56 protein-coding genes and 1 tRNA gene (1 of these 57 only partly in view) are annotated in these 55734 nt (G+C 60.1%); 21 read left to right on the forward strand and 36 right to left on the reverse strand.

The window, feature by feature from the left end:
- Nucleotides 1-165 precede the first annotated feature (165 nt).
- Nucleotides 166-247: transfer RNA gene (locus DXA66_RS06960), tRNA-Leu, on the reverse strand.
- Nucleotides 248-403: 156 nt separating this feature from the next.
- Between DXA66_RS06960 and spoIVB the strand changes: the two genes are divergently transcribed.
- From spoIVB to DXA66_RS06975, 3 genes are all read left to right on the forward strand, one after another.
- Nucleotides 404-1651, forward strand: a complete 1248-nt coding sequence (gene spoIVB / locus DXA66_RS06965; protein ID WP_118527794.1) for a SpoIVB peptidase — start codon at nt 404-406, stop codon at nt 1649-1651.
- A gap of 116 nt (nt 1652-1767) precedes the next feature.
- Nucleotides 1768-2526: a sporulation transcription factor Spo0A gene (spo0A, locus tag DXA66_RS06970; RefSeq protein ID WP_044953592.1), complete on the forward strand. Its 759-nt coding sequence runs from the start codon at nt 1768-1770 to the stop codon at nt 2524-2526.
- 72 nt (nt 2527-2598) lie between these two features.
- Entirely contained in the window at nt 2599-3441 is an 843-nt protein-coding gene (locus DXA66_RS06975; RefSeq protein WP_242959331.1) for a polysaccharide deacetylase family protein, read from the forward strand.
- Nucleotides 3442-3447: 6 nt separating this feature from the next.
- Here DXA66_RS06975 and DXA66_RS06980 read toward each other — a convergent pair whose 3' ends face one another.
- The 7 genes from DXA66_RS06980 to DXA66_RS07010 form a co-directional block, all read right to left on the reverse strand.
- The gene (locus DXA66_RS06980; RefSeq protein WP_118527796.1) at nt 3448-4293 is read right to left on the reverse strand and encodes a MerR family transcriptional regulator; all 846 of its coding nucleotides are present in this window, start codon (nt 4291-4293) and stop codon (nt 3448-3450) included.
- Between the two features lie 140 nt (nt 4294-4433).
- Nucleotides 4434-5837: an aminopeptidase gene (locus tag DXA66_RS06985; protein WP_118527798.1), complete on the reverse strand. Its 1404-nt coding sequence runs from the start codon at nt 5835-5837 to the stop codon at nt 4434-4436.
- Between the two features lie 15 nt (nt 5838-5852).
- Complete coding sequence (locus DXA66_RS06990) at nt 5853-6521, reverse strand: lytic transglycosylase domain-containing protein (protein ID WP_118527800.1); 669 nt, start codon at nt 6519-6521, stop codon at nt 5853-5855.
- Nucleotides 6518-7135 (reverse strand): dephospho-CoA kinase, encoded by a 618-nt coding sequence (gene coaE, locus DXA66_RS06995; RefSeq protein WP_118527802.1) that lies wholly within the window; start codon nt 7133-7135, stop codon nt 6518-6520. Before coaE ends, DXA66_RS06990 begins: the two co-directional genes overlap by 4 nt.
- Nucleotides 7132-8160, reverse strand: coding sequence for an L-threonylcarbamoyladenylate synthase (locus DXA66_RS07000; protein WP_118528065.1), 1029 nt, complete (start codon nt 8158-8160; stop codon nt 7132-7134). The genes coaE and DXA66_RS07000 overlap by 4 nt, the downstream gene beginning before the upstream one ends.
- A gap of 86 nt (nt 8161-8246) precedes the next feature.
- The gene (gene prfA, locus DXA66_RS07005) at nt 8247-9338 is read right to left on the reverse strand and encodes a peptide chain release factor 1 (RefSeq protein WP_118527804.1); all 1092 of its coding nucleotides are present in this window, start codon (nt 9336-9338) and stop codon (nt 8247-8249) included.
- Nucleotides 9339-9432: 94 nt separating this feature from the next.
- Entirely contained in the window at nt 9433-9621 is a 189-nt protein-coding gene (locus tag DXA66_RS07010; protein ID WP_005941184.1) for a DUF951 domain-containing protein, read from the reverse strand.
- Nucleotides 9622-9837: 216 nt separating this feature from the next.
- Between DXA66_RS07010 and DXA66_RS07015 the strand changes: the two genes are divergently transcribed.
- Both DXA66_RS07015 and DXA66_RS07020 read left to right on the forward strand, forming a co-directional pair.
- Entirely contained in the window at nt 9838-10773 is a 936-nt protein-coding gene (locus DXA66_RS07015) for a S1 RNA-binding domain-containing protein (protein ID WP_118527806.1), read from the forward strand.
- Nucleotides 10774-10823: 50 nt separating this feature from the next.
- Nucleotides 10824-11375, forward strand: a complete 552-nt coding sequence (locus tag DXA66_RS07020; RefSeq protein ID WP_118527808.1) for a DUF4364 family protein — start codon at nt 10824-10826, stop codon at nt 11373-11375.
- Between the two features lie 54 nt (nt 11376-11429).
- On the opposite strand, the gene spoIVA is transcribed toward DXA66_RS07020, so the two are convergent.
- From spoIVA to DXA66_RS07035, 3 genes are all read right to left on the reverse strand, one after another.
- The gene (gene spoIVA / locus DXA66_RS07025; protein WP_044953602.1) at nt 11430-12920 is read right to left on the reverse strand and encodes a stage IV sporulation protein A; all 1491 of its coding nucleotides are present in this window, start codon (nt 12918-12920) and stop codon (nt 11430-11432) included.
- 140 nt (nt 12921-13060) lie between these two features.
- Complete coding sequence (gene aspS, locus DXA66_RS07030; protein ID WP_118527810.1) at nt 13061-14395, reverse strand: aspartate--tRNA(Asn) ligase; 1335 nt, start codon at nt 14393-14395, stop codon at nt 13061-13063.
- Between the two features lie 221 nt (nt 14396-14616).
- Nucleotides 14617-15237: a sugar transferase gene (locus DXA66_RS07035; protein ID WP_118527812.1), complete on the reverse strand. Its 621-nt coding sequence runs from the start codon at nt 15235-15237 to the stop codon at nt 14617-14619.
- 378 nt (nt 15238-15615) lie between these two features.
- Between DXA66_RS07035 and DXA66_RS07040 the strand changes: the two genes are divergently transcribed.
- Nucleotides 15616-17631 carry a TIM-barrel domain-containing protein gene (locus tag DXA66_RS07040; protein ID WP_118527814.1) on the forward strand — a complete coding sequence of 672 codons (2016 nt, stop codon included), beginning with the start codon at nt 15616-15618 and terminating at the stop codon, nt 17629-17631.
- Between the two features lie 206 nt (nt 17632-17837).
- Nucleotides 17838-19202: an MATE family efflux transporter gene (locus DXA66_RS07045; protein WP_118527816.1), complete on the forward strand. Its 1365-nt coding sequence runs from the start codon at nt 17838-17840 to the stop codon at nt 19200-19202.
- 40 nt (nt 19203-19242) lie between these two features.
- Here DXA66_RS07045 and DXA66_RS07050 read toward each other — a convergent pair whose 3' ends face one another.
- Nucleotides 19243-19791 carry a GNAT family N-acetyltransferase gene (locus tag DXA66_RS07050; RefSeq protein WP_118527818.1) on the reverse strand — a complete coding sequence of 183 codons (549 nt, stop codon included), beginning with the start codon at nt 19789-19791 and terminating at the stop codon, nt 19243-19245.
- 197 nt (nt 19792-19988) lie between these two features.
- Between DXA66_RS07050 and DXA66_RS07055 the strand changes: the two genes are divergently transcribed.
- Genes DXA66_RS07055 through DXA66_RS07065 form a run of 3 tightly spaced genes read left to right on the forward strand, consistent with a single transcriptional unit; the run spans nt 19989 to nt 22153 of the window.
- Nucleotides 19989-20744 (forward strand): GntR family transcriptional regulator, encoded by a 756-nt coding sequence (locus tag DXA66_RS07055; RefSeq protein ID WP_118527820.1) that lies wholly within the window; start codon nt 19989-19991, stop codon nt 20742-20744.
- A gap of 28 nt (nt 20745-20772) precedes the next feature.
- Nucleotides 20773-21714, forward strand: coding sequence for an aspartate carbamoyltransferase (gene pyrB, locus DXA66_RS07060; RefSeq protein WP_118527822.1), 942 nt, complete (start codon nt 20773-20775; stop codon nt 21712-21714).
- A gap of 1 nt (nt 21715) precedes the next feature.
- The gene (locus DXA66_RS07065) at nt 21716-22153 is read left to right on the forward strand and encodes an aspartate carbamoyltransferase regulatory subunit (protein ID WP_005941235.1); all 438 of its coding nucleotides are present in this window, start codon (nt 21716-21718) and stop codon (nt 22151-22153) included.
- A 417-nt stretch (nt 22154-22570) separates the two neighbouring features.
- On the opposite strand, the gene DXA66_RS07070 is transcribed toward DXA66_RS07065, so the two are convergent.
- The 3 genes from DXA66_RS07070 to DXA66_RS07080 form a co-directional block, all read right to left on the reverse strand.
- Nucleotides 22571-23878 (reverse strand): sensor histidine kinase, encoded by a 1308-nt coding sequence (locus DXA66_RS07070; RefSeq protein WP_118528067.1) that lies wholly within the window; start codon nt 23876-23878, stop codon nt 22571-22573.
- Entirely contained in the window at nt 23871-24593 is a 723-nt protein-coding gene (locus DXA66_RS07075) for a LytTR family DNA-binding domain-containing protein (RefSeq protein WP_118527824.1), read from the reverse strand. Before DXA66_RS07075 ends, DXA66_RS07070 begins: the two co-directional genes overlap by 8 nt.
- Nucleotides 24594-24794: 201 nt before the next feature.
- A complete protein-coding gene (locus tag DXA66_RS07080) occupies nt 24795-26165 on the reverse strand; it encodes a sodium-dependent transporter (RefSeq protein ID WP_118527826.1) in 1371 nt (456 codons plus the stop codon).
- Nucleotides 26166-26281: 116 nt separating this feature from the next.
- On the opposite strand from DXA66_RS07080, the gene DXA66_RS14105 reads away from it, so the two are divergent.
- Nucleotides 26282-26638 carry a hypothetical protein gene (locus DXA66_RS14105; protein WP_158576343.1) on the forward strand — a complete coding sequence of 119 codons (357 nt, stop codon included), beginning with the start codon at nt 26282-26284 and terminating at the stop codon, nt 26636-26638.
- Nucleotides 26639-26944: 306 nt separating this feature from the next.
- Here the strand turns inward: DXA66_RS14105 and DXA66_RS07090 are convergent, their stop codons facing one another.
- The 6 genes from DXA66_RS07090 to DXA66_RS07115 form a co-directional block, all read right to left on the reverse strand.
- Nucleotides 26945-27775, reverse strand: a complete 831-nt coding sequence (locus DXA66_RS07090; protein WP_118527830.1) for a pseudouridine synthase — start codon at nt 27773-27775, stop codon at nt 26945-26947.
- A gap of 402 nt (nt 27776-28177) precedes the next feature.
- Entirely contained in the window at nt 28178-28585 is a 408-nt protein-coding gene (gene ytfJ / locus DXA66_RS07095; RefSeq protein WP_118527832.1) for a GerW family sporulation protein, read from the reverse strand.
- 79 nt (nt 28586-28664) lie between these two features.
- A complete protein-coding gene (locus DXA66_RS07100) occupies nt 28665-29414 on the reverse strand; it encodes a DUF2953 domain-containing protein (RefSeq protein ID WP_118527834.1) in 750 nt (249 codons plus the stop codon).
- 3 nt (nt 29415-29417) lie between these two features.
- Complete coding sequence (gene scpB / locus DXA66_RS07105) at nt 29418-29969, reverse strand: SMC-Scp complex subunit ScpB (RefSeq protein ID WP_118527836.1); 552 nt, start codon at nt 29967-29969, stop codon at nt 29418-29420.
- Entirely contained in the window at nt 29966-30688 is a 723-nt protein-coding gene (locus DXA66_RS07110; RefSeq protein WP_118528069.1) for a ScpA family protein, read from the reverse strand. The genes scpB and DXA66_RS07110 overlap by 4 nt, the downstream gene beginning before the upstream one ends.
- A gap of 2 nt (nt 30689-30690) precedes the next feature.
- A complete protein-coding gene (locus DXA66_RS07115) occupies nt 30691-31365 on the reverse strand; it encodes a site-2 protease family protein (protein WP_118527838.1) in 675 nt (224 codons plus the stop codon).
- A 453-nt stretch (nt 31366-31818) separates the two neighbouring features.
- Between DXA66_RS07115 and rpmB the strand changes: the two genes are divergently transcribed.
- From rpmB to DXA66_RS07140, 5 genes are all read left to right on the forward strand, one after another.
- Nucleotides 31819-32007 (forward strand): 50S ribosomal protein L28, encoded by a 189-nt coding sequence (rpmB, locus tag DXA66_RS07120; RefSeq protein WP_082210844.1) that lies wholly within the window; start codon nt 31819-31821, stop codon nt 32005-32007.
- Nucleotides 32008-32076: 69 nt separating this feature from the next.
- Nucleotides 32077-32253, forward strand: coding sequence for a DUF4250 domain-containing protein (locus DXA66_RS07125; RefSeq protein ID WP_097801859.1), 177 nt, complete (start codon nt 32077-32079; stop codon nt 32251-32253).
- A gap of 100 nt (nt 32254-32353) precedes the next feature.
- Nucleotides 32354-33109 carry an esterase family protein gene (locus DXA66_RS07130; protein ID WP_118527840.1) on the forward strand — a complete coding sequence of 252 codons (756 nt, stop codon included), beginning with the start codon at nt 32354-32356 and terminating at the stop codon, nt 33107-33109.
- 143 nt (nt 33110-33252) lie between these two features.
- Nucleotides 33253-33648, forward strand: a complete 396-nt coding sequence (locus tag DXA66_RS07135; RefSeq protein WP_118527842.1) for a metal-sensing transcriptional repressor — start codon at nt 33253-33255, stop codon at nt 33646-33648.
- Between the two features lie 42 nt (nt 33649-33690).
- Nucleotides 33691-36255, forward strand: coding sequence for a heavy metal translocating P-type ATPase (locus tag DXA66_RS07140; protein WP_118527844.1), 2565 nt, complete (start codon nt 33691-33693; stop codon nt 36253-36255).
- Between the two features lie 80 nt (nt 36256-36335).
- Here the strand turns inward: DXA66_RS07140 and DXA66_RS07145 are convergent, their stop codons facing one another.
- On the reverse strand, nt 36336-36602 hold the full coding sequence (locus DXA66_RS07145) for a type II toxin-antitoxin system mRNA interferase toxin, RelE/StbE family (RefSeq protein WP_097774883.1): 267 nt from the start codon (nt 36600-36602) through the stop codon (nt 36336-36338).
- Nucleotides 36599-36865, reverse strand: a complete 267-nt coding sequence (locus tag DXA66_RS07150; RefSeq protein ID WP_097774882.1) for an AbrB/MazE/SpoVT family DNA-binding domain-containing protein — start codon at nt 36863-36865, stop codon at nt 36599-36601. The genes DXA66_RS07145 and DXA66_RS07150 overlap by 4 nt, the downstream gene beginning before the upstream one ends.
- Nucleotides 36866-37181: 316 nt before the next feature.
- Between DXA66_RS07150 and DXA66_RS14385 the strand changes: the two genes are divergently transcribed.
- Together DXA66_RS14385 and DXA66_RS07155 are read left to right on the forward strand one after the other, a co-directional pair.
- Entirely contained in the window at nt 37182-37319 is a 138-nt protein-coding gene (locus DXA66_RS14385; protein ID WP_165853639.1) for a hypothetical protein, read from the forward strand.
- 294 nt (nt 37320-37613) lie between these two features.
- Nucleotides 37614-38972, forward strand: coding sequence for an AAA family ATPase (locus tag DXA66_RS07155; RefSeq protein WP_118527846.1), 1359 nt, complete (start codon nt 37614-37616; stop codon nt 38970-38972).
- A 319-nt stretch (nt 38973-39291) separates the two neighbouring features.
- On the opposite strand, the gene DXA66_RS07160 is transcribed toward DXA66_RS07155, so the two are convergent.
- Nucleotides 39292-40329: a hypothetical protein gene (locus DXA66_RS07160; protein WP_118527848.1), complete on the reverse strand. Its 1038-nt coding sequence runs from the start codon at nt 40327-40329 to the stop codon at nt 39292-39294.
- Nucleotides 40330-40401: 72 nt separating this feature from the next.
- Between DXA66_RS07160 and DXA66_RS07165 the strand changes: the two genes are divergently transcribed.
- Complete coding sequence (locus tag DXA66_RS07165; protein ID WP_243089050.1) at nt 40402-40689, forward strand: YabP/YqfC family sporulation protein; 288 nt, start codon at nt 40402-40404, stop codon at nt 40687-40689.
- A 9-nt stretch (nt 40690-40698) separates the two neighbouring features.
- Nucleotides 40699-41841, forward strand: a complete 1143-nt coding sequence (locus DXA66_RS07170; RefSeq protein ID WP_118527852.1) for a sporulation protein YqfD — start codon at nt 40699-40701, stop codon at nt 41839-41841.
- A 406-nt stretch (nt 41842-42247) separates the two neighbouring features.
- Here the strand turns inward: DXA66_RS07170 and hslO are convergent, their stop codons facing one another.
- From hslO to DXA66_RS07235, 12 genes are all read right to left on the reverse strand, one after another.
- Nucleotides 42248-43159, reverse strand: a complete 912-nt coding sequence (gene hslO, locus DXA66_RS07180; protein ID WP_118527854.1) for an Hsp33 family molecular chaperone HslO — start codon at nt 43157-43159, stop codon at nt 42248-42250.
- Nucleotides 43160-43163: 4 nt separating this feature from the next.
- Entirely contained in the window at nt 43164-43913 is a 750-nt protein-coding gene (locus DXA66_RS07185; protein WP_118527856.1) for a class I SAM-dependent methyltransferase, read from the reverse strand.
- 3 nt (nt 43914-43916) lie between these two features.
- Nucleotides 43917-44516 carry a ribosome biogenesis GTP-binding protein YihA/YsxC gene (gene yihA, locus DXA66_RS07190; RefSeq protein WP_005940358.1) on the reverse strand — a complete coding sequence of 200 codons (600 nt, stop codon included), beginning with the start codon at nt 44514-44516 and terminating at the stop codon, nt 43917-43919.
- Between the two features lie 306 nt (nt 44517-44822).
- Entirely contained in the window at nt 44823-47282 is a 2460-nt protein-coding gene (gene lon / locus DXA66_RS07195; protein ID WP_118527858.1) for an endopeptidase La, read from the reverse strand.
- Nucleotides 47283-47423: 141 nt separating this feature from the next.
- The gene (locus tag DXA66_RS07200; protein WP_118527860.1) at nt 47424-47969 is read right to left on the reverse strand and encodes a Gx transporter family protein; all 546 of its coding nucleotides are present in this window, start codon (nt 47967-47969) and stop codon (nt 47424-47426) included.
- 13 nt (nt 47970-47982) lie between these two features.
- Nucleotides 47983-49878, reverse strand: coding sequence for an ABC-F family ATP-binding cassette domain-containing protein (locus tag DXA66_RS07205; RefSeq protein ID WP_118527862.1), 1896 nt, complete (start codon nt 49876-49878; stop codon nt 47983-47985).
- 35 nt (nt 49879-49913) lie between these two features.
- The gene (locus tag DXA66_RS07210) at nt 49914-50654 is read right to left on the reverse strand and encodes a YjjG family noncanonical pyrimidine nucleotidase (protein ID WP_118527864.1); all 741 of its coding nucleotides are present in this window, start codon (nt 50652-50654) and stop codon (nt 49914-49916) included.
- A 95-nt stretch (nt 50655-50749) separates the two neighbouring features.
- Nucleotides 50750-50971 (reverse strand): hypothetical protein, encoded by a 222-nt coding sequence (locus tag DXA66_RS07215; protein ID WP_118527866.1) that lies wholly within the window; start codon nt 50969-50971, stop codon nt 50750-50752.
- A 55-nt stretch (nt 50972-51026) separates the two neighbouring features.
- Nucleotides 51027-52880, reverse strand: coding sequence for an SGNH/GDSL hydrolase family protein (locus DXA66_RS14710; RefSeq protein ID WP_118528071.1), 1854 nt, complete (start codon nt 52878-52880; stop codon nt 51027-51029).
- A 42-nt stretch (nt 52881-52922) separates the two neighbouring features.
- Entirely contained in the window at nt 52923-53576 is a 654-nt protein-coding gene (locus tag DXA66_RS07225) for an HAD-IA family hydrolase (protein ID WP_243089051.1), read from the reverse strand.
- A 152-nt stretch (nt 53577-53728) separates the two neighbouring features.
- Complete coding sequence (locus DXA66_RS07230; protein WP_097781897.1) at nt 53729-54052, reverse strand: hypothetical protein; 324 nt, start codon at nt 54050-54052, stop codon at nt 53729-53731.
- Nucleotides 54053-54127: 75 nt separating this feature from the next.
- Nucleotides 54128-54445, reverse strand: coding sequence for a YerC/YecD family TrpR-related protein (locus tag DXA66_RS07235; protein WP_118527870.1), 318 nt, complete (start codon nt 54443-54445; stop codon nt 54128-54130).
- A gap of 696 nt (nt 54446-55141) precedes the next feature.
- On the opposite strand from DXA66_RS07235, the gene DXA66_RS07240 reads away from it, so the two are divergent.
- Nucleotides 55142-55734 carry the 5' end (the start) of a carbon starvation protein A gene (locus tag DXA66_RS07240; RefSeq protein WP_118527872.1) on the forward strand. 1135 nt of this gene lie beyond the right edge of the window, so only the first 593 of its 1728 coding nucleotides appear in the window; it begins with the start codon at nt 55142-55144; its stop codon lies off the right edge, out of view.

Consider the following 55734-nt stretch of genomic DNA (forward strand, 5'->3'; position numbering starts at 1 on the left):
CAAAGGGAAATGGTTCGGATTTGGGTTGCATTCCTGCACCAAAAACCAGTACACATCGTGTGCTGGTTTTTCTTTTTGTGCGAGGGAGCATACCTCGAACAACACTATTTATTATATAAAAGAAAGCGCGATGAATTCTGAGAACTCATCGCGTTTTTTCTCTTATGCGGGTAGTGGGGGTCGAACCCACACGCCTTGCGGCACAGGAACCTAAATCCTGCGCGTCTGCCAATTCCACCATACCCGCGTATTCTTCTATTCTGCAGCTGCGGCCAAACCGCCTTAATATAGTATCAGTTCCGGCGGCAAAAGTCAATCACTGCATTGATATTTCCGCCCTTCACAGCGCATACTATCGCCGGACGATCGTATCATTTTCCATGGCGGAAAGGGGCTTTTGCCGATGCGCAGATCAAAACTACGCCGCGCTGGCAGCATTGCGGCAGCTTATCTTCTGGTGGCCGCGCTGGCGGTGCTGGGCTGGCTGTGGCACAGTCTGCCTGCTGAAATTTTGCTGGAACCCGGCCAGACCCTTACCCTGCCCCGTTTTGCCTATGTGCAGCCGCTGCGCACCGCTGGCTCCCGCAACGCGGCCAGCACGCAGGCTGCGGGCAGCTATCAGGCCACTTTGTCCATTGGCGGGTGGCTGCCCGTCAAGACTGTGCGCGCTCTGGTGGAAACACGTCCGGTGGTAACCGTGTGCGGTACGCCTTTCGGCGTTAAGATGTTCTCCGAGGGCGCGCTCATTGTGGGCTTTTCCGACCTGAACACCCCGGACGGCACCGCAAACCCCGCCAAGAAGGCCGGGCTGCGGCTGGGCGACCGGGTGGTGCGCATGGATGACGCTCTGACCGAGACGAACGACGCCGTGCACGATGCTCTGGAAACGGCCGCAGGCGCACCGGTGCAGGTGGTCTACATCCGCAATGGTGAGCAATTCCAGACCCGGCTGACCCCCGTGTGGGACAGCACCGCCGGGCAGTGGCGCGCTGGGATGTGGGTGCGGGATTCTTCCGCCGGGGTAGGCACCATGACCTTTGTGGACAATGCCGCCGGGGTGTTTGCCGGGCTTGGCCACCCCATCAGCGACAGCGACACCGGTGAGAGCGTGGCCCTGCGCAGCGGCGAGATCGTCCCCTGCCAGATCGTGGGGTGTACCAGCGGCACCGTGGGCAGCCCCGGTGAGCTGAAGGGCCGCTTTTTGAGCACCCATGCGCTTGGCAGCATCTGCATCAACAGCAAGACAGGGGTCTATGGCAGAACACGGGCTGCATTTTCCGGCCCGGAGCTGGAGATGGCTTTTGCGCAGGAGGTTGTGCCGGGCGATGCCGAGATCTGGACGACCGTGGACGGCGAGGTGCCCAAGGCATACCGCATCCGCATTGAAAAGGTAAACGACGCAGACCCCCACCGCAACATGATCCTGCGCGTGACCGACCGGCAGCTGCTTGCCAAAACCGGCGGCATCGTGCAGGGCATGAGCGGCAGTCCCATCCTGCAGAACGGCAGACTGGTGGGTGCAGTGACCCATGTGCTGGTAAACGACCCCACGCGGGGCTACGGCATTTTTGCTCAGACCATGCTCAAGCAGGCCCGCGCTGTTGAAAAAACAGACGATACAGCGCATACGCAGACCCAAAACGCAAAATAATTTGCGGGTTTCGATTTTCTTTGCCAAAATTTACCAAAATAAACCGTTGAAAGTTCTGGAAAATTATGGTAAAATCCATGGTGTTAAGGGAACTGCACACATTGGAGGAAACAACCATGGACAAAGTTAGATTTTTGATGTCGGATACTGGTGCCCCGTTCACTGCCGCCTGCCGCGAAGCGCTGGAGCAGAAGGGCGTGGACGTGACCGTTGTGGAAAAGGACGGCAACAAGGTCCTGCAGAAAATGCTCACCGTGCGCCCGCAGGTGGTCCTGCTGGATGCTTTTATGCCCGGTCTGGATGCCCTTGCGGTAAAGCAGCGCTACAATGCCGCCGGTGAGCGGCACACCTCCTTTTTCGTGACCGGTGCCTTCCAGAGTGAAGAGATGGTTCAGGAGCTGCTGGACGAAGGCTTTGCCTACTACTTTGTAAAGCCCTTTGATGAGACCGTGCTTGCCGCACGGGTGCTCAAGGCGGCACTTGGCCCGGAAAAGCACATCCTGCACACCAGCGTGGACAGCGATGAGCTGACCGTTACCGAGATCCTGCATCAGATCGGCGTCCCTGCCCATATCAAGGGCTACCAGTTCCTGCGGGATGCCATCCTGCTCACCATGAACGAGCCGGAGTACATCAACGCTGTGACCAAGCGCCTGTACCCGGAAATCGCCAAGAAAAACGGCACCACCGCCAGCCGGGTGGAGCGCGCCATCCGCCACGCCATCGAGGTGGCATGGGACCGGGGCGATGTGGATACCCTCAACAGCTACTTCGGTTATACCATCCATAACCTGCGCGGAAAACCCACCAACTCGGAGTTCATTGCGATGATAGCCGATAAGATGCGGCTGGATAAACGGCAGAGAGTGGGGTAATTTTTTTCATAGAATCCGCCGTCGTTCATATTCTGATAAGAGCAAACCAAACAGACAAAGGAGGTTTTGCTCTTGAAGCTTGCAGAATATCTCGCACGGCGCAGGCGGGCCAGAGTTGCGGCCGTAATGCTGTTCGCCCTCATTATGGGGTTTGTATCTGCTGCGCCGCCGGTCGTCACCGGATGTCAGGCGCAGGATCTTACCCCGGCACCGGACACTTCGATGCTCTCCCCTGCCGTTTCGGCTCTGGCACAGGAGCAGCAGGAGCCTGCTGCCCAGCCGCTGCCGGAAAAGTGGGTCTGCCTGACCTTTGACGACGGCCCCAGCAAGACCACACCGGATGTGCTCAGCGCGCTGAACGCGGCCGGAGTGCACGCCACATTTTTTGTGGTGGCTACCGGTTACAACGAGAAGTATCTGCCCCTGCTCGCCGAAGCGGTCAGCGCCGGGCACCAGATCGCGCTGCACTCTGCTTCCCACGAGTACAGCGATATCTACCGCAGCAGCGACGCTTATTGGGAGGACATTGCCCTTTTAAAGGAGCGCATTGCGCCCTATGTGGATGCCGAGAGCATCCGGTATCTACGGTTTCCGGGCGGCAGCACCAACACCGTCAGTCGGCGCTACGGCGGCAAAGGCCTGATGAAGCAGCTGAAAGCCGAAGTAGAGCAGAAAGGCTGGCATTGGGTGGACTGGAACGTGTGCGCCGAGGATGCCGTGGGCGGGCACCCAAGCGCGGGCACCATCTACCGCAATGTGGTGCACGAGACCGGGCAGCAGACGAACTGCATCGTATTGATGCACGATTCCTCCACTACACGCACCACGGCAGAGGCCCTGCCGGACATTATCCGGTGGTATGCCGACAACGGCTACACCTTTCTGACGGTGGCCGAAGCCTTGCCGCTGGGGTAATGCGCCTTACAGCCACCTTTCAAGGCAGCGTTCCAGCAGCACTCCGGCAGAGGCCAGCACCGCCAGCCAGAGCCAGCCTGCGCCGCCGGTCACCACCCACCCCGCCGCCAGAATGGCGGCAAAGGTACATACCGGCGGCACAGCGAGGCGCAAAAAGCGCAGCAGCTTCTCCCGCCGGAGCGGCAGTCCGGTGTCCAGCTGCTCGGGATGCACGGCATCGCAGCAGATCTCGTCCCGGTACTTGCCCGGGTTGCGGTAGGCCTTATACGCGATGCCGTCCAGCAAAAACTCCGGGTACATCCCCTCTTTGGTCAGGGTGAAAAGCATCCCTTTTTCCTCTGCATAGGCTCGCAACGCCGCCGTAAATTCCTGCGGGGTGTTGATGCTGCCCTGCGGGATAAAGAAAAAGTGCTTTTGATGCTGCACCTTCGCCAGCGTGCAGTAATCCTGCAGCCAGCCGGAGAAGAACCCCTGCTGATGGGCAGGGCTTTCCATGCGGGTCAGGCAGGCGTCCACGTCCAGCGTGTCCGTCTGCGGAGCCTGCCGGGCAAGGTCGGCGCAGAACTGCATGGCTGCCGCCAGCTGCGCTGCCTGCTGCTCCAGCACGGTCTGCTGGGCTTGCAGCGCCTGCTGCAGGGGCTGTTCCCCGCGCAGCACCGCCTTGATGGTGGGCAGCGGCACATCCAGCATCCGCAGCATACGGATAAGTTTAAGCGTGCGGACATCCCCTGCGGTATAATCGCGGTAGCCATTGCCCTGCCTGCGCGCCGGGGTGAGAAGTCCCTCTTTTTCATAAAAACGGATGTTGGGAGCCGAAACGCCACTCTGTTCTGAGGCCTGTTTGATGTTCATCTGATTCACCTCCGCACCTACATTACACCTGAAAGTCGGTTGAAGGTCAAGCTTTTTGCGCCAAAAATAAAATATCCGCAGTATTTCCGCTGGTTTTTGCAAACCGGGAAGCGCTGCGGATATTTTTTCAGGCACAGAACTTACTGCTCAGCCTGGCAGAACAGCGAGAAGGTGCGGTAAGCCATGTACAGGTCGGTCTTATGGATGACCTCGAAGGGAGAGTGCATGGACAGCACAGGCACACCCATATCCAGCACCTTGATGCCGCGGTTGGCCACGTACTTGGCAATGGTGCCGCCGCCGCCCAGATCCAGACGGCCCAGCTCACCGATCTGCCATGCCACGCCGTTGGCATCCAGCAGGCGGGTGATATCCCCTACTAGCTCAGCGGAAGCATCGCTGGCAGAGCTCTTGCCGCGGCTGCCGGTGTACTTGAAGAACGCCACGCCGCGGCCTGCGTAAGTACCGTTCTGCGGCTCGAAGGCATTTGCCCAGGAGGGGTCGTAGGCGGCGGTCACATCGGCAGAGAGACACACGCTGTTCTGGAAGGCAAGGATGTCGTCCTGACCGGCGGCGCGGCACAGCAGCTGCATAAAGTGGAACACATACATGCTCTGCATGCCGGTCACACCGTCGGAGCCGATCTCTTCCTTATCGGTCAGCACGCAGACGGTGGTGTGCACAGGATCTTTCGTCTCGATCTCGGCCATCAGGGCGGGGTATGCGTCCACCCGGTCATCGTGACCGTAGCCGCCCACCATGGAGCGGTCAAAGCCCACGTCCCGGGCCTTATGGGCGGGCACCACCTCGATCTCAGCGCGGGTGAAGTCCCGCTCGGTGATGCCGTACTTTTCGTGCAGCAGCATCAGGGTGTTCAGCTTGACGGCTTCCTTGATGTCGGCATCCTCCACAGCGTCGGAGCCGATGAGCACGTTCAGCTCTTCGGCCTTGATGCCCTCGCTGAGCTTGCGGTCGTTCTGCTCGGCACCCAGATGGGGCAGCAGGTCGGTGATGCAGAACACGGGGTCATTCTCGTCCTCACCCACTGCAAAGGACACGCTGGAGCCATCAGCACGGGTGAACACGCCGTGGATGGCCAGCGGCATGGTGCCCCACTGGTACTTGCGGATGCCGCCGTAATAGTGGGTCTTGAAGTAGCTGAGGTGGTTTGCTTCGTACAGCGGGTTCGGGCGCAGGTCCAGACGGGGGCTGTCGATGTGGGCGATCACCAGACGGAAGCCCTCCTCAAAAGATCTCCGGCCGATGGTAGCGGCCACCACCGCCTTGTGCTCCTGCACAAAGTAGATCTTCTGGCCGGGGGCATAGGTCTTTTTCGGCTCAAACTTTTCGTAACCGGCCTCCAGCAGCAGCTTTTCGCTGGCGGCGGCAGCTTCGCGCTCGGTCTTGGCAGCGTTCAGGAAGGCTTTGTAGCCTTCGGCAAAGGCTGCAGCCTTCTCCTTCACGTCGGCGCTCTTGTCGGCGGCGTACTCCGGCTTGTAAAGCAGCTGTTCGGCAGCCTGCTTTGCGGTAAGTTTCTCGCTCATGTTCCTTATCTCCTCTCAGCTTCCTGCATAGATACGCTGATACCGCGCATAGCAGGAAGTGATCTTTTTTACGTAGTGGTTCATCTGGTTATAGGGAAAGCCCTGCAGCGTTTCGCCGTCTGCGGAGTGCTCTTCCATCTGTAAAAGAGCATCTACCGTGCCCCACCCGCTGTGATAAGCGGCAGCGGCAGTGGCAACATCGCCGTTGTAGCGCTCCATGCACAGGTGCAGGTAATAGCATCCGAACCGGATGCTGGTCTCCGGGTCGTAGAGATTTGCAAAGAGCAGTCCTTCGTCCGGTGCGATCTTGCTGCGCAGCCAGATAAAGGTCTCCTCGGTCATCTGCATCAGACCCCGGGCATCCACAGTGGAGGTGGCCTGCGGGTCAAAGCCGCTTTCGGTGCGGATGAAGGCATCCACCAGAAGCGGGTCAAGGCCGTAAGTCTCCGCCCACTGGTCCACCAGCACTTCGTACTTGCGGGGGTATAAAAGCCGTTCCGCCCTGCCCCACAAGTTGGGCACCAGCACAAACAGCAGGATCAGCGCCATGCCCAGCAGGAACAGCCTGCGGCTGCGCATTTTTTTGCGGCGGCGTGCCTTCTGGGCACGGAGAGCGCGGCGCACACGGGCGGCTTCCGGGTCATACTGCGGCGCTGCATTCTTATCGTTATATCGTTCGTTCAAAGCTCTTTTCCCGCACCTCCTTCTGCCAGAAGCTTCCCACACAGCTCCTCAGCCGCAGCCTGCAGATGTGCAAGGTCTGCGTCGTTGCGCAGAACGTAGTCTGCCTGTGCGGTGAGCACGGTTTCCGGCGTTTGTGCGTTCAGGCGGCGGGCGGCCATCCCGGCCGAGATGCCGTCCCGGGCCACGATGCGGGCCACACTGGTCTCAAACGGTGCCGTGACCACGCACAGGCGGTCACACTCGGCCTGCGCCGCAGTCCCCACGATGACCGCGCCATCCAGCACGAACAGCGGTGCACCGGCATCCTGTGCTGCCTGCTTTGCCGCACGGATGCGGCGCACGATCTCCGGGTGGGTCAGGCTGTCCAGCGCCGCCTTGCCTTCCGGGGTGGCAAAGGCGCGGTCAGCCAGCAGGCGGCGGTCCAATGTGCCGTCCTGTTTTAAAATGTCTGTGCCGAACCGCTGGGCCAGCCGGGGCAGCAGCGGCGAGCCGGGCAGTAAAATCTCGCGGCTGATCTGGTCGGCATCGGCCAGCGGCACACCGTGGGCCGAAAACACCGCCGTGACCGTGGATTTGCCGCAGCCGCTGCGGCCCGTGATGCCAAGCGCGATCATAGCTTGATCACCCGGAAGGCCGCAGCGCGGATCAGGCGGTTGTACACCGCCATGGAAAGGCCGTCCTTCTGCGGGCAGCGGGCGTAGACCACGGCATCGCCCTGCTCATCCAGCGCGCGCAGGCAGCGGAAGATGTGCTTTGCCTGATCGGCACCGTCGCCCTCGCGTCCATACTCCACGCAGGGCACACCCAGCTTTTCCGCCTCGCCGGTAAAGCACAGGCAGCTGGGATCCTGCTCGGCGTGGGCATCCACATAGGCTTTGAACTGCTCAAAGGTGCCGTCCAGCAAGGTCACATCCGCCTTGGGTGCGTAGTGCTTGTACTTCATGCCGGGGCTGCGCACCACAGCACCCTCCGGCAGCTTTTCGAGGATGGCTTTGGACACTTCCACCTCTTCGCCCAGGGCACGCTCGAGGTCTTCCAGCGTGATGTGGCCCGGGCGGAACAGGGTGGGCTTTTCGCCCACCACCGACACCACAGTGCTTTCTACGCCCACGTCGCACTCGCCGCCGTCCAAAATCAGCGGCAGGCGGCCGTCCATATCGGTGAACACATCCTGCGCGTTGGTGGGGCTGGGCTTGCCGGAAAGATTGGCGCTGGGGGCAGCAAAGGCGCAGCCGCTCTTTTCAATGACGGCGCGGGCCACCGGGTGGCTGGGCATCCGGATGCCCACGGTGTCCAGACCGGCACAGCACTCCGCTGCCACCTCCGGGCCGCGGGGCATGATGATGGTGAGCGGGCCGGGGCAGAACGCAGCCATCAGCAGCTGGGCGCGCTCCGGCACCTCGCTGACAAGGCCGGGCAGCATTTCCGGTCCGGTGACGTGGACGATCAGGGGATTGTCCTGCGGGCGGCCCTTGGCCACAAAGATCTTCTTCACAGCCTCGCCGTTGCGGGCATCGGCAGCAATGCCGTAAACCGTCTCGGTGGGCAGGGCCACCAGCTCACCGTTCTGCAGCAGGGCAGCGGCTTTTTCAATGCTCTTTTCGTCCGATGCGGGCAAAATTTCAGTTTTCATTTCCATACGGATCATCGTTCTTTCTATCTGTAAAGTATTTGTGCTTTTCAGCATTTATCGACAGGATATCGTTTTATTTTCAAAACCACATTTCAGCCCTGCTCGTTGAGCTTTTGCAGCTTTTCGGCCTGTTCGCGGGTGGCCAGTGCGTCGATCACCTCGTCCAGATTGCCGTCCATGATCTTGGAAAGATTGTGCACGGTCAGGCCGATGCGGTGGTCGGTGCAGCGGTCCTGCGGGAAGTTGTAGGTGCGGATCTTTTCGCTGCGGTCGCCGGTGCCCACCTGCCCCTGACGGCTGGCGTTGATGGCATCCTGCTGCTGTTTCTGCTTCTGGGCCAGCAGGCGGCTGCGCAGGATCTCCAGCGCCTTGTCCTTGTTCTGGAACTGGCTGCGCTCGTTCTGGCATTCTACCACCATGCCGGTGGGGAGATGTGTCACACGGATGGCGCTGGAGGTTTTGTTGATGTGCTGACCGCCCGCGCCGGAGGAGCGGAAGGTGTCGATGCGCAGGTCCTTCATGTCCAGCGCAAAGTCCACCTCTTCGGCCTGCGGCATCACAGCTACCGTGGCCGTGGAGGTGTGGATGCGGCCCTGCGTCTCGGTCTCGGGCACACGCTGCACACGGTGCACACCACTCTCGTATTTGAGGCGGTTGTAGGCACCGGCACCGTCCACCGAAAAGATGGCCTCCTTCACGCCGCCAAGCTCCGTCTCGTTGAGGTTGAGCATTTCCAGCTGCCAGCCCCTGCTTTGCACATACATGGTGTACATGCGCAGCAGGCTGTGGGCAAACAGGGCAGCTTCCTCCCCTCCTGCGCCGCCGCGGATCTCCACAATGACATTTTTGCCATCGTTCACATCCTTGGGCAGCAGCAGAATTTTGAGATTATTTTCCAGCTTTGCCACATCTTGACTTTTTTCGCTGATTTCCTGCTGTATCATCTGCTTGAAGTCCGGGTCAAGTGCGCCCGGTTCTTCCAGCAGAGCTTTGGCCTGTGCCAGATGATCCTGTGCGGTCTGCCACGCGCGGTAGGCCTGCACCACAGGTTCTGCATCGTGGTACTCCCGCATCAGCCTGCGGAAAAGCGCAGGGTCTGCGGCGGTATCCGGCTGGTTCAGGCGGATGGAAAGCTCTTCAAAGCGGTGGCAGACAGCATCCATCTGGGTAAACATGTTCGGCATAATTCCGGCAGTTCTCCTTACAAACTCAGATTCATGTTCGTGCAGCCGAACGGCTCCGGGGCCTTTCCGTCCCGGATGCGTGCTGCGCCGGGCGCTAGGCCTGCCCGGGTTTTACCACCTTTTTGATGTTCTTTTCAATTTTAGCACGCGGCAGCATCACCTCGCGCCCACAGCCGGTACACCGGATCTTAAAATCCATGCCGACGCGCAGTACCTCGAAGCTGGACGCTCCGCAGGGGTGCTTTTTGCGGGTGAGGATGGTATCGCCTACAGCAATGTCCATAGCTCTGCTTCTCCCTTCTGCCTGCCCAAAACAGCAGGCGGTGTGTGCGCAAAGCCCGGCGTGCCGGTTTGCTGCGCATACAGATATAGTATAATGCAAAGCCGCACAAAATGCAAATATCCGCCCATGCGGATGCATAAGTTTTAATGAAATGGAGCTGGCTTTCCCAGACGGCACCTGTCCAGCTCCCAAAAACAACAGAAAGAGGAATGAAAGATGATGCAAGCTTACCGTACCGAAGGCAACTACCGTTCTGCTGCGCGCCTGTCCCCCGCTGAACTGCGCGCCGCCATGGCAAACCGCGAGATCCTGCAGGCCACTGCTCTGGCCTTTGATACCCAGCGCCAGCTGCGGTTCGAGATCGGCGGGGTGAGGGCCGTGATGCCCTTTGCCCAGTGCGCCGATGGTGCCGCAAACGGCACCGTGCGGGACATTGCGGTGCTGACGAGGGTGGGCCGCCCCACCTGCTTTGTGATCGAGGCGCTGGACACCGACGAGAACGGTCAGCCCTTCTACCGGCTCTCCCGCGCGCTGGCGCAGCAGATGTGCAAGGCCGACTATCTGGACACCCTGCAGCCCGGCGATATCCTGCCCTGCACCGTGACCCATATCGAGCCGTTTGGCGCGTTCTGTGATGTGGGCTGCGGCATCAGTGCCCTGCTGCCCATCGACTGCATGTCGGTGAGCCGCATCTCCTCCCCCGCCGACCGGGTGAGCGTGGGCCAGCAGATTTTGTGCGCCGTCAAGAACCGGGATGCACAGGGCCGCTTTGTGCTGACCATCCGGGAACTGCTGGGCACATGGGAGGAAAATGCAGCCGGGTTCACCGTGGGTGAGACCGTGGTGGGCATCGTGCGCAGCGTGGAGGAATACGGCACCTTTATCGAGATCGCGCCCAACCTCGCGGGCCTTGCCGAGAGCTGCACCGACCTTGTGCCCGGGCAGGCGGTGAGCGTCTACATCAAGAACATCCTGCCGGAGAAAATGAAGATCAAGCTGGTGATCGTGAACCACGCCCTGAGCCAGCGCCACCGGTTCGAGCTGAAGTATTTCATTACCGAGGGCCATCTGGACCACTGGGTGTACTCCACGCCGGAAAGCCCCAAGCGCATTGAGACAGATTTTGCCGCTGCGGCTTGCAATCCGGCGTGAAAGCCTTTATACTATAAAAGAAAAGGAATGCAAGGGGGATGTATGGAACGATGGCCGCCAATGATGCTTTTACTGCCGGTGTACGTCCCGGCGGGTTGACCAGCAGCACCGAGATCCGGCTGCTGCTGTGCTATCTGGTCAAAAATGCCGGACCCATTACCCGGCAGGAGATCGAAAACGCCCTGATGGAAGAAGCGCTGGTGAACTATTTCGAGATCGGCTCGTGTCTGGACGATATCACCAGGCAGCAGCTCGTCACCCTGACAAAGGGCAGCTACACCATCACCGAGAAGGGCCGCAAAGTGGCGCAGGAGCTTGCCTACGACCTGCCCCGCAGTGTGCGGGAACGTGCTGTGGCCGCTGTGCTGCGCTGCCAGACATGGGCCCGCAAGGAAGCCAAGTACAGTGCCAGCATTACCGAAAAAGAGGACGGCCACTGCACCATCCGCTGCACGGTGAAAGGGCTGGACAGTGAGCTGTTCTGTCTGGACCTCGGCACACCGGACCGGCTGACCGCCGAGCTGGTAAAAAAGCAGTTCATCCTCAAGGGCAACGAGATCTACCAAATGCTCATCAATAAGCTGACCGAAGAAGAGAAGTGAACAAATAAAGAGGGAGGCACCCGCGCGGCGCTTCCCTCTTCTGTTTTGTAGCGGTCAGATCAGAATGCAGATCAGCCCGGTGCAGCCCTCATTGATGACCCGTTCCAGCGTTTCCTGCAGGCGGGTGCGGGCCTCCTGCGGCATGTGCAGCAGCTTGTTCTGCAGCCCTTCGTTCACCAGCTCGTGCAGGCTCTTGCCAAAGATGTTGGATTCCCACAGCTTTTCCGGGTCGTCCTCAAAGCCGGCCAGCAGGCTGCGGGCAAGGTCCTCGCTCTGCTTTTCGGTGCCCACGATGGGGCTGATCTCGGTGTGGATGGTGGCCTTCATCATCTGGATGGAGGGCGCGCAGGCTTCCAGCCGCACGCCGTAGTTCGTGCCCTGCCGCACGATCTGGGGCTGTTCCAGTTTCAGCTCGCTGACCGTGGGCATCACGATGCCATAGCCGGTGGCTTCCACCTGCTCAAGGGCGCTGCGTACCTTCTCGTACTCCCGTTTGGCCTTTGCCAGCTCCATGATGCAGGGCATCAGGCCCGCTTCGTCGCCAATGGCAAGGCCGGTCTGCTCGCTCAGCACCTGATAGAAAATTTCCGGCTTCAGCTCCACCGTGATGCGCACACTGCCGTTTGCAAGGTCGATGCCGCTGATGGCCGAGCGCTGCACTGCGTCACATTCCAGCGCAGGTGCGTCTGTTCCGGAGGGTACATCCTTCATGCGGGAGACCTTTGCCGCCAGCTGCATGGCCGCATCGTACACCTGCGTTTGCAGCCAGTGGCCGTTTTCCAGCATCGTGACCCAGCGCGGCAGGGCAAAATCCAGCTCCTGCACCGGGAACTCGTACAACACCTGCCGCAGGATGCTGCCGAGTGCCTCCGCGTCCAGATCCACGCAGCTCACCGGCAGCACGGTGTGGTCGTAGTCCCGGGCCATGCCCTCGGCCAGCTGCTTCGTCTCCGGCGCATCCGGGTGGGTGCTGTTGAGCAGGATGATGTAGGGCTTGCCCAGCGCATCCAGTTCTTCCACGATGCGCTTCTCGGTTCTGGCATAGCCCTCCCGCGGGATGTCGCTCACAGAGCCGTCGGTGGTGACCACGATGCCGATGGTGGAATGTTCGCAGATCACCTTGCGGGTGCCGGTCTCGGCGGCAAGGTCGAAGGGCACCTCGTGGTCGAACCACGGGCTTTTGACCATGCGGGGCTTGTCGTTCTCCTCGTGGCCCATAGCCCCCTCCACCATGTAACCCACGCAGTCGATGAGCCGCACCCGGCACTCGCCGCCGCCCTCCAACTGCAGGGGCACGGCTGCTTCCGGGATGAATTTTGGTTCCGTGGTCATGATGGTGCGGCCCGCTGCCGACTGGGGCAGCTCGTCCCGGGCACGCTCCCGCGCAGCCGCCGGGCCGATGGCGGGCAGCACCAGCTGTTCCATGAAACGCTTGATAAAGGTGGATTTGCCGCTGCGCACCGGGCCAACCACCCCAATGTAGATATCTCCGCCGGTGCGTGCGCCGATCTCGCGGCAGATGCTCTTCTGTTCCTGATTTGCCAAATTGCTCTCCCCTTCCCGTTTGCGCTGTGCACCGGACAGGATTCCGGTCCGCTTGTTGTAATCGTATGTTGGGAAAAGGCCGGATATGACAAAAGGCTCCCATGCCAGCAGCACAGGAGCCTTTACAAACATTTTTACAATTACGGGGTCAGACGGTTGGGGCCGCGGAACAGGAACTCGGCATCCTTGATGGTCAGGCCGCACAGCAGCATGGTCAGGCGGTCGATGCCCAGACCGAAACCGCCGTGGGGCGGGCAGCCGTACTGGAAGAACTCCAGATAGAACTTGACATCATCGGCCAGACCCTTTTCCTCGGCCTGCTTCTTCAGCACCTCGTAGCGGTGCTCGCGCTGGGCACCGGTGGTGATCTCAACACCACGCCAGATCAGGTCGTAGCCCTGGGGCACACCGTTCTCGTCGCGCATGTGGTAGAAGGCACGCTTCTCGGCAGCGTAATCGGTGATGAAGAGGAACTCGTGACCGTAGTGCTTCTTCACCCACTCATAGCTCAGGCGCTCGGCCTCAGTGGTCAGGTCGCCCTTCTCGCTCTCATCGACGGTGTAGCCGAACTCTTCTTCCAGACCCTTGTACAGGTCAGCCAGCTTGACCACCGGGAACGGAGTGGTGGGAACGATCACTTCCTGCCCGAACATCTCCTTGATCTGGTCGCCGTAGCTATCTTTAACAGCCTGCAGACCGGCAGTCAGCAGCTCCTCTTCCATCTTCATCACGTCTTTATAGGAAGTGATGTAGCTGAACTCCAGATCGAAGCCGGAGAACTCGGTGGAGTGCTTGTTGGTGTAGCTCTTCTCGGCGCGGAACACAGGGCCGGTCTCGAAGATGCGCTCAAAGCCTGCAGCCATGGCCATCTGCTTGTAGAACTGAGGGCTCTGTGCCAGATAGGCGTTGCGGTCAAAGTAGTCCACCTTGAACACCTCAGAGCCGCTCTCGCTGGCAGCAGCGATCAGCTTTGGGGTGTGGATCTCGATGAAGTTACGGTCCAGCAGGAACTTGCGCATGGCGTTCACAAAGCAGCTCTGTGCCTTGAACATGAGCTGGTTCTCGTCGGTGCGCAGGTCGATCCAGCGGTAATCAATGCGCTGGTCGATGCTGGAGCGCTCCACAGCCTTCTTTTTCTTGGTGGCTGCGATCTCCTTGCGGACGATGGGCAGAGCGTTGGCGATGCTCTCGATCTCGATGCTTTCGGGGATCATCTCCACGCCGCCCATCTTGACGTAGTCGTTCTCCACCACCTTGCCGGTGACGGTGATGACGGAATCCGGGGTGAGCTGATCGATGGTATCCACCAGATCGGGGTGATCTTCCTTTTCCACCGTGATCTGCAGCTTGCCGGTAATATCCTTCAGCACGATAAAGGCCATATACTTGCTGTTGCGCAGGTTCTCGATAAAGCCCTGCACCTTGACCGTGCCGCCGATGGCCTTTTGAGCCTCGTTGATATAGGTGCGTTCCATAATACAGGAATCCTCCTTTGACGTCTTGTGTACTGTTTTATTATACGCTTTTCCGGGGATAAATCAAGAGATATGGCGATTTCGAGTTCGCGAGGCAAAATGCAGTTTCTGTTCACGACCCCTTCTGTGAAAAAGCAGTTCTGAAAGATCCGTAGATTTTTCAGAACTGCAAATAAAAAATATTTTTCCGCTAAGAATGGCAGAGCAAAGCGGAGCCATTTTTAATGATCCCGCTTTTCCTCTTCGTGCAGAGTGCCGGTGCCGCCCTCCACCACGCCGTCGTGCCTGAGCACCGCGGCAATGGTGCCAAAGAAGCATTTCACATCCAGTCCAAAGCTCAGATGCTCCACATACCAGCCGTCCAGCTTGGCCTTCTCGGCAATTTCCAGCTCGTCGCGGCCGTGGATCTGTGCCCAGCCGGTCAGTCCCGGGCGCACATCGTTTGCATGGTACTTGTCGCGCTCTGCCAGCAGATCATACTGGTTCCACAAAGCAGGCCGCGGGCCGATGACCGCCATATCACCTACAAAGATGTTCCACAGCTGGGGCAGCTCGTCCAGACTGGTCTTGCGCAGGAAATGACCCATGCGGGTGATATACTGGTCCGGGTCGTGCAGCAGATGGGTGGGCATATCGTGGGGCGTGTCGATGCGCATGGTGCGGAACTTTAAAATGTAAAAGTGCTTTTTGCCAATGCCCACACGCTTCTGTTTGAAGAACACCGGGCCGGGCGAGTCCAGCTTGATGGCGACGGCCAGAATGAGAAAAAGCCAGGACAGGCAGATCATGCCGCACAGCGACAGCACCACCGCCAGCAGGCGCTTGATTCCATTGCGATACATGGGGTTCCTCCATTTTCCGATTCAAAGTAGCGGTTCCAGTATAACAGTATGGGCCGGAATTTGCAATTACATCCGCCGCCTGCCGCCGATATTTTTATGCTTTGGCTGCGTTCTGCCGGTTTTGTGGCAAAAAAGTGCCGGTTTTGTCTCTTGTTTTGCAGCGCGGCCCGGGGTAAGATAAAGAAAATGAGAAGCCCACTCCCCCAGTCTCGCTTTCGCTCGACAGCCCCCTCGGAGATGGGGCCTTTGGCAAAACCTCTCACTTTGATAGACTTCCCCCGGCCGGGGGAAGATGTCGCGTAAGCGACAGAAAGGGGAGCGAGGCGGCACGCCGAAAGGCGTGACGGAGAGGGCAAGGATGCTACAAGGAGGTTCCCTATGATCCAGCGTTTCCGTTTTGGCCTGCCCCTGCCCACCGACAGTGTGGTGCAGGAGATCCCAGTTTCCGCCGGGCCGGTGCCCTTCCTCACAGCCGAAGAAGACGGCTGGGCCTACCGGATGGCTCCGGATGCCATCGTGTACGGTCTGGGCGAAATGCCCCGCGGCATCAACAAGCGCGGCTGGCACTACGTGACCAACAACACTGACGAATCCCGCCACAGCGAGGACAAGCTTTCCTACTATGGTGCGCACAATTTTCTGCTCATTGACGGCGGTGTTGGCCGTGAATGCTTTGGTGTGTTCATCGATTTCCCGGGCAAAGTGCGTTACGATATCGGCTACACCGAATACGATGCCCTGCGCTTTGCCACCGAAGAGCCGGATCATGAGCTTTACATCATTACCGGCGACGACCTGAACGCTATCAGCCGCCAGTTCCGGCAGCTCATCGGCCGCAGCTATATCCCGCCCAAGTGGGCCTTTGGTCTGGCACAGAGCCGCTTTGGCTACAAGACCGCTGAGGACGTGCGGGAGGTGGCCCGCCAGTACAAAGAGAACGATCTGCCGCTGGATATGATCTGCATGGACATCGATTACATGCAGGACTACGCGGATTTTACCGTAAACAAGCAGCGCTTCCCGGACCTTGCCGCCCTGAGCGCCGAACTGAAGGCACAGGGCATCCGGCTGGTGCCCATCATCGATGCGGGTGTGCGCATCGACCCGGAAAACCCCGTCTGTGCCGAGGGCCTTGCAAACGGTTCCTTCTGCACCAAAGCCGACGGCACCCCCTTTGTGGCGGCGGTGTGGCCCGGCAAGGCTTACTTTGCGGACTTCCTGCGCCCGGAGGTGCGGGAGTGGTTCGGCCGGCAGTACAAGGCACTGACCGACTGCGGCATCGAGGGCTTCTGGAACGATATGAACGAGCCTGCGTTGTTTTACTCACCCGAGCGGCTCAAGGCTTTCTTTGAGAGCATGGACGAACTGAGCCGGAAGGACAACATCGTGCAGGATGAATTCTTTGGCAAGGTGGTAGGCGGCGCGCTGGGCCTGATGAACGCCCCGGAGGACTACGCCAGCTTCTACCACGATGTGGACGGCCAGCGGGTGCGCCATGACAGGGTGCACAACCTCTACGGCGGCAATATGACCCGTGCGGCAGGCGAAGCCTTTGCCCGCCTGCGGCCCGGCAGACGCACGCTGCTCTACAGCCGTTCCAGCTTCATCGGCAGCCACCGCTACGGCGGCATCTGGCTGGGTGACAACGCTTCCACATGGGCACAGCTTCTGGCCAATATCCAGATGATGCCCAACGTGCAGCTGTGCGGCTTTCTTTATACCGGTGCCGACCTGTGCGGTTTTTCCTACGATACTACGCCTGATCTGGCTCTGCGCTGGCTGGAGTTCGGCCTGTTCACGCCGCTGATGCGCAACCACGCCACCGACGGCTCCCGGATGCAGGAATACTACCGCTTTGCGGATATGCTGCCTGCCCTGCGGAAGATGCTCCGGCTGCGGTATGCCCTGCTGCCCTACCTTTATAGTACCTTCATGAAGGCGGCATTGGAGAGCACCAGTTACTTCCGGCCCTTGGGCTTTGATTTTCCTGCTGACCCGGATGCCCGCGAGGTGCAGGACCAGCTGCTGCTGGGCGAGGGTGTGATGGTAGCGCCTGTCTACACCCAGAACGCCAGCGGACGGCATGTCTACCTGCCGGAAGCAATGAAGCTCTACCGCATCCGCAGTGTAGACGACTATGACACCGAGCTTCTGCCCGCCGGGCACCACTACGTCCGCTGCGCACTGGACGAAGTGCTGCTGTTCATCCGCCCGGGCCATGCGGTGCCGGTGGCAAGACCCGCCAGCTGCACCGCCCAGCTGGACGACACCGCCCTGACCCTGTGGGCCTGCCCGGACGAAAATGGCAGCGCCCGCTGCCGGATGTACACCGATGACGGCGAGACGAGCGATTTTGCCGCACCGGAGCACTGGAAGGTGCTTGAATCGAATTGAAAAGCCGTTTTCCTGTGGCAATGCCGGAAAAAACTGTCTTTTTTCGGCGGTGCCACTTGTATTTTTCTGCGCCGCGCGTTATAATATGCCTTCGGTTCCCTTTATTTACGAAAAATTTACATTTCAGATGCTGTCCTCCCAAGCAGTGTGCAATGCTTCGGAAAACGGCTTCTCCGCGTAAACGATAAAAAGGAGGCACTCTTCTCATGGCTCAGACAAGCCGCTCCGCTGACCTGACCAGCGGCCCGATGCTCCAAAAGATCATCCTGTTCTCCATCCCGCTGGCAGCTTCCAGCATTCTGCAGCTGCTGTTCAACGCTGCGGACGTAGTGGTCGTGGGCCGCTTTGCGGGCAGCACCGCACTGGCCGCCGTCGGCTCCAACGGCTCCCTCATCAACCTGCTGGTGAACCTGTTCGTAGGGCTTTCGCTGGGCGCAAACGTGGTGGCGGCCCGCTGCTTTGGCGCAAAGGATGACCGCGGCGTGCAGGACACGGTGCAGACCTCGGTGACGCTGGGCCTTGTCAGCGGCGTGCTGCTGGCTGTGGTGGGGTTCTTTGCTGCCCGTGGGCTGCTGGAGCTGATGAGCTGCCCGGAGGATGTGATCGACCTCTCTGCGCTGTACCTTAAAATTTATTTCATCGGGATGCCCATGACCATGCTGTACAACTTCAGCAGTGCGCTGCTGCGCGCCGTGGGCGACACCAAGCGCCCGCTGTACTGTCTGGCAGCAGCCGGCATCATCAACGTGGTGCTGAACCTTGTGTTCGTCATTGGCTTTTCCATGAGCGTGGCAGGCGTGGCGCTGGCCACCATCATCAGCCAGACCGTTTCCGCCTGCATGGTGACGCGGATGCTGATGAAGGAGGAGGGCGCGCTGCATCTGGATCTGCATCATCTGGGCTTCCACATGGGTGCCCTGAAGCAGATTTTGCTTATCGGCCTGCCTGCCGGTCTGCAGAGCACCGTGTTCAGCCTGTCCAACGTGGTCATCCAGTCGGCCATCAACTCCTTTGGTTCCACGGTGGTGGCAGGCAGTTCGGCCTCCGCCAATCTGGAGGGCTTCGTCTATACCGCCATGAACGCCTTTTCGCAGGCAGCGGTGACCTTTACCAGCCAGAACATGGGCGCGCGCAAGTATCAGAACCTGAACCGTGTTGTCCTCAACTGCCTGCTGTGCGCCATCGTGACCGGCGTGGTGCTGGGCGGCGGCGCAGTGCTGGCAGGCGACCAGCTGCTGCACTTCTACTCCTCGGATGCGGCGGTGATCGCCGCCGGATACGAACGCCTGCGGGTGATCTGCGGCACCTACCTGCTGTGCGGCATCATGGATACGCTGGCCAGCAGCCTGCGCGGCCTTGGCTACAGCGTGCTGCCCATGGTGGTGAGCCTTGTGGGCAGCTGCCTGCTGCGGCTGGTGTGGATCGCCACCATCTTCCAGCTGAACCGCACACCGTTCATGCTGTACATCAGCTACCCCATCAGCTGGGTGCTGACGGCTGCCGTGCATCTGGCCTGCCTGCTGGTGGTGCGGCACAAGATGAAAAACAAACTTAAACTATCCATCGATTGAAGAACAGGGCTGCATCCGTTTGGGGACGCAGCCCTGTTTTTTACAAGTCTTTTTTCAGCAGGTAGCGGTCGTGGCCGCCATACATTTCCCGCCGGGAGACGATGGCAAACCCGGACGCAAGGGCGTTGTGCAGGCTGTACTGGTTCTGCGGGCTGACGGTAGCACCGATGTGGGTGATCTTTTCCGGGAAAAGCGGCAGCGCTGCTTCCAGCATGAGCCGTTGCAGACCGTTGCCGCGAAAGTCTGCGTGGACGATGGCGCTGTCCGCATTGGCCCAGTGCTCCCACTCGGTGTGCGGCACATCCATGAAGGCCGCATAGTTGTGTGCGCTGCGCCCGCAGAAGCGCACGATGAGATACCCGCCAAGGCGGCTGCCCTGCCATGCGCCGATGCACAGGTCATTGCGGACATAGGCCGTGATGTTTTCCAGCGTGTCCGGCACGAACTGCTCCGGGTCCGGCATGGCGGCGCGCACCTCGTTTTGCAAGGCGTACACCGCCGGGGCCTGCTCCGGCATGCAGCGGCGCAGCTGCATGGACACCGGCGGCTGCACCGGCTGGCCGCAGATCTTGTGCAGAAAAACTTCCATCTTGCGTTTCCCTCCAAAATAAAATCATACTTTTTCGCTGTTTCCAGTATAAATGCCGCTTTTATAAATGTCAATTTATGTTATAATAAAGTATAAAGGGGTCTGCGGCGTATGGCGTGGTCACAAAGGTGCCGTGCGGCGCAGGCTTCAAGTCCCGGCGGGGCGCATCCCCTGCCCGTGAACGGAGGAACCGAACCATGAAGGAATCTGCACTTACCTCTTCCAACCGATTGGGCGGTGCTGTGATCAGCGACCGCATCGTTGCCAGTCTGCTGGAAGAGCTGCGCACCGGGCGCTATGCCCGGGCCGACCGTCTGCCCGCCGAGGTAGATCTTGCCGCTGAGCTGGGTGTGAGCCGCACCGTCATCCGCGATGCTTTGAGCGAGATGGAGCGCGCAGGCTATGTGGAGCGCGTGCGCGGCATTGGCACGGTGGTGAACCGCGCTGTGCTGGGCCTGCGCAGCCGGCTGGACCAGAAGCTGGAATACTACCCGCTGATCCGCAGCTTTGGCAGCTACCCCCACGCCGATGGCATTCAGGTATTTCCCATCCGCGCCGGTGAAGAGCTGGCCCACGATCTGGAAATTGAGCCGGGCGACGACGTGATCTGCATCAAAAAGCGCATTCTGGCCGACACCACCCCGGTGATCTACTCCATCGACTACCTGCCCAGAGCACTGTTCGGTGCCAAAGACTACACCCGCATCGACCTGACCGGCGGCGTGTTCGATATTCTGGAACGGGAGTGCCACCAGCAGATCTCCTCCAACGTCGCCCACCTGAAGGCAAGCTGCGGCGATGATGCCATCCGCTCCGCCATGCGCCTTGCTCCGGGCGAGGCCATGCTGCTGCTGGACGAAGTGTGTTTCAATCGTTTGTGCCGCCCGGTGATGCGCTCGCTGAGCTACTACACGAACTTCTTTGATTTTTCCATTTTACGCAAGCTGCTCTAAACCAAAAAACTGACGGAGGTATGTACCCATGCGACATCTGATCGACCCGTTGGATTTTACCCAGCAGGAAATTTCCACTCTGCTCGACCTTGCCGACCGCATCCATGACGACCCGGCCGCATATCAGGAGGTGGCCCGGCATAAAAAGCTGGCTACCCTGTTCTACGAGCCTTCCACCCGCACCCGCCTCTCCTTTGAGGCAGCCATGCTGAACCTTGGCGGCCATGTGCTGGGCTTTCCCAGTGAGAACGTGTCCAGCGCAAGCAAGGGCGAAAGCGTTGCCGACACCATCCGCGTGGTGTCCTGCTATGCGGACATCGTGGCCATGCGCCACCCTAAAGAGGGCGCACCGCTGCGCGCTTCCCGCTACTCCCGCATCCCGGTGATCAACGCGGGCGACGGCGGCCACCAGCACCCCACCCAGACCCTGACGGACCTCATGACCATCCGCCGCCGCATGGGACGGCTGGATGACCTGACCATCGGCCTGTGCGGCGACCTGAAATTCGGCCGCACCGTGCACTCCCTCATCAAGACCATGGCCCGCTGCAAGAACATCCGGTTCGTGCTTATCAGCCCGGAAGAGCTGCGTGTGCCGGACTACATCGTGAAGGACGTGCTGGAGGCCAACGGCATCCCCTACAAGGAGACCCGCAGTCTGGAGGAATCCATGTCGGAGCTGGACATCCTGTACATGACCCGCGTGCAGAAGGAGCGCTTCTTCAACGAGGAGGACTACATCCGCCTGAAGAACAGCTACATCCTCACCAAGGAAAAGATGAGCCTTGCAAAGCCGGATATGGCTGTGCTGCATCCCCTGCCCCGCGTCAACGAGATCGCACTGGACGTGGACGACGATCCCCGCGCCGCCTACTTTGAGCAGGTGCAGAACGGCGTGTATGTGCGTATGGCACTGATCATGACCCTGCTGGGCCTTTGCGACCCCAAGGCACCTAAGGAGGAGAACTGATATGCTGAACATCGATGAAATTCAGAACGGCATCGTGATCGACCACATCAAGGCAGGCACCGCCATTGGCCTGATGGACCTGCTGGGCATTGCGGGCAACCGCACCGCCAGCGTGGCGCTGATCCAGAATGCACGCAGCAGCAAGACCGCCAGCGGCCGCAAGGACATCATCAAGGTGGAGGGCGATGCTTCCTGGCTGAACCTGGATGTGCTGGCCTACCTTGACCCGGGCATCAGCGTGACCATCATTGAAAACGGCAAGGCCGTGCGCAAGGAAAAGCCGATGCCCCCCAAGCGCCTTGTGAACATTGTAAAATGCCGCAACCCCCGCTGCATCTCCTCCATTGAGGAAGAGTGCGACCAGATCTTTGAGCTGAGCTCCAACGGCAAGTACCGCTGCATCTACTGCGAGCAGGAGCTGCAGGTAAAGCCGGAATAACGACACAGAAAAAGAGCTGCTGTATCAGGCAATTTTGCCGTACAGCAGCTCTTTTTTTGCAATAAAAAATCTGACGGAACTCTCACCGACGCAAATGCCCTGTGCGGCAGATGCTCCATTCCCACAAGCAGCACCTGCCGGACAGAAATGCGACGTACCGAGTGACTTTATCAGCAGCAAACCCCAAAGTTCGCCGTTGAAAGCCCCGCCAGATGAGCTGCGCAGCGCATGAGGACTGCACAGCGAAGAGCAAAGGGAAAACAGAGCAGCTTAACACGCACCGCTGCCCGGATCACTGCACAGGGGGGCAAAGCTTCACCAAGGTTTCCTTTGGCCGCAAATCCGCCCTGCCCCGGCAGGAGGTCGCCTTTACTGGCCTTAGTATAGCATTGTTGCGTGCCTGTTGCACAGAACATGTCATAAATTGTCGGTGCTCATGTCATGAACTGCGCACGGGATGGCGCAGGTAAACCGGAACCACCGGTCACGGCAGCTCACGGTGTACTCGGCACCGTACTTGTGCAGCACGTCCTGCACGTTGGCAAGGCCCATGCCGTGGCCGCTCTCCTTTTTGGTGGTGCCGGGCAGCTTGCCCTCCTCCAGCAGCAGGTCTTCCTGCACGCGGTTGCGCACCGAGATCAGATATTCTTCCGGCGTTTTGCGGATGCGCACATGCACCTCCGGCGGCAGGGCCTGCGCTGCGGCGCGGGTGGCGTTGTCCAGAAGGTTGGAGAGCACGATGACCATATCCATGCTGTCGAAGGGCATCCGCTTGAGATCGCACAGGTCAAAGTAAATGTTCACGCCAACTTTTGCCGCTTCTTCGTATTTTTTGCTCAGAATGGAATCCAGCAGCGGGTTGTGGGTGTCCATGATGGTGGTGCCCGCCGCCACCGTTTTGCTCACGCTGGCAATGTAGGCCTGTGCGCCTTTCAGATCTCCCTGATCCAGCAGGGCGGTAAGGGCTGTCATGTGGTTGGTGAACTCGTGGGTCAGGCGGCGCTGTTCCGTGTAGGAATCCAGCAGGGCTTCGGCACGCTGCTGTTCCAGCTGAGCACGGTAGCGGGAGTTCTGCCGCTGCACCACCTGATCGTTGAACATCTGCACGATGGCGATATGCACCAGCACCGCCACGCTCATGCCAAAGGTGAGCAGCATGGTCATCCGGGTAGCGGGCTGCTGGGTCCCTGTGACCATCAGCACAATGTTCAGCACCACAGCCACCCCGGGGAAAAAGGACATCACCAGCGCCTGCAGCGGCTGCAGAGCACACTTCTGGTTCCAGCTGTACAGGGAATGCGCAACTGCTGCACCCACGATAAGGTTCGCGGCGCACAGCGCGATCAGGCAGCCGGGGTGCTGCCATGCTTCGCCGGTGCGCACCCCGGTGAACCAGGAGTAGGTATAGTTGACCGTGTTCTCCACCAGCAGGCACATGGTGCCGTTGATCAGGCAGGCGGTGAGCTTATCGGCAAAGTTTCCGCCAAACAGCTGCGCCGTAACAAAAAGGTACAGCACATTGAGCAGGACGCTCTGCACATTGAAAAATGACATTCCTGCTGCGAGTGACAGGCCCATCTCCCCCATGCACAGCAGCTCTGCCCACAGAACCGGCCAGCGCAGTTTTCCCCTGCCCAGATAGGCCCATTCTACCAGAATAAAGGCGTTGCACTGAATCAGACAGACCAGATGCCCCAGCATCATTTCCGCAAATGCATCACTCATCCCCATACTGCCCCTTCCATTCCAGATATGCGTTCTGGATGGCCGCATAGCCTGCGCGGCTCACGCTCAGCTCCACCCCGTTTTTCAGCAGGGCGCGGTAGCTGCGGATGCTGCGCACATATTTCATGTTCACCACATCGCTGCGGCTCACCTGCAAAAAGCCGTTCTCGTAGAGCATGGGCGGCAGGTCGGCGATCTTGCCGTAGTAGGTGCAGATGGGCCGGCGGGCAATGTCGCCGTAGACGTTGATCTGGCGCAGGTCGCTTTCCAGATAATAGATCTGATCCAGCGGAATTTCCGTTTCGGTGCGGTTGTGGTGCACCGTCAGAGTCTTGCGCTGGTCGGTCAGGGCGGCAAGCAGGTCGTCCAGACACTTGGGCAGGGTGCGCGCAATGTCCCGCTTGAGCAGGTAGCGGTAGGCGTTCACCGTGTAGCCTTCCAGCGCAAATTCCAGATAGGCCGAAACATACACCAGCATCAGGCCGGGGCACTTCTGCTTGAGCTGACGGCCCAGCACCATGCCGTTTGCACCGGGCATGTCCACGTCCAGAAACGCCAGCTGATACAGCTCCAGCCCCGGCGTTGCAAGCACCTCGGCTGCGCTGGTGCAGACGGCGGTGTGCACCTGCACGCTGCGGGCGGTAAAGTAGACGGCGACATATTCTGCCATGCGCGCGCCGAACGCCGCATCGTCGTCACAGATCAGGATATGCATGGAAGGTTCCTTTCTGCCGCAAAAGGCCCCTCTTATTGATGGAATAAGAGGAGCCGGGAACTCCTTCCGTCACGGCTTGCGCCGTGCCACCTCCCTCTGTGAGGGAGGCTTTGGCAGTACGCAAAGCTTTATCTCTTCGCCAGAGGCTCCCTCCATGAGGGAGCTGTCGAGCGAATGCGAGACTGAAGGAGTTTCGCTTATTTACGCAAAAAATTTATCGTAGAGGCCAAAGGCAAAGATGAACAGCACGATCACCGGCAGCACGCAGGTCAGGTAACCGCGCATCCAGTCGTGCATCTTGAGGCCCTTGCCGGTGTTGACTTCCTTTTTATAGTTGTCCCAGCCCCAGCCGTAGTTGGTAACGCAGAACAGCAGGTACACCAGGCTGCCCAGCGGCAGGAACAGGTTGCTCACGAGGAAGTCCTCCAGATCCAGCACAGCGCCGCCGAACACGGCAAAGCCGTCCCATGCCCACACGTTGTAGCCCAGCACGCAGGGCAGCGAAAGCAGAGTGATGAGCACGAAGTTCACCAGACTGGACTTCTTGCGGCTGCAGCCGGTCAGCTCCATGCCGCAGCAGATGATGTTCTCGAACACGGCCAGCACGGTGGAAAGCGCTGCAAAGGCCATGAACAGGAAGAACAGGGAGCCCCACAACCGGCCCATGGCCATGTTGGCAAAGATGTTGGGCAGGGTAATGAAGATCAGGCTGGGGCCGCTGGTCTGGTCCACACCGTAGGTGAAGCAGGCCGGGAAGATGATGAGACCGGCGGTGATGGCCACGAAGGTATCCAACACCACGATGCGGGCGGACTCGCCCAGCAGGGAGTGCTCCTTGCCGATGTAGCTGCCAAAGATGGACATTGCGCCGATGCCAAGGCTCAGGGTGAAGAAGGCCTGATTCATGGCGGACACCAGCGTGTTGACCACGCCCACCTCTTTCATGCGCTCGAAGTCGGGCACGAGGAAGAAGCTCAGGCCTTCCTTTGCGCCGGGCATGAACAGGCTGTTGACGGCCAGCACCACCATGATCACCAGCAGGGCGATCATCATGACCTTGGTCACGCGCTCAAGGCCGTTCTGCAGGCCCTTGGCGCACACAAAGATGCCCAGTGCCACCACGAACACCATCCAGAAGGTCATCACGCCGGGGTCTGCCAGCATTTCGGTAAACTTGCCAGCCACCTGATCGGCGTTCAGGCCTGCCAGCTTACCGGTGGCGGTCATGTAGAAATAGTGCAGCATCCAGCCTGCCACGGTGGTGTAGAACATCATGAGCAGATAGCAGCCAATGAGGGTAAGATAGCCGTGGATGTGCCACTTCTGGCCCGGTTTTTCCAGTGCCTGATAGGCCCGCACCGGGCTTTTGCGGGAAGCGCGGCCCACTGCAAACTCCATGGTCATAATGGGCAGGCCCAGAATGACCAGAAAGAGCAGGTAGAACAGCACAAATGCGCCGCCACCGCCCTGACCGGCAATATAAGGGAACTTCCACACGTTGCCAATGCCGATGGCACAGCCCGCCGAAAGCAGAATGAAGCCCAGCCGGGACTTCAGTTTTTCTCTTTCCATGATTCCAAACTCCTTGTTTTCCGTTCTGCTCTGCCCTGCCCTTTGCGGGGCCGGGCGAAGCGTTGCTTTTGTATTATAGCACAAATTTGGTCGAAGAACAGGGGTGCTTCAGCGAGATGAACTTTTGTTGTCAAAAGTATTCTTTGTCTTTCCCGCGTGCACAGCCCGTCCTGCCGCAGGGCCGTACCGCAATTTCCGTTGCAGGTGCGTCCGTTTTTGGTGTATTTGCGGCGGGATGCAATTTTTCTCACCTGAAAGGTGAAGAGCTGACAGTTATTCACTTATATAAAAATGCCTTGCATAACAGCCGAGAACCATCTCTTGACAAACCAGCAAAAAGAAACTATACTACAAATAGAGAAGGTGCTGTCCGCAATGGTCAGCTCCCTCCGGCTAATTGGTCAATAAGAAGAATGACCGCTCACCGTTTGGAGACTGGGGCGGTCATTTCTTATTGTTATGGATCTCTTTGAAGATTGCCCATGCGATCTGAAATGTAATCCCAACTGTACCGCCAACAATGACGAACAGCTGCAGAACATCGCTCAACACCATGATGCATCCCCCCTTCCGCGTTTGCGAACGGGGGAACAAACAATAAGCTTTTACGTCCCCCGGACGCTTGCCAGAGGAAAGCATGACCACCTGCGCTTGCAGACAGCACCTAATCACCGCCTTTTCGGGCGGCATCTTTATGATATCATAAAAAATAACATTTTACAATAAAGAAAGCACCCGCTGTACAGGTGCTTTCTTTTCGTCTATATAGGTATATAGGCTTACTTGCGCTTTTTGGGGGCAGTACCCTTGCCCACCGGGCCGCGAGGGCGGCGCGCGGCAGCCTTGGACTGCACTGCGGCGCTGCGGGTCTGGGCGCGGCCCTTGGCGGCAGCGGCACGCAGACCGTTGACCTCTGCCTTGGTCAGCTCACGGTAGGTGCCGGGCTTGAGCATTCCCAGCTTTACCACGCCCTCGGCATTGCGCTTCAGGCGCACCACCTCAAGGCCCACGGTCTCGCACATGCGGCGGATCTCGCGGTTTTTGCCCTCTTTCAGGGTCATTTCCATCACGGTGCGGCCCGGCTCGTCGGTAACAACGTTGATGGCGCAGGGCATGGTCTTGGTGCCGTCGTCCAGCACAACGCCGCTGCTCAGCTTCAGGATCTGGCTTTCATCGGCGCGGGGCTGCACGGTGACGCGGTACAGCTTGGAGATGCCGCCCGACGGATGGGTGACGGCCTGCGCAAATGCGCCGTCGTTGGTCATGAGCAGCAGGCCCTCGCTGTCCTTATCCAGACGGCCCACCGGGTACAGGCGGGCGGGGATATCGCTCACCAGCTCCATCACGGTCTTGCGGCCCAGCTCGTCGCTGGCGGTGGTCACATAGCCGCGGGGCTTGTACAGGGCCAGATAGTACATCTGCTGATCCTTGCGGATATAGATGCGCTCGTCGTCCACGTGCAGCACGTCGCGGTTGGGGTCCATCTTGTCGCCCACCTTGACGGGGTGGCCGTTGACCTTCACGCGGTCCTCGGCGATGATCTGCTCTGCCGCACGGCGGGAGCACAGACCCTGTTCAGCCATGATCTTTTGAATACGTTCTTCTGCCATAATAAAACTCCTTGTGCGCCTCCCGGCGCTCAAAACGCGCACCTCTCCCCTGTTTTGGGGTGCGGGTGCGCCTGTATCAAAACTGTGAGTTGGAAGCTCACAGTTACGGCGATAGTAGTTAGCAGGCCAGCAGGGAGCTTTCTCCGCGAACAGCCCGGGACTCCAGTCCCGCCCCAACGCTTGCGCGCCGGGGCCCCACCCCCAGGACATTCGCTGGAGAAACTCCCTGCCGTCCTGCCGGGATCGGCACCGGATACTCCGGCAAGATGCGCGAAGCCATGTCTGAAGTGCAGGCTGCGACTAAAATCGACAGAAAAGCCCGTCGGGAAGTGCGAGGGCTACACCACGCTGGTGGTCTGGCGAGCGCAGGCGGGACGGAGTGTCCGGTGCCAAGCCCTCCACTTACTGCTCAGCAGGAGCAGCAGGCTCTTCCTTCTTTTCATCCTTCTTGATGAGGGCGGCAACCTTGTCCACCAGCTCCGGCAGCATAGTCAGGGCACGGCTGATGGTGTCGGCGTTGTCCGACAGCTGGATGGTGCGCACGCAGCCGTCCTTTACCACGAGGAAGGCCACCGGCTGGATGTTCACACCCGCACCGGAGCCGCCGCCAAACAGGTCCTTGTTGGCGGCGTTCTTGCCGTCAAAGTCGGTGCCGCCGGAGGCAAAGCCAAAGCTCACCTTGGAAACCGGCAGGATGGTGGTGCCGTCCTCGGTGATGATGGGCTTGCCAATGATGGTGTTGGAGTCCACCATCTGGTGGATCTTCTCCATGGTAACGTTCATCAGGCCCTGAATGGGATGCTCAGCCATAAAACAGCTCTCCTTTATCGGTTTGATTCGGGCAAAGGCCCGTTGTCTGCAGATCCGGATACACTTATAGTGTACCACATTATAGGAAGATGTCCAATACTTTTTTGCGCCAGAACTCGTACAGCACCCGCACCGCCGCAAGGACGATGAACAGTGCCTGTGCGCTCACCCGGCAGGACACCCGGTCCTCCACGGTGGGCTGCCCGCTGCCAAAGTCCGGCAGGATGCGCAGCTCATCGAACTGCAGCCAGACAAAGCGGTCCAGCACGCCCAGTACCGGGTACAGCCACGCCTGCAGCTTGCCGTAGCTGCGGGCAGCGGCGGCGGGGTCCTCCCCGCGCACACCAAGGCGCACCTGTATTTTTGTGATGCGCAGCGCACCGAACACCGCTTTGGTCAAAGTGCCCGCACCTTTGAGCATGGTGCAGAGGATCTCCAGCGTGATCTTTGCCTTTTTGCGCGGCTGGGCGGGCTTGTTTGCCTTGGCGGCAGCGGCGGCGGCCTTTTTGCGGGCTTTCTCCTCTGCCTTTTTCCGCTTGCGCTCGGCCCGCCATGCGGCAAACTTTGCCTTGACCTTGCCAAAGCCCTTGGGCGGGGCCGGGTTTTCCGGTGCGGGCGGCGGCTCCGGCTTCGGGTACTGGAACACCGGGAAGGTGATGCCCAGCGCACCGGCCTTTACGGTGAGCACGCCGTGCTCCCAGCACAGGTCTGCGCAGAAGGGGCACAGCAGCAACAGCACCAGTAAGATCAGCACCACCAGCAGCAGAATGCCGATCACCCGGAGGATGAACAGCAGCACTGCGCCCAGCGCGGCGAGGAATGCTCCCATGCGTTACCCCTCACTTTCTGTCGGTGATTCGTTTGTTTCCGTTTCCTGTCCGTGCACCGGCGGCAGGTCGGCCAGAGAAGAAAGGCCGAACACCCGCAAAAAGGTGTCGGTGGTGCGGAAGCTCACCGGCCTGCCCGGCAGGTCAAGGCGTCCGGCTTCCTCAATGAGGCCCTTTTCCAGCAGGCCCGACACGCTGGACGAGGAATCCACGCCGCGCACCTGCTCGATGAAGGCGCGGGACACCGGCTGGTTGTAGGCGATCACGGTCAAGGTCTCCATGGCGGCGGGGCCAAGGGGCACTGCGCGGCGGCTGTCCAGCAGGCGGCGGATGCAGTCGGCCCACTCGGTCTTGGTGGCAAGCTGCCAGCGGGTGTTCAGGTGCAGCAGGCACAGGCCGCTGTCCTCCCGGGCGTAGCGCTCCCGCAGGGCTTCCAGCGCGGCTTCCACGCTGAGCTGCGGCAGCTGCACCGCCTGGGCCAGCTTGTCGGCACCAATGGGGTCGCCGCTGGCAAACAGCATGGCTTCCACGGCTGCACGGATCTGTTTCTGGTTCATTCCTTCTCCTTATCACGTTGGATGCGGCCCCGCTGCATGGTCAGCCGGCCCGCGTCGTCCAGCGTTACGCGGCCGCCGCGCACCAGCTCCAGCAAGGCCAGAAAGGTGGCCACGTTGGTGCTGCGGGTCTGCTGGCGGCTGAACAGCTGGCTCATTTTTGCCGCTGTACCGGCAATCAGGTGCCGCAGAATGTACACCACCCGGCTCGTCACCGACACCATGGGCGCTGTGACCAGCGGCTCGAACTGCTGCTGGGTAGGCTCCCGGCGCAGCTTGGTGCGGCCGGAGAGAGCGGCCCAGTAATCCGCCAGCACCTGCGGTGCATGGTGCAGGTCGTAGGTGTTATCGAACTCCATCTCCATGGGCGGACGCACAAAAACCGGCGCAGCTTCGGCCTTTTTGCGCAAAAGCGCAGCCATGCGGCGGCACTGGTCGTACTCGATCAGCTGGCCGGTGAACTCCTGCTTCATGCGCTCGCCCTCTTCGCTGCGGGGCAAAAGCAGGTAGCTTTTCATCTCCACCAGCCGCGCGGCCATCTCGATGAAGGCGCTGGCGGCTTCCGGGTCCGGGTCGGCCCGCGCCACCGTGGCGGTGTACTGGTCGATCAGCTCCAGAATGGGGATGTCGTGCAGGTCCATCTTATGTTTGGCCACAAGCGCCAGCAATAATTCCAGCGGGCCGTCAAAATCTTCCAGATGGAAGGTCAATTCTTCTGCCACGCTCACACCACCGTCCCAAGGCCGGCATAGTAGATGGAATACGCGATCTTATCAATGTAGCCGGTGCCCTTGCCCAGCAGCTCCCACACAATGTTGTTCAGGTAGTACAGGGGGGTATCCAGTGCGCCGAACCACACTGCCGCCAGCAGGGCGATCATGATATAGCGCTCGTACTTCATCAGGCCAAAGTAGATGCGCCGGGGCAGCAGCACCAGCAGGATGCGGCTGCCGTCCAGCGGCGGCACCGGGATCAAGTTGAACACGGCAAGGCTCACGTTCATCAGCACAAGGTACTGCAGGAACATGGCAATGTAGATGGTGGCATCGTTCACCGGTGCCCAGTAGTACATGAGCTTCCACACCACCATGCCCACATAGGCAAGGAGGATGTTTGCCGCAGGGCCAGCCAGCGCGGTGAGGGCCATGCCCCACTTGGGGTTTTTGAAATTGCGGGGGTCGGTGGAGACGGGCTTTGCCCAGCCCACGCCCGCAAACACCATGCACAGCGTGCCCAGCAGGTCAAAGTGGGCAAAGGGGTTCAGCGAAAGCCGCCCCTGCCGCTTTGCGGTGTCGTCGCCCAGCAGCCATGCCGCCAGCGCGTGGCCGCACTCGTGGAAGGGGATGGCCACCAGCGCCACCAGCGCGCGGATGAGATAATAGATGCCCTGAGAGGTCATTCGATATTCCTGCCTTTTTTCAGTATACCATATATAATACTATTTTTTGAGGTTTTAGACAAGGGGTGTCCAGACGATTTAAAATGATCTCCGCTTCGCTCTGATCATTTCAGCGGAATTTTATTTTTAATTCGTGATTTGTCTACGAGTTGCGGCACCCAGCATTCGTTTCGTGCCTTGAACGGCACTCACGTCTTGCTGGCCGCTGCCCCAACAGCTTCTCCCTGTTTCCGCCACTGGCGGCGGTCGTCGCCGTTGCAGCCTGCGGGCTGCTCCAAATCACATTTTCACACAAGGGGTCGTAACAAAAAACAGCATCTGAATGCATCGGGGCAGTTTTCCAAAAAACCGCAATATTTTTTGAAAAAAGGCTTGCATTTTGCCCGGTAATCTGCTACAATAGTCAAGCTGATTATTTTGATTCCTTACTTCACTGCAGGAGGTGCAAGTACCATGGCTAAATGTGAATGCTGCGGCAAGGGTGTTGCCTTTGGTATCAAGGTTTCTCACTCTCATCGTCGTTCCAACCGTACCTGGAAGCCGAATGTCCGTCGTGTCAAGGCGGTCGTTGAGGGTTCTCCCAAGTACGTCTACGCATGCTCCCGTTGCCTGCGCGCTGGCAAAGTTACCCGCGCTGTCTAATTTGGTGTATGTGGCCGGTCACTTTGTCGAGTGGCCGGCTTTTTTTGTTGCTGTAAGGAGGCAAAACACATGGCTCTGCCCAACGATCCCATCATGCTGCTGAGCGTGGTGAACCTGAAGCTGCGTGATTTTTACAAAAACCTCGATGCTCTGTGCGAAGACATGGATGCCGACAAGGCAGATCTGTGCGCAAAGCTCCGGGCCGTGGGCTACGAGTACGATGCCCAGCGCAACCAGTTCGTGTGATATTTCCAGAGAAAGCTTTCTTTTGATCGCTAACGGCCGGCACCGACGTGCAGCGACTGCGCCCGGGCCGGTGAATATAGAAACAAGGAGTGCTTGAGTTATGATCCAGGGTACCTATTACAAAGAGTGGAGCAGCGTGCTGAACCGCGAGATGGAGTTCAAGGTGTATGGCAGCGCCGGTGTGCCGGTGCTGGCCCTGCCTGCCCGCGGCGGCCGCTTTTATGATTGGGAGAACAACGGCATGCCCGATGCCATTGCCCCGCTGCTGAACGAGGGCAAGGTGCAGCTGTTCTGTGCCGACAGCATTGACGGCGAGGCCGTACTGAACGGCGACATCCCGGTGCGCCGCCGCGCCGAGATGGAGGAAAAGTACTTCGTCTACCTTACCGCCGAGCTGGCACCCCGGGTGCTGGCCCTGAACGGTGCCGCAAAGGATGTCAAGCTGTGGTGTGTGGGCATCGACCTTGGCGCTGTGCACGCCGTCAACTGCCGCCTGCGCCGTCCCAAGCTCTTTGCCGGTGCCATCGGCCTTTCCGGCATCTACGATCTGGCCCGCTTCTGGGGCAGTGAAGCCGACGATCTGGTGCTGCGCTGCTCTCCCCTGCAGTATCTGGCCGAGAACGGCATCGCCGACAAGCTGGCTCTGGCCAAGGCCAAGGAGAACAGCCTGATGCTCTGCGCCGGTCAGGCTGCCTACGAGGACGACGCCAAAGCCGACACGCAGGCGCTGGCCGATGTGCTGGCCGCACAGGGCCTGCCCGCCCACCTCGAGGTCTGGGGCGGCGATGTCTCCCACGAGTGGTACTGGTGGGGCAAGATGCTGGGCCTGTTTGTGCCGCGGATTCTGGAGAAGTAAAAGTTATTTGATAGAGGGAAGGCATTTGCAGTGCCTTCCCTCTTTTTGTTTGTATTTTTCAATTCCCTACTTGATTTATCGGGTTTGCTGTGCTATACTCATGCCGTAAGATTCATACCCCCTATGGGTAAAGGAGATATTTTATGGACAACGAGAAAAAGCCCTGCTGCTGTTGCGGCACGCCCGCCCAGCCCGAAGCTGCCACAGCTCCGGCCATTGACGCATCCGCTGTGCCCACCGAAAGCGTCACCCCCTCCTGCTGCCGCCACAAGGACCGCACCCCGGAGGAACACAAGGCCCTGCTGAACCGGCTCAGCCGCATCGAGGGGCAGGTGCGCGGCATCCGCGGCATGCTGGAAAAGGATGCCTACTGCGTGGACATCCTTGTGCAGGTGGCGGCGGCGAACTCGGCGCTGAACAGCTTTTCCAAGGAGCTGCTGGCACAGCACATCTCCACCTGCGTGGCGGACGACCTGCGTGCGGGCAGCGAGGCAAAGCTGGACGAGCTGATGAATCTGCTGCCCAAGCTCATGAAATAAGAAGCCCGTTCCCGTGCATACTCAACGTAGGAGTGATATTTTATGGAACAATACAACGTTACCGGCATGAGCTGCGCAGCCTGCTCTGCCCGGGTGGAAAAGGCCGTGAGCAAGGTGCCCGGCGTTGCCAGCTGTTCGGTGAGCCTGCTGACCAACTCCATGGGCGTGGAGGGCACCGCCAGCTCTGCCGAGATCATCAAGGCCGTGCAGGATGCCGGTTACGGTGCCAGCCCCAAGCGTGCGGGCGCGGCGGCTGCCAGCGCCACCAGCGCCGACCTTGACGCGCTGGCCGACCACGAGACCCCCAAGCTCAAGCGGCGGCTCATTGCGTCGCTGGGCTTTCTGCTGGTGCTGATGTACTTCTCCATGGGCCACATGATGTGGGGCTGGCCCCTGCCCCGCTGGTTCGACGGCAACCACATCGCCATGGGCCTTGTGCAGCTGCTGCTGGCGGGCATCGTCATGGTCATCAACCAGAAGTTCTTCATCAACGGCTTCAAGGGGCTGATCCACGGCTCGCCTAACATGGACACGCTGGTGGCCATGGGTTCCATGGCAAGCTTTGTGTGGAGCACCTACGCCCTGTTCGCCATGACCCGCGCGCAGGTGGACGGCAACAGCGAGCTGGTCATGCATTATATGATGGAGTTCTACTTTGAGTCCGCTGCCATGATCTTGACCCTCATCACGGTGGGCAAAATGCTGGAGGCCCGCTCCAAGGGCAAGACCACCGACGCGCTCAAGAGCCTGATGAAGCTTGCCCCCAAGACCGCCACCCTGCTGCGGGACGGTGCCGAAGTGACCGTGCCCATCGAGCAGGTGCAGAAGGGGGATATTTTTGTGGTGCGCCCGGGCGAGAACATCCCCGTGGACGGCATCGTGCTGGAAGGCACCAGCGCCGTGAACGAGAGCGCCCTGACCGGCGAGAGCATCCCCGTGGACAAGGCTGCGGGCGATAAGGTGAGCGCTGCCACCACCAACCAGTCCGGTTTCCTGCAGTGCCGGGCCACCCGCGTGGGCGAGGACACCACCCTTGCCCAGATCATCCGGATGGTCAGCGATGCCGCCGCCACCAAGGCTCCCATTGCAAAAATCGCCGATACGGTGTCCGGTTTCTTCGTGCCTGCGGTCATTACCATCGCGGTGGTCACCACCATCGTGTGGCTGCTGCTGGGCCGGGAGCTGGGCTATGCGCTGGCCCGCGGCATCTCCGTGCTGGTCATCAGCTGCCCCTGTGCGCTGGGTCTGGCAACGCCGGTGGCCATCATGGTGGGCAACGGTCTGGGTGCAAAGAACGGCATCCTGTTCAAGACCGCCGCTTCGCTGGAGGCTGCAGGCCGCACCCAGATCGTGTCTTTGGACAAGACCGGCACCATCACCAGCGGTGAACCCAAAGTGACCGACATTCTGCCCGCCGAGGGCGTTTCCGAGACGGAGCTGCTCACCCTTGCCGCCGCACTGGAGCGCAAGAGCGAGCACCCGCTGGCAAAGGCCGTGCTGGCCTGCACCGACGCGCAGAAGCTCACCGCCCCCGAGGTGTCCGGCTTTGCCGCCCTGCCGGGCAACGGTCTGGCCGCAAAGCTGGACGGCGTGGAGATCTTTGGCGGCAATGCGTCCTTTATTGGCACCAAAGTCACCGTGCCCGCACAGCTGCAGGAGAAGGCCGCAGCCCTCTCCGCACAGGGCAAAACGCCCCTGTTCTTTGGCGGAGCAGGCCGTCTGCTGGGCATCATCGCGGTGGCCGATACCATCAAGGAGGACAGCCCCCGCGCCATCCGGGAGCTGCAGGCCATGGGCATCCGCGTGGTGATGCTCACTGGCGACAACCAGCGCACTGCCGACGCCATTGGCAGGCAGGCCGGTGTGGACGAGGTGATCGCAGGCGTGCTGCCCGACGGCAAGGAAGCGGTCATCCGCCAGCTGCAGGCATCCGGCAAGGTGGCCATGGTGGGCGACGGCATCAACGATGCCCCGGCCCTGACCCGTGCCGACACCGGCATCGCCATCGGCGCAGGCACCGATGTTGCCATCGACGCGGCGGACGTGGTGCTGATGAACTCCCGGCTGTCGGACGTGCCCGCCGCCATCCGCCTGAGCCGCGCTGCCCTGCGCAACATCCACGAAAACCTGTTCTGGGCGTTCATCTACAACATCATCGGCATCCCGCTGGCGGCCGGCGTGTTCATCCCCTTCGGCCTGACGCTGAACCCCATGTTCGGTGCTGCTGCCATGAGCCTTTCCAGCTTCTGCGTGGTAAGCAACGCCCTGCGCCTGAACCTGTTCGACGTGCACAGCACAAAGCACGATCGTGCGGCAAAAAATGCTGCTTCCCTGCCCGCTGTCTCCGCACAGCCCGCAGCGGTTGCAAATAAAGAGAGTACCAAGGAGGACACTGCTATGAAAAAGACCCTGAAGGTGGAAGGCATGATGTGCGGCCACTGCGAAGCCCGCGTGAAGAAGGCTCTGGAAGCCCTGCCCGAGGTGGACGAGGCCGTGGTGAGCCACGAGGCCGGCACCGCCATCGTCACCCTGAACGCCGAGGTCGCCGACGACGTGCTGAAGAAGGCCGTTGAGGATCAGGACTACCCTGTGACCGGCATCCAGTAAACCGCCGCTGAATACTCCCCATCAAATGGAAAGGCCGCTGCATGTGAACGCAGCGGCCTTTTTATCGTGTTTACAGGCTTTTAAAATTGATTCAGAATATCATGGTGTCCAATGTCCAACAGCAGAATGATCGTATCACCGTCGTACTGCCAGATGACCCGCACGTCCATGTTTACGCTGAACTCGAACAAGTCTACCGTGCCTTGAATACGCTTTGTGCGCAGCGACGGATACAGCGGGTCCATTTCCAGAATTTCCAGCTTCTTTTTCAGCTGCGCCCGCTCCGCTGCGTTCAAACGCTTCAGGTTCTTTATGAATCGTTTGGTGTAGGTGATCTTGTAATTCATTCGTCCGCACCGTCCAGCGCTTCAAACAGTGCGTCCACAGTGTCGAACACCGGCTGCTCCCCTGCCGCAATTTTGGCCTTTGCTTCGTTGATCTCGCTGCGCAGCTCGTCCAGATACTTTTTGGGGTAAACGGCTACCGGCATCAGCTCGATCACGCCATCCTTCTCCACGATCTCCAGCTTGTCGCCCTCACGCAGGCCCATCTTCATTACAATATCCTTTGGAATGGTGATCTGGGATTTTGTCCTCAATTCCGTCAGCATCCTTCATTCTCCTTTGTGCGATTTTCTTACTTTCTCACTTTTATTATACTCTGCTTTTTTGCAAAAAGCAACCATGCACCATAAAATTTTACGAAGCGTCGTTTCTGTGGGTTCTTATTGTATTTCGTCAAAAAGTATGTTAAACTAAAAATACCGCCCGAAAAGGCGGTGATTAGGTGCTATCTGCAAGCGCAGGTGGTCATGCTTCCTGCCCTGTATCGCTGCTCTTTCTACATGGAATGAAGCAGAGGTTCCGGGAGGAAACTTTTTTGGAAGTACCCTGCCCGGAGCCTTGAAGGCGAAGGGAGGGATATCAATGAGCCTGATGGAGCTTTTCACTCTGCTCACGGTCATTCTCATGCTGTTGAGTCTGATCCTTGATGCAGTTCGCCTGACCGTTGAGGTCTTGGAGAAGTTTTCTCAGCGCAAATGTGATGACAACAAAAAAGATTGACTGCCACAGCCTTCCAACTCCGTGCAGTCAATCTTGATTGTAAAGATAGGAAGCTGACCATTGCGGACAGCACCTTTTCTATTTGTAGTATAGTTATTTTTTGCCGTTTTGTCAAGAGAAGGTGCCCGCCTTCTCTTTTTCTTTTCCCATTTTCCGGTGCATTTTCTCCCCGGAAGCTGTGGCTTTTTGCGCAAAAACTATTTGTTGACACGTTGTTTTTTCAGAGTTATACTGATAGCAACAACATTTGGTTTTGCTTCCAGTTATAAACCACAGCGAAAGGAGAAATGTATTTTGGGAGTATCCATTCAGGACCGCACAGACTTTCTGAACATGCTGGATGCCTGCCGGACCGAGCAGCAGCTGTTCAGCCGCCTGACCTTTGCGGTAATGTTCCACCAGACCGACCCGGATGCACGGGAAGACCTGCTGGACGACGTGCGCGGCGCAGCCTGCAACATGCAGCTGCCCGCCGTCAATTACAAGATCGATCAATGGCTCAACACCTGCAAGCAGGCGTGGCAGGCCGACCCCGCAGCCTTTATGGCAGCCGTGAACGCGGACGCAAAGCAGCGCAAGCTTGCGCTGGAGGGCAGCGCGGCGCAGCCCGGTCTGCTGGCCGATGTGCCCATGCAGAGCGTGGCGTGGCTGGTGCCGCAGCTGCTGCCGCTGGGCGAAGTGTCGCTGCTGGGTGCCGACGGCGGCACCGGCAAGGGCATCTGGCAGGCACAGCTCATTGCCTATGTGACGGCGGGCAAGACCTCCGGCTTTTTTCCGCTGCCGCCGCAGCAGACCGGCAAGGTGCTGCTGCTTGCAGGCGAGGACGACCCCGGCAAGGTGCTCAAGGCCCGTCTGCTGGCGGCCGGGGCCGACATGAACCGGGTGCTGGTGCTGACCGCCGACGACTACTTTGGCAAGACCGGCCAGCCCCTCACCCTCAAGGATCAGGCACTGGCGGATTTTGCCGCCAAGGCCGGGCCGCTGCTGCTCATCGTGGACCCGCTGCAGAGCTTTCTGCCCTCCGATGTGGAGATGGCAAGCCGCAACCAGATGCGCGGTGCCCTGCTGCCGCTGCGCGCCATTGCCGCAAAACAGGGCTGCGCGGTGCTCATCGTGATGCACTCCAACAAAAAGCAGGGCGTTTCCGGCCGCGCACGTCTGGCCGACAGCTCGGATATCTGGGACATGGCCCGCAGCGTGCTGATGATGGGCCGCGCCAAGAACGACGGCAAAATTTATCTCAGCCACGAGAAAAACAGCTACGCCCGCCCCCAGCAGACGGTGCTGATGCACATCGACGATGTGGAGGTGGAGGGCGTAAAGACTGCGCGGGCCGTGTTTGACGGCTACACCGACAAGAAGGATGCCGACTTCATTGAAGAGCGGCGGGTGCGCACGGCGGAGACCCGGCAGGACACCCGCAGCGCCATCCTGAACGTTCTGTCCGAGAGCCGCCTTGGGTCGATGCCCAGCAACGAGCTGCGCGCCGCCGTCCTGCGGGAGGTCGGGTGCAGCGACAGTACATACAACCGTGTGTACCGTGACCTCACGAAGTCCAGCCAAATCGCAAAGCAAGCGATACGTGGAAAAGATGGCAGGAATCGCTGGTATACCTGCTACTGTGGAGAAACATCTGACAAAGTTCCATTTTAAATACTTATCTGCGTTATAAATTTGATGTTTGTCAGCTTGACAAAGTTCGGATATTTGACAAAGTTGGAACTTTCTCAGAACAATGGAACTTTCTCACCTTGACAAAGTTACTTTTCAATCGTTGTATCGTTTAAAAGTTTAAACTTGCTCAGATAACGCTCCTACAGTAGCACCTGATAAAGTTCCCTGAAACCAAGGGCTGTGGGCTGGGAGTTTCTCCAGCGAATGTCCTGGGGGTGGGGCCCCGTGCGTAAGCACAGGGGCGGGACTGGAGTCCCGGGCTGTTCGCGGAGAAAGCTCCCAGCACGCGGCCCGCACCTCAACGCGCCAACTCCTCCACCGTGATGCAGCACACGGCAAAGGCCAGCAGGGCGCAGTCCAGCGGCACGCGGCGCAGCACCACCACCCGTTCGGTCAGGGTGGTAAAGGTCTGCACGGCCTGCACCGGCACGGTGCTGCCCAGCCAGAACAGCGCCACCGAAAGCGGCAGATGCACCGCCCGCGCTGCCAGCAAAGGCCGCAGCGAGATCTCGGCCGGGCAGATGGTGCGCACCTGCAAAAGCACCGACACCCCCTGCACACTGAGCGCCGCACAGCACAGCGTGCTGGCCCACAGCCCGGTGCGGGCGGCCTGATCGCAGCCGGAACACACTTCCAGCAGCATGGCGGGCAGCGCCGCCCACGGCTGTGGCAGCAATGCCCCGCACCCTGCCGCCAGCAGCCGGAAGTACAGCACAAAGCCGCAGAGCTTCAGGTAGGTCACTGCCGCCTGCGCGATCACCGCGTCCAGTGCGGGCAGCTGAATGGTTTCCCCCTGCGCAGGTGGAGCCTGCCCGGCCCCGCCCTGCATCCGGCACAGCAGCGCCGCCGTGAGGTATCCCGCCAGCAGCTGGGCCGCAAACAGCCGCACCCCCACCGCGCGGCTGCCCAGCATCTGCTGCCCTACCGTGAGGATGACAAAGGACGGCCCGCTGCACACACAGGCGGGCAGCAGCGCCGAGGCCTGCCGGGAAGTGAGCTGACCGGTGCGCACGGCTTCGGACGCAGCCACCGCCGCCGGTGCAAAGCCCCCCAAGGCCCCAATGAGCAGCACGCCGCCCGCACCCTTTGCCCGGATGCCCATGAGCCGCGCCGCAGGCCGGAACACAAAGCCCAGCCACTGCCCGGCCCCGCAGCCTGCCGCCAGCGCCGATACGATGAGGAACGGAAACAGCGATACCAGCAGCGGCCCGCCGCACAGCCGCAGCCCCGCCTGCAGGGCATCGGCACAGCGCTGCGGCGCGGCAAACACCAGAAACGCCGTGTACCCTGCCAGCGCCAGCAGCACGCCCCGCCGGAAATTCCAGCTTCGATTCATAACTCAGCCCTCCGCATCCATATATATGTAGCAGCGCGCCGCGGGCAGAACTGCGGGATGGGAGGGAATGGGATGTGTGCCAAGCGCAAAAAGCGGCTTAGGCCGCAAAGCTGGCTGGCCCTGCTGTTCCGTCAGCCGCCGCCGGGCTTTTACCACGCCCCTGCCGTCTACCTGAGCGGGGGCCGCATGGAGGTGGAGCACTTTTGCCGCATTCTGACCTACAGCCCTGACCGGCTGTGCCTGCAGATGCCCCATGGCCGGTTGACCATCTACGGCGACGGGTTGAAGATCGTCACCCTTACCGCCAGCCGCCTGACCCTGCGGGGGCGGTTCGTGCGCACGGATTTTGCGGATGACTAGGAGGTGCCCATGGAACCGGTAAGCCTTTGGGCCGCGGTGGAGTTCACCGCATGCAATGGCAGCACCGAAGCCCTGCTTACCGCTGCCGCCCGGGCCGGGCTGCATCCCTACGGGGTAACGGCCCTGCCGGGAGGGTTTGGCGGGCGGTGCGCTGCGTGGCAGTACCCGCGCCTTGCCGCGCTGGCCCGCAAGCACCGGGTGCGGCTGCGCATCCGCCGGAAGCTGGGGCTGTATTTCCGTCTGCGCCCCTTGCTGCGCCGGGCCGGGCTTTGGGCGGGGCTGACGGTGTTTGTGCCGCTGCTGCTCTTTGCACAGCAGTTCGTCTGGTATGCGGATACCTCTTCCCTCACCACCGGACAGGCTGCGCGGGCCTGCGCCGTCCTGCGGGAAGCGGGCCTGCAGCCCGGTGCGGCTGTGACCGAGGCAAAGCTCACCGCCGGGGAGTACGCCCTTTTGCACAGCGGCGAGTTCTCCTGGGCCAGCCTGAATTTTGCCAAAGGGCGGCTGGTGGTGGAAGCCGCCGCGGCCAGACCCAAGCCGGACATTGCCGCCGGAACGCTGCACGGCATCCGGGCCAGATGCAGCGGCACTGTTCTGCGCACGAACCTTACCAGCGGCACCATGCTGGTGCAGCCGGGCCAGCAGGTGGAAGCCGGGCAGGGCCTCATTGGCACAGCCCGCGCCGAGCGGGACGGCACCCTGATCTTTGCGCCCGCCGCCGGAACGGTGGTTGCGCAGTTTGAGTGGAGCGACACCCGCACCGTGCCCTTGGAAGAGACGGTGCAGCAGTACACCGGCGCGTGCACCCGCGCATACCGGGTGACAGCGTTCGGGCACACCTTCTCCCTGCCCGCCGCGCCTGCGCCGGAACATGCGGCGGTGATCCTCCGGCACTTCCAGCCGGAGGTGCCGCTGCTGGGCCTTGCCCTGCCCTGCTCTGTGGAGGAGACCTGCCGCTATGTGCAGCAGCCGGAAACGCTGCACCGTACCGAAGCGCAGGCCGCCGCGCTGGCCCGGCTGCAAAGCCTGCAGGCGCTGTACGCCGCATGGCCGGACGCGGAGCACATCGCCCGCAAAGAGGACTGCACCGTGAACGGCAATGTACTGGACTATACCGTCACCTACACCGTGGCAGCGGACATCTGCGGGTGAAAGGATTCCCATTGTAATTCGCCAAAAAGTATGTTAAACTAAAAATACCGCCTGAAAAGGCGGTGATTAGGTGCTGTCTGCAAGCGCAGGTGGTCATGCTTCCCTCCGGCAAGCGTCCGGGGGACGTAAAAGCTTATTGTTTGTTCCCCCGTTCGCAAACGCGGAAGGGGGGATGCATCATGGTGTTGAACGATGTTCTGCAGCTGTTCGTCATTGTTGGCGGCACAGTTGGGATTACATTTCAAATCGCATGGGCAATCTTCAAAGAGATCCATAACAATAAGAAATGACCGCCCCAATCTCCAAACGGTAAGCGGTCATTCTTATTGACTATCTAGCCGGAGGGAGCTGACCATTGCGGACAGCGCCTTTTCTATTTGTAGTATAGTTGTTTTTTAGCGGTTTGTCAAGTCCCCTGCTCTGCAGCGGCACGTTCCGCCGCCTGCGCGTCGTACTCGGCAAGCAGGTCGTTGAGGTCGTACTGGTACTTGCTGTGGCAGAAGTGGCACACCACCTCGCAGGCGGGGTCCTCGTCGCGCATCCTCACCAGCTCCTTGCGGCCAAGGCTGAACAGCATCTCCTTGGTGCGCTCGGCGCTGCAGTCGCACTGGTAGTGCACATCGCGCTCGTCCAGCACGTTGGGTTCAAAGCCCGCCAGCGCCAGCTGCATCATGTCCTGGGGGGTCTTGCCCTCGTGCAGCAGGGTGGTGACGGACGGCATGGCCGCGATGTTCTTTTCCAGCTGATCGATCTCCGCATCGGTGGCACCGGGCAGCAGCTGCACCATAAAGCCGCCTGCGCACAGGATGGACAGGTCTTTGTCCACCAGCACGCCCAGCGCCATGACGGTGGGCACCTGCTCGCTGTAGGCGTAGTAGGCGGTCAGGTCCTCGGCGATCTCGCCGGAGACCAGCGGCACCTGCCCCACCGTCGGCTCCTTCTGCAGGCGGTTGTCCCGGATGACGGTGAGCACACCGTCTTTGCCCACAGCGCCGCCCACATCCAGGTGGCCGTTCGGCTTTGCGGGCAGCTCCACCAAGGGGTGATCGATGCAGCCCTTCACGTTGCCGGTGCCGTCGGTGCAGGCAATGACCACGCCCGCCGGGCCGCCGCCGGACACACGCAGGGTGATCTGGTCACGGTCGTCCTTGAGCATGGAGCCCATCAGGGCCGCGCCGGTGAGCAGACGGCCCAGTGCCGCGCTGCAGGTGGCGCTGGTGGTGTGCAGCTTTTCGGCCTTGCGGACGATCTGGGTGGAATCCACGCCGCAGAACACGACCCCGCCGTTCTCCGACAGGCCGCGGATCAGATTTGCCATAAAGTTATCCCTCCAATTGTGTATACTGCTTGACTGCGCAGAAGAAATAGCGCTGGCTGTCCTCGGTCAGCGGGCCGAAGGTCTCGCCGTCGCAGACGCTTTCCAGCGCAAAGCCGTGCTTTTCCAGCGCAGTGCGGATGGTGTCAAGGTCGTAGGTGTACTCGCAGAACTGCTCGTGGAAGTGCTCGCCGGTCTCGTGGTAGTCGATGTCCACGGTGATCCCCACGCGGCGGTTGGCGGCATCGTAGTGGTTGCGCCACACACAGGCGGCATCCTCTTCCTCAAAGGTGAACGCGTTGTCGCCCAGCACGTTCCGGTGTTTGTAGGGCGTGTTCATATCGAACAGGAACACCCCGCCCTTCTCCATGAAAAAGCCCGCGTTGGCAATGGCGGTGTCCAGATCCGGGATGTGGTTGAAGGTGTCAAAGGTGGACACCGCGCCCCGGATGGTGCCGTACAGATCGAGCTTGAGCAGGTCCTGCCGGAGCAGCAGCAGCCTGCCGGAAAGACCCAGCTGTTCGGCCTTATCGCGCACAACGCAGAGCATCTCCTCGGACTGGTCAATGCCGATCATATCATAGCCCGCCTGCGTGAGCATCAACGTCAGCTCACCGGTGCCGCAGCCAAGGTCGGCAAGGATGCCATCGTGGATGCCGTGCTCCTTGAGCTTTGCATGGATGTGGGCATACAGGGCATCGTAATCGGCCTCGCCGTTGAATTCATCGTAGAAATAGGCAAATTCGTTGTAGGCCATGGTTTACTCCGCTTCCTGTTCCCCGGCCACAGCGGCATTGAGCACCGCCTGCAGCTCCGGGATGCCGTAGCCGTTCTCGCCGCTGGTCAGCACCACCTTTTGGCAGCCATAGGGGCGGCAGAGGTTCTCAAAGTCTTCCAGCGTCTTGGCCAGCTGGCTCTTTTTGAGCTTGTCGGCCTTGGTCAGGGCCACCACGTAGGGGATCTGGTGATAGTGCAGGTAGCGCAGCATCTGCTCATCGTCGGCGCTGGGGGCGTGGCGGCAGTCCAGCAGCTGCACCAGCAGGGTGTGGTGGCGGGGTGCTTCAAAGTAGCTGTTGATGAGGTCGTCCCAGCGCTCACGGTCGGCGTTGCTCACCTTGGCGTAGCCGTAGCCGGGCAGGTCCACAAAGTAGCAGTCGTCCACCGAATAGAAATTGATGGTGGCCGTTTTGCCCGGCGTACTGGACACGCGGGCAAGGTTTTTGCGGCTGCACAGCTTATTGATCAGGCTGGATTTGCCCACGTTGGACCGCCCCGAAAAGCTCAGTTCCGGGCGGTCGCTCTCGGGCAGCTGGCTGGAAATGCCGTAGCTGGCAATGAAATCAGCTTTGTTGTAATTCATGGAGCTTTCCTTTCTTTGATAAGGGGATTGTCACCGGACACTCCGTCCCGCCTGCGCTCGCCAGACCACCAGCGAAGGCAAGCCCTCGCACTTCCCGTCGGGCTTTTCTGTCGATTTTAGTCGCAGCCTGCACTTTAGACATGGCTTCGCGCATCTTGCCGGAGTATCCGGTGCCGATCCCAGCAGGGCGGCAGATAGTTTCTCCAGCGAATGTCCTGGGGGTGGGGCCCCGGCGCGCAAGCGTTGGGGCGGGACTGGAGTCCCGGGCTGTTCGCGGAGAAAGCTATCTGCCGCCCTGCCCTATTCTCAGCACACCGCGCCGGGCTGGGGCTTTTCTGCGGTGGGCGGCACAATGGCGGCGTCTGCCGCCTTTTTCTTTGCATGGGTGCGGCTGGGAGCCTTGGCCTTCTTTGCGTTCTGGGGCTTGAGCAGGGCCGCGTTCAGCACCTGTGTCAGGCTCTGCATGGGCAGGAAGGTGAGGTTCTTCTTCACCTCGTCGTCCACCTCATACAGGTCGGGTTCGTTGTCCTTGGGGATGAGCACCGTTTTCATACCCTCGCGGTAGGCCGCCATGCTCTTTTCCCGCAGGCCGCCGATGGGCAGCACGTTGCCGTGCAGGGTGATCTCGCCGGTCATGGCCACATCGCCGCGCACCGGGATGCCGGACAGGCAGGACACCAGCGCCGTGGTCAGGGTGACACCGGCAGAAGGGCCGTCCTTGGGCACTGCGCCCTCCGGGGCGTGGATGTGCAGGTCGCACTTCTTGAGCTTTTCCGGGTCGATGCCGTACTCGGCGGCGTGCACGCGCACCCACGTAACGGCCAGCTGAGCGCTCTCCTTCATCACGTCGCCCAGCGAACCGGTGACGGTGATCTTGCCGCTGCCGTTGTCCATCACCTGCACCTCGATGGGCAGGGTCTCGCCGCCCACGCTGGTCCATGCCAGACCGTTGGCGATGCCCACCGCGTTGGTGCGGTTGAGGAAGTCGGGCTTGACGAAGCGGGGGCCAAGCAGCTGTTCCAGCATGGTGCCGGTAACGGAGACGCTTTCCACCTCGCCTGCGGCGATCTTGCGGGCGCACTTGCGCAGCACGCTGGTGATGGTGCGTTCCAGATTGCGCACACCGGCCTCGCGGGTGTAGCCGTCAATGATGCCGTACAGCGCGCTCTGGCTCAGCGTGACCTTGCCGGTCAGGCCGCAGGCCTTGAGCTGCTTGGGCAGCAGGTGCTTGCGGGCAATGTTGTATTTTTCCACGCGGGTGTAGCTGGGCAGCTCGATCACGTCCATGCGGTCACGCAGGGGGCCGGGGATGCTGCCCAGATCGTTGGCGGTGGTGATAAAGAGCACATGGCTCAGGTCGAACGGGATATCGATGAAATGATCGTTGAAGGTGCTGTTCTGCTCCGGGTCCAGCGCTTCCAGCAGGGCCGCGGCCGGGTCGCCCCGGAAGTCGCCTGCCAGCTTGTCGATCTCGTCCAGCAGCATGAGGGGGTTCGCGCTTTTGGCAGAGATCATGGCAGTGATGATCTTGCCGGGCATCGCGCCGATGTAGGTGCGGCGGTGGCCGCGGATCTCGGCTTCATCCCGCACGCCGCCAAGGCTGATGCGCACATACTTGCGGCCCAGACTTTCGGCGATGGAGCGTGCAATACTGGTCTTGCCCACGCCCGGAGGGCCTACAAGGCAGATGATCTGTGCCTTCACGTCCGGTGCCAGCTTGCGCACGGCCAGCGTTTCCAGAATGCGGTCCTTCACCTTTTTCAGGCCGTAGTGGTCGCGGTCCAGGATCTGCTGTGCGCGGCTGATATCAAGGTCGTCCACCGTAAAGGTGTTCCACGGCAGGTCAAGGCAGGTGTCCAGATAGGTGCGGATGACCGTTGCCTCCTGATTGGAGCCTTGCATCTTGGCAAGGCGGTCCACTTCCTTGAGCAGCTTCTTCTCGCTGTCCTCGGCAAGGTGCAGCTCGGTGATCCTGCGGCGGTACTCGTCGGCCTCGGCGTGGGTGTCGTCGCCCTCGCCCAGCTCGTCGCTGATGATGTGCAGCTGTTCGTGCAGGTAGTAATCGCGCTGGTTCTTGTCCATGGACTCGTTGACCTTTTCCGCGATCTCCTTTTCAATTTTCATCACCTGACACTCACGGCGCAGCATCTCGATGAGCTTTTTCAGCCGTCCGTTCAGGGTGCCCTCGTCCATCACAGCCTGCTTGTCCTCGTAGCGGAACAGCAGGTTTGCGGGCATGTACTCGCTGAGGAAGGCGGGGTCGTCGCTGGAAACGATGGCAAACACCACGTCCTTGCCAAGGCGCGGGTTCATGCCAAGGTACTCGTCAAACCCGGCCTTGAGGGCGCGCAGCAGCGCTTCGGTCTCCACAGCATCGTCGGCCTTGCCTGTGCGCACCGGGGCCGGGCGCACCTCCGAAAGCAGAAAATCGCCGCTGGCATCCAGTACACTGAGCTTTGCGCGGTACTTGCCCTCCACCAGGACCTTTACAAGGTCCCCGGAGACACGCAGCACCTGCTTGACCTCGGCCACCACGCCGTAGCTGAACAGGTCTGCCTGCTGCGGCTCGGTGGTGTCCATGGACTTCTGTGCCACCAGAAACACGTTGGAATTATTTGCCATTGCCCACTCCACGGCGGCAATGCTCTTTTCGCGGCCCACCTCAAAGTGGACGAGATTGTTGGGGAACACCACCAGCCCCCGCAGGGCGATGGTGGGCAGATGCAGCTTTTTGCGCTCCACCTTGATGGTAACTTTTTCACTCATAGTGCAAACACCTCCCGGCTGCCGCGCACTTTCCCACGGCGGCAGCGCTGTATGCAAGAGATTTTATCTTTAAAATAGCAGGTTGTTTCCTTATTATACTGATTTCCGGCCAAAATGCAACTGTGATGCATGGACGGTTGGTTATTCCCCCCGCTTTTCCTGCGTGGAGAAGCCCATTTTGCCCAGCGCCGGCAGCAGGGCCTTGAGGGTGATGGAGGTCAATGCGCCCATCACAAGGCCCAGCACCAGCATGACCGGCGCATAGTAGAACGACAGCGACGACGAGATGATCACGCCTGCGCCCAGCAGCTGGCCGATGTTGTGGGCCAGTGCGCCGCATACGGACAGGATGAACCAGGTGGGCCGCACCGGCAGCAGATAGTACAGCACCCACATCACCAGCAGGGACAAAAGGCCGCCGCACAGCGAGAGAAGGCCCGCCGTGAAGCCGGACACCAGAAACACGAACAGCGCCTTGAGCACGTCCAGCACCAGCGCCTGCCTTGGCCCCATGAAAAACAGCGCGTACATCACCACGATGTTGGCAAGGCCCAGCTTCATGCCCGGCAAAAGGCCCGGGATGGTGAGCGTGCCCTCAATGAACGAAAGTGCCATGGCCAGCGCAAACAGCAGGCCGGAAAGGGCGATGCGGCGCGTTTTTTCGTAACTGCGTCTGTTTTGGGGCATGCTGCACCCTCCTTTACTCTTCGGTCTGCTGGCTCTGCTCGTAGCTTTCCTGCTCTTCCATGGCAGCTTCCCACGCGGCAAACAGCTCTTCCTGATGGAAGCGCAGGTCGCTCAGCTCGTCGCTCTTCTGGCGCAGCAGGTCGGGGTCGTTGTACACTTCCGGCGAGTTGATCTCGTTGTCCAGCTCCACTTCGCGTGCACCGCAGGCTTCCATCTCGTCCTCGCAGGCCTTGATCTTGGCGCGCAGCTCGGCGCGGCGGCGGCGCTGCTCCCTGCCGTAGCCGGTCTTGGCCGGTTCGGCGGCCTTCTGCACGGCAGGTGCCGGGGCGCTGCGGCCCATCAGGGCATCGTAGCTGGGGTAGAGGGTGGCCTTGCCGTCCTCAAGGTAGAGGATGGGACAGGCCAGACTGTTCATCAGGTGGCGGTCATGGGTGACCAGCAGCAGCGTGCCGGTGTAGGCCATGAGGGCCTCGGTAAGGTTCTCGCGGGTGTAGATGTCCAGATGGTTGGTGGGCTCGTCCAGAAACAGCAGGTTGGGCCGTTCCAGCACGATCTCCGCAAAGCGCAGGCGGGCCAGCTCGCCGCCGGAAAGCGCCTCGCAGGGCTTGAACACCGTCTCGCCCCGGAAGCCCAGCTTTGCCAGATGGCTGCGCACCTCCAGCTCGGTCATGCGGGGGTACTTGTTCCAGATCACATCGATGACCCGGCCCTGCCCCAGACGGTTCTGCTGCTGGGCAAAGATGCTGGGCCGTGCGCCGGTGCCCAGCCGCACCATGCCGCCGGAGGGGCGGCGCTTGCCGTCCAGCACCTGCATCAGGGTGGACTTGCCCGCGCCGTTGGGGCCTGCGATCACCAGCCGCTGGCCGCGGCACACCGTGTAGGTAAAGGGTTCCAGCAGGGTGCGCTCCCCTATTTTGATGGTCAGGTTCTTGAGCAGCACCAGCTCGTTCCACGGTTCTACGTCATATTCAAACCGGAACTTGAGCTGGTTGGTCTCGTCCTTGGGCGCTTCGGTGATCTCCAGCTTTTCCAGCTGCTTGCGGCGGCTCTGGGCCATTTTGGTGGTGGAAGCGCGCACAAGGTTGCGGTCCACGTAGTCCTGCAGCTTTTCGGCCAGTGCCACATCTGCATCGTGCTGCTTCTGGCGCAGGGCATCGGCGGCTTCCTTCTGGGGCAGGTAGGCCGAGAAGTTGCCCTTGTAGGTGGTCATGGTCTGGAAGGAGACCTCCCAGATCTTCGTACACACGTTATCGAGGAAGTAGCGGTCGTGGCTGACCACCAGCACCGCACCGGAATAGCTTTTGAGGTAGTTTTCCAGCCATTCCATGGTGGCAAAGTCCAGATGGTTGGTGGGCTCGTCCAGAATGAGCACGTCCGGCTTTTCCAGCAGCAGCTTTGCCAGCCGCAGCCTCGTCAGCTCGCCGCCGGAGAGCACCGCAATGTTCTTCTGCCATGTATCCTGCGCAAAGCCCATGCCGGACAGCACCTTTTTGATGTTCACATCCATGTTGTAGCCGTCGGCGGCATCCACGATGTTCTGCAGCTGGTCGTGCCGGGCCAGCAGGCTGGCATCCTCCGGGTTTGCGGCCATTTTGCGTTCCAGCACCTGCATCTGGGCCATGGCATCCAGCACAGGGGCAAAGGTGGAGCGCATCTCGCCGTAGAGATCCAGCGTGGCATCCAGCTTTGCGTTCTGTTCCAGATAGCCCAGCGTCACGCCATGGGTCACGCTGAACTCACCTTCGTAGTCCTGGTACTCGCCGGTCAAAATCTTGAGCAGGGTGGTCTTGCCCGCGCCGTTCTGGCCCACGATGCCGATGCGGTCCTCCCGCTCGACACTGGCGGTCACATCGTGCAGCACGATCTTCTCGCCAAAGCTCTTGCCTAGTTTTTCCAAATGTATCAGCATAGTTTTATGATCTCGTTCTCCATCCGCTTATTGGCTCAGCACTGGTGGCGGCGGTTCTTCAGGCCCACATTGGCCAGCTCTTCCTGCTCCATCACCAGCGGGTACAGCTCTTTCAGGTCTGCGATCTCGTAGGTGGGCACCACCTTGCCGGGGTTCTCGGCGTGGCTGGGGTTATACCAGCAGGTGTCAAGGCCTGCATTCACGCCGCCCTGAATGTCGCTGCTCAGGCCATCGCCCACCACCAGCACATGCTCGCGGTTCTCCACGCCAAGGGCGCGCAGGGCCGCATCAAAGATCTTCCGGTTCGGCTTTTCGCTGTCCATCTTCTCGGAGACGAACACGTCCTCCATAAAGTTCAGCACACCGCTCTCGGCCAGGCGGCGGGTCTGCACCTTCTGGAAGCCGTTGGTCACAACGGCCAGCGTTGCCACCTCGGAAAGTTCCCGCAGCACATCCAGCACTTCCGGCCCCATCAGGTCCGGGTGGGTGGAGAGCTGTTCCAGATAGAAGCGGTTCATCTCGGCTCCGTCACCGGCGGCATCAATGGCCTTGAGGAAGCGGGTGAACCGCTCCGCCATGAGCTTTTCCCGCTTGAGCTGGCCTTTTTCCAGCTGCCGCCACAGCTCCGAGTTGATGGTGCGGTAGGTCTGCACCGTTTCTGCGTCCGGCTCAATGCCGTAGTTCACCAGCGTTTCGGCCAGTGCCTTGCTTTCGGCTGCGTCAAAGTTCAGCAGCGTGTTGTCTGCATCGAACAGCACGCAATAATATTTTGCCATAAACCTTCCCTCTTTTCCTTCTGCCATGGCCTCAGCTGCCATGCGCTCAACAACAGGCAGAAGCCAGCCCTGCCGTAAACAGAGCTGGCTTCACATCATTCTGTTACAATTTCGTACGGTGGTACGTCCGTCTGCTCCGGGTCGTTGTCCGGGCAGGTGGTTTTGACATCACAGGGGGTGGCAGCACACTTTGCCATTTCCTCTTCCAGCGCGCCGTTGTCCACGTTCTCCCAGTCGGTGCCGTAATCGTCCACGCTGCCGTCGGTCACGTTCTCTTCCCCGGGCAGCGCCGGGATGCGGGGTTCCTCGTAGTACATGCAAACGCCTCCCTTCCTGCCAGCCTATGCGGCACGGCAGGCCGGGGTGACAGCCTCAGGACGCGGAGTCCGTGGATGCGGACTGCTCGTTGGCGGCTTCCTTGCTGGCATTGGATTCCGAAGCCGCATGGGAGCTGCCAGAGCTTGCAGAGCTGCTCTCGCTGCTGGAGCTGCTATGGGAAGCCGAGCTGCTCTCACCAGAGTCCGCGTGGGACGAGCTGGTGCTGTGGGAAGAGCTGGCTGTTCCGTTGGAAGCAGAAGCCGAGCCTGCCGGGGAAGCCGTGCTCTCACTGCTGGAAGAGCTGTGAGACGAGCTGCCGGAGGTGGATGTAGCCCCGGAGGATGCCCCGGAGGTGGTGCCGGACGATGCACCGGAAGAACTGGTGCTGCCGGAAGAACTGCTGCCCGACGTGCTGCCAGAGCTGCCGGAGCTGTGAGACGAGCTGCCGGAGCTTACGCCGCTGACCGTCACATTCAGGGCGTTGCTGGTAACGGTGCAGCCGTTGTAGCTTGCCACTGCGTACACCTTAAAGGTCGCATCGAGCATGGAGGGGTCGATCTCCACCTTGACGGTGGTCTTGCCCGCCGCCTGCGGCACTTCCACACCGTTGGCGTACCAGCGGATGCTGTCGGCAGTGAGGTGCTTGCCGCCCAGCTTTGCGGTAAAGGTGTAGGAATCGCCCAGCACGGCCTTGCCGGTGCTGCTGATATGCACGGAAGCCGCTGCAAACACGGCGGTCACGTCCACGTTCTGCTTGAAGTTCGTATCGGTGCGGGTCTTCTGGGTCACGCCGTCGCTCCACTTGACGAACACATAGCCGTCCTGCGGCACAGCCGTCACGCTGATGGACTGGGCGGCGCTGGTCACTTCATAGGAGAGGGATGTCTTGCCGCTGTCGCTGCCGCTGGAAAGGGTGCCGCCGGTCTTGTCCACCCGGTAGCTGGCCTGATACAGCACGCCCTGCTCTTCGGAAGAGCCTGCAGCCTCCGAGCTGCTGGGTGCTGTCACCGCAGAGCTGGGGTTCGGGGTATACTCAGCGCGGGTGGGAATGTTGGCGGTGTCCGGGCGGCGGTCGTCGGTCTGGTAAGCGTGGGTGCGCAGATAGCTCAGCATGGCCTTCAGGCCCACGGGCTTCAGGTGGATATCGCCGGTCTGGTAGTAATCCTCGCGGCCATAGCCGTTGGCATCCTTCAGCGCTTCGGCGCTGTTGAGGAACTTCAGGCTCATCTGCTCACACATGGACAGCAGGGCCATGTTGAAGTCGTCGATCTTGGTCTGGTCCATGTGGGGGTAGTTTGCGTGGTTTGCGGGCACCGGCGGCACCGTGTTCACGATGATGTCGGTGTAGGGGTAGCTTTCCTGAATGGCCTGCACCAGCGCGGTGTAGTTCTTGATGAACTCGTCCACGCTCATGCCGGTATCATTGGTGCCCAGCATGATGACCACGCGGCGGGGCTTCATTTTGGCCACGGCCTGCGCGATGGTGTAGGTGCTGCTGTCCTTTTTAAAGGTAACGATGCCCTCGTTCAGGGCGGCATGGGTGCCAATGCCCTCCTTGGCGCAGAACTGCTGCAGGCTGATCAGGCCGTTGGCGTACAGGCGCACCGTGTTGGAATCGCCGAGGAACAGCGTTTCCTTCTGGTAGCTCTCGCCCGCGTCGGCGGTCTCCGGCAGCAGGGCGGCAGAGGTCTCGCTGATCTGGTAGTGATCCGAGATATCCTCTTCGCCCGGCACCAGCACCTCGCTGGAGGGCTGTTCCACCGGGGCCGCAGGGGTCTTGCCGCGCTTGAGCAGCGTCATGGTAATAGCAATGGTCAGAATGGCTGCCAGCGCGCACACACTGCACACCAGCACAGCCTGCTTCTGCATAGGAGTAAGCGATTGCTTTTCCGGTCGTGTATTTCTCATATCTCTCACCATTCATTTCGTTTCCGGCACAGGGCCTTCCGGTCATGCCTGTCCGTTCAGGATCTGGTCTGCAAGGCTGGCGCAGCTTTCGGCCAGCAGCACCGGGTGGAAGGGTTCCAGCTCTTCCCTGCTGCCGTAGCCGTACAGCGCACCGGCGGCATCCAGCCCGCAGTCCGCAGCGCCGCGCATGTCGTCGTTGCGGTCGCCCACCATCAGCACCCGCCTGCCCTGCATCATGGGCTGGGCCAGCACATGGCGCACCACGTCGGTCTTGGTGTCGCGGCTCTCGTCCATGGATGCGCCGCCGATAAAATCAAAATAGCCTGCAAGGCCCTTTTCTTCCAGAATGGGCGTGACGACCTGCGTGGGCTTGGAGGTAGCGGTGCACAGCACAAGGCCCGCATCCTTCAGGCGCTGCAGCATCTCTGCTGCACCGGGGTAGGCGGCGCACTCGTGGCTGCCCTTGACGGCGTAGCTGTCGCGGTACAGGTCGGTGGCCTTTTCAATGAGGGCCGGGTCGGTAAAGTGCTCACCAAAGCTCTTGCGCAGCGGCGGGCCAAGGTAGCGGCGCAGGTTCACATTTGTGGTGTCCACGCCCATCTTACCAAAGACTTCTTTTAATGTATTTATGATACCGGGAGCGGAATCGATCAGGGTCCCGTCCACATCAAACAGGATCGCATCGTAGTTCAGCAATTTGTAAATTTCCTCACTTTCATGGTGATACATTGTATAGTATAGCACAGAATCCCGTTATCAGCAATTCCAACAAATGGTTTTTACAAAAATTATGCATTCAAGCAGAGAAAAGGCCCGCCCGGCATCCGGACAGGCCTTTCAGCATCTTCTTACTTCGCTGCGGCATCCGCAGGCGGATAGTACAGGTTGTTGGAGACGAACTCCAGCTTATCCTTGAGCACCAGCTCCAGGTTTGCCACGGCGTGCACCATGTTGGTGGCCGAATCGTTCACTTCCAGCAGCTTGCACAGGTCCAGACCGTCCAGTTTCATGGCGGCATCCATCTTCCGGCTTTCGGCGCACAGGATGTGGCTCAGGGCATTTTCCTGCAGAGCGATGCTCTCCACAAGGTCAATGACCGCCTGCTCCAGCGTCACCTTGGGCAGGCAGGGGCAGGGGCAGCGGGTGGTATCGATACAGTTCTCAGCAGACATGATAAAACCTTCCTTTCGTTCATCCGGTCAGGGGGCGGTGTACGCCCCATTCTATGTCTGCCGGGTACGCCGGTGTTACTCCTGCTTTTTAGGGTTCTGGGTGCCGCGCACCTTTTCAATGGTCTCGCGGTAGCCGCCGGAGCCGTACTGGATGCAGCGGTTGATGCGGCTGATGGTGGCCGTGCTGATCTCCACTGCCTTCACGATCTGATCGTAGGTTCTGCCGTCCAGCAGCATCTTTGCCGCTTCCAGCCGCTGCGCCATATCCGAGATCTCCTTTACAGTGCACAGGTCTTCAAAGAAGTTGTAGCACTCCTCCCGCGTTTCCAGACTGAGGATGGCATCAAACAGTGCATCGGTGGTCTGGTTTCTTCTGGAATTTTTATCTGCCATGAATGTTCTCCTTGCCGCCGCAGCGGCCTGTCCGGTTTTGGGAGCGTTCCCTCTTTTAAATGTTTCGGAACTGTTCCGGTTCTTTCCTGCATCATCACTTTAGCACATCAAAGTGTGAAAGTCAAGCCCTTGGCGTGAACTCTTTTCATTCGTTGACGTATATAGTTTTCTTCGTTTCACGCATGAACAAAAATCACCTAAAAATTCTTGCAGAACGCTTTCCTGAATTAGTGTATCCTCCGAACTTGTTCCAAGGATATTGACAATTTGTGAATTCCGCACTAAAATACGGACAATCATTCGGCAAATGCGATGAACAGGACATGATTCTTTGCAGCACCCTCTCCCAGAGAGCCGCCCATCTGATGCAAGGGCAGCAGTCAGGAGCAAAGCGTTCTCCCCTGCGAGCAGCCTGTGTGAACAAAGGCGCTGACCCCGCCTTCCAGTAATGCATGGCCGTTTTGCCCACGTTACGGGGCTGCGTATGTATGTACGCTGGGAGTGGCTGCCCTGTGCAGCAAACGAAGTGGTATCGCGGAGTATTCCATACACAATGTGCAGTGTATGTGAAGGCCTTCGTCTTCGATGGTTCGTCCCAAATGGAACGAACGCAGGAGGACGGGGCCTTTTTTTACACCCTGCCGCACCCATGCCGCTGACATTTGCCGGATGCCAAAAAGGAAAGAGGTAAGAACAATGAATACGTTGGTCATCGTATTGATCGCAGCCGTGTGTCTGTTTGGCGCTTATATGCTTTACGGCCGCTGGCTGGCAAACAAGTGGGGCATCGACCCCTCTGCCAAGACCCCGGCAGTTGTCCATGAGGACGGCCGGGACTACGTTCCCACCGACGGCTGGACCGTGTTTGCACACCAGTTCAGCTCCATTGCCGGTGCAGGCCCTGTTACCGGTGCGATCCAGGCCGCTGCTTTCGGCTGGCTGCCGGTGCTGCTGTGGGTGCTGCTGGGCGGCATCTTCTTCGGTGCTGTCACCGACTTCGGCGCTCTGTATGCTTCCGTCAAGAACGACGGCAAGAGCATGGGCATGCTGATCGAAAAGTACATCGGCAAGACCGGCCGCAAGCTGTTCCTGCTGTTCTGCTGGCTGTTCTGCGGCATCGTGATCGCCGCCTTTGCCGACATGGTGGCCGGCACCTTCAATGCCTACGGTGCTGACGGTGCTCTGGTGGAGGCTGCCCAGACCAACGGTGCTGCCGGCATGGTCTCCATCATGTTCATGGTGTTCGCCGTGATCTTTGGCCTGCTGCAGAAGAACCTGCACTTCACCGG

Origin of the sequence: Faecalibacterium sp. OF03-6AC, from assembly GCF_003478175.1 — a bacterium.
GTDB classification, from domain to species: Bacteria; Bacillota; Clostridia; order Oscillospirales; family Ruminococcaceae; genus Faecalibacterium; species Faecalibacterium taiwanense.

Bases quoted from the DNA above. Each gene is read 5' to 3' on its own strand.
- DXA66_RS07115 (WP_118527838.1), bottom strand. From the start codon at position 31,365: ATGACCTCTCAGGGCATCTATTATCTCATCCGCGCGCTGGTGGCGCTG.
- DXA66_RS07050 (WP_118527818.1), bottom strand. From the start codon at position 19,791: ATGGAAGTTTTTCTGCACAAGATCTGCGGCCAGCCGGTGCAGCCGCCG.
- coaE (WP_118527802.1), bottom strand. From the start codon at position 7,135: ATGATCGCGCTTGGCATCACGGGCCGCAGCGGCTGCGGCAAATCCACG.
- yihA (WP_005940358.1), bottom strand. From the start codon at position 44,516: ATGAATTACAACAAAGCTGATTTCATTGCCAGCTACGGCATTTCCAGC.
- DXA66_RS06980 (WP_118527796.1), bottom strand. From the start codon at position 4,293: ATGAACATCAAACAGGCCTCAGAACAGAGTGGCGTTTCGGCTCCCAAC.
- DXA66_RS07150 (WP_097774882.1), bottom strand. From the start codon at position 36,865: ATGCTGACGGAATTGAGGACAAAATCCCAGATCACCATTCCAAAGGAT.
- spoIVB (WP_118527794.1), top strand. From the start codon at position 404: ATGCGCAGATCAAAACTACGCCGCGCTGGCAGCATTGCGGCAGCTTAT.
- DXA66_RS07235 (WP_118527870.1), bottom strand. From the start codon at position 54,445: ATGGCAGATAAAAATTCCAGAAGAAACCAGACCACCGATGCACTGTTT.
- prfA (WP_118527804.1), bottom strand. From the start codon at position 9,338: ATGCCGAACATGTTTACCCAGATGGATGCTGTCTGCCACCGCTTTGAA.
- DXA66_RS07040 (WP_118527814.1), top strand. From the start codon at position 15,616: ATGATCCAGCGTTTCCGTTTTGGCCTGCCCCTGCCCACCGACAGTGTG.
- DXA66_RS07035 (WP_118527812.1), bottom strand. From the start codon at position 15,237: ATGTATCGCAATGGAATCAAGCGCCTGCTGGCGGTGGTGCTGTCGCTG.
- spo0A (WP_044953592.1), top strand. From the start codon at position 1,768: ATGGACAAAGTTAGATTTTTGATGTCGGATACTGGTGCCCCGTTCACT.
- DXA66_RS07075 (WP_118527824.1), bottom strand. From the start codon at position 24,593: ATGCATATCCTGATCTGTGACGACGATGCGGCGTTCGGCGCGCGCATG.
- DXA66_RS07185 (WP_118527856.1), bottom strand. From the start codon at position 43,913: ATGGCCTACAACGAATTTGCCTATTTCTACGATGAATTCAACGGCGAG.
- DXA66_RS07090 (WP_118527830.1), bottom strand. From the start codon at position 27,775: ATGGCAGAAGAACGTATTCAAAAGATCATGGCTGAACAGGGTCTGTGC.
- rpmB (WP_082210844.1), top strand. From the start codon at position 31,819: ATGGCTAAATGTGAATGCTGCGGCAAGGGTGTTGCCTTTGGTATCAAG.
- DXA66_RS07130 (WP_118527840.1), top strand. From the start codon at position 32,354: ATGATCCAGGGTACCTATTACAAAGAGTGGAGCAGCGTGCTGAACCGC.
- DXA66_RS07015 (WP_118527806.1), top strand. From the start codon at position 9,838: ATGATGCAAGCTTACCGTACCGAAGGCAACTACCGTTCTGCTGCGCGC.
- DXA66_RS07140 (WP_118527844.1), top strand. From the start codon at position 33,691: ATGGAACAATACAACGTTACCGGCATGAGCTGCGCAGCCTGCTCTGCC.
- DXA66_RS06985 (WP_118527798.1), bottom strand. From the start codon at position 5,837: ATGAGCGAGAAACTTACCGCAAAGCAGGCTGCCGAACAGCTGCTTTAC.
- scpB (WP_118527836.1), bottom strand. From the start codon at position 29,969: ATGAACCAGAAACAGATCCGTGCAGCCGTGGAAGCCATGCTGTTTGCC.
- DXA66_RS14385 (WP_165853639.1), top strand. From the start codon at position 37,182: ATGAGCCTGATGGAGCTTTTCACTCTGCTCACGGTCATTCTCATGCTG.
- aspS (WP_118527810.1), bottom strand. From the start codon at position 14,395: ATGGAACGCACCTATATCAACGAGGCTCAAAAGGCCATCGGCGGCACG.
- DXA66_RS07000 (WP_118528065.1), bottom strand. From the start codon at position 8,160: ATGGAAATGAAAACTGAAATTTTGCCCGCATCGGACGAAAAGAGCATT.
- DXA66_RS07065 (WP_005941235.1), top strand. From the start codon at position 21,716: ATGCTGAACATCGATGAAATTCAGAACGGCATCGTGATCGACCACATC.
- DXA66_RS07080 (WP_118527826.1), bottom strand. From the start codon at position 26,165: ATGGAAAGAGAAAAACTGAAGTCCCGGCTGGGCTTCATTCTGCTTTCG.
- DXA66_RS07100 (WP_118527834.1), bottom strand. From the start codon at position 29,414: ATGGGAGCATTCCTCGCCGCGCTGGGCGCAGTGCTGCTGTTCATCCTC.
- DXA66_RS07215 (WP_118527866.1), bottom strand. From the start codon at position 50,971: ATGTACTACGAGGAACCCCGCATCCCGGCGCTGCCCGGGGAAGAGAAC.
- DXA66_RS07205 (WP_118527862.1), bottom strand. From the start codon at position 49,878: ATGCTGATACATTTGGAAAAACTAGGCAAGAGCTTTGGCGAGAAGATC.
- lon (WP_118527858.1), bottom strand. From the start codon at position 47,282: ATGAGTGAAAAAGTTACCATCAAGGTGGAGCGCAAAAAGCTGCATCTG.
- DXA66_RS07170 (WP_118527852.1), top strand. From the start codon at position 40,699: ATGGAACCGGTAAGCCTTTGGGCCGCGGTGGAGTTCACCGCATGCAAT.
- DXA66_RS07230 (WP_097781897.1), bottom strand. From the start codon at position 54,052: ATGTCTGCTGAGAACTGTATCGATACCACCCGCTGCCCCTGCCCCTGC.
- DXA66_RS07010 (WP_005941184.1), bottom strand. From the start codon at position 9,621: ATGGACATTGCTGTAGGCGATACCATCCTCACCCGCAAAAAGCACCCC.
- DXA66_RS07200 (WP_118527860.1), bottom strand. From the start codon at position 47,969: ATGCCCCAAAACAGACGCAGTTACGAAAAAACGCGCCGCATCGCCCTT.
- hslO (WP_118527854.1), bottom strand. From the start codon at position 43,159: ATGGCAAATCTGATCCGCGGCCTGTCGGAGAACGGCGGGGTCGTGTTC.
- DXA66_RS07135 (WP_118527842.1), top strand. From the start codon at position 33,253: ATGGACAACGAGAAAAAGCCCTGCTGCTGTTGCGGCACGCCCGCCCAG.
- DXA66_RS07125 (WP_097801859.1), top strand. From the start codon at position 32,077: ATGGCTCTGCCCAACGATCCCATCATGCTGCTGAGCGTGGTGAACCTG.
- DXA66_RS07020 (WP_118527808.1), top strand. From the start codon at position 10,824: ATGGCCGCCAATGATGCTTTTACTGCCGGTGTACGTCCCGGCGGGTTG.
- pyrB (WP_118527822.1), top strand. From the start codon at position 20,773: ATGCGACATCTGATCGACCCGTTGGATTTTACCCAGCAGGAAATTTCC.
- DXA66_RS07055 (WP_118527820.1), top strand. From the start codon at position 19,989: ATGAAGGAATCTGCACTTACCTCTTCCAACCGATTGGGCGGTGCTGTG.
- DXA66_RS07165 (WP_243089050.1), top strand. From the start codon at position 40,402: ATGTGTGCCAAGCGCAAAAAGCGGCTTAGGCCGCAAAGCTGGCTGGCC.
- DXA66_RS07210 (WP_118527864.1), bottom strand. From the start codon at position 50,654: ATGGCAAAATATTATTGCGTGCTGTTCGATGCAGACAACACGCTGCTG.
- DXA66_RS14710 (WP_118528071.1), bottom strand. From the start codon at position 52,880: ATGAGAAATACACGACCGGAAAAGCAATCGCTTACTCCTATGCAGAAG.
- DXA66_RS14105 (WP_158576343.1), top strand. From the start codon at position 26,282: ATGAACTTTTGTTGTCAAAAGTATTCTTTGTCTTTCCCGCGTGCACAG.
- DXA66_RS07145 (WP_097774883.1), bottom strand. From the start codon at position 36,602: ATGAATTACAAGATCACCTACACCAAACGATTCATAAAGAACCTGAAG.
- DXA66_RS07070 (WP_118528067.1), bottom strand. From the start codon at position 23,878: ATGAGTGATGCATTTGCGGAAATGATGCTGGGGCATCTGGTCTGTCTG.
- DXA66_RS07160 (WP_118527848.1), bottom strand. From the start codon at position 40,329: ATGAATCGAAGCTGGAATTTCCGGCGGGGCGTGCTGCTGGCGCTGGCA.
- DXA66_RS07045 (WP_118527816.1), top strand. From the start codon at position 17,838: ATGGCTCAGACAAGCCGCTCCGCTGACCTGACCAGCGGCCCGATGCTC.
- ytfJ (WP_118527832.1), bottom strand. From the start codon at position 28,585: ATGGCTGAGCATCCCATTCAGGGCCTGATGAACGTTACCATGGAGAAG.